Source organism: Leifsonia sp. NPDC058194, from assembly GCF_042883605.1.
Classification (GTDB): domain Bacteria; phylum Actinomycetota; class Actinomycetes; order Actinomycetales; family Microbacteriaceae; genus Leifsonia.
Genome location: NZ_JBHVVL010000003.1, coordinates 1 through 55,110, shown reverse-complemented (window position 1 = coordinate 55,110; position 55,110 = coordinate 1). Strand labels below are relative to the sequence as shown.

Below are 55,110 nucleotides of genomic sequence, written 5' to 3'. Positions count from 1 at the left end.
CGGGAGATCCCGGCCGACGCCTACTGGGGCGTGCACACGTCCCGGGCGCTCGAGAACTTCTCCATCGCGAAGCGTCCCATCTCCGTCTACCCGGACCTGATCGTCGCGCTCGCCAGCGTCAAGCAGGCGGCCGCGCGCGCGAACCTCGAGATCGGCGTCCTGGAGGCGCACAAGGCCGACCTGATCGACCGGGCGTGCCAGCTCATCATCGACGGCCGCTTCCACGACCAGTTCGTGGTCGGCGTGATGCAGGGCGGCGCCGGCACCTCGACGAACATGAACGCCAACGAGGTCATCGCCAACGTCGCGCTCGAGCTCGACGGCCGCCCCAAGGGCGACTACGCCTCGCTCAGCCCGATCGACGACGTGAACCGCAGCCAGAGCACCAACGACACGTACCCCACGGCGATCAAGATCGCGCTGACCTTCGCACTCGCGCACCTGCTCGACCAGCTGGCCCTGCTCCGCGACTCGTTCGCGAGCAAGGGCCTGGAGTTCCGGCACATCCTGAAGGTGGGCCGCACCCAGCTGCAGGATGCCGTGCCCATGACCCTGGGCCAGGAGTTCCACGGTTTCGCGACCACCCTCACCGAGGACCACGCGCGTCTCACCGAGACCAAGTGGCTGCTCGCCGAGATCAACCTCGGCGCGACCGCCATCGGCACGGGCATCACGGCCGACCCCGGGTACGCCGCCGCGGCCGTGCGCCACCTCAACGCGATCACCGGGCTGAACCTCGAATCCGCGCCCGACCTCATCGAGTCGACGAGCGACGCGGGCGCGTTCATGTCGTTCTCGGGCTCGCTCAAGCGCAGCGCGATCAAGCTCTCCAAGATCTGCAACGACCTCCGGCTGCTCTCGTCCGGGCCGCAGGCGGGGCTCGGCGAGATCAACCTCCCGCCGCGCCAGGCCGGCTCCAGCATCATGCCCGGCAAGGTCAACCCGGTCATCCCGGAGGTCGTCAACCAGGTGGCCTTCTCGGTCGCCGGCGCCGACGTCACGGTGACGATGGCGGCCGAGGGTGGCCAGCTCCAGCTCAACGCCTTCGAGCCCGTGATCGCGCACTCCCTGCTGCAGAGCATCACGTGGATGACCCAGGCGTTCCACACTCTGCGGGTCAACTGCGTCGACGGCATCACCGCCAACGAGGAGCGGCTCGGCGCGATGGTCGGCTCGTCCGTCGGCGTGATCACGGCGCTCACCCCGCACATCGGCTATGCGGCCGCGGCCGCGCTCGCCAAGTCGGCGCTGCTGACCGGGCACAACGTCGCCGACCTGGTGGTGGATGCGAAGCTCATGAGCCGTGAAGAGGTCACCCGGCTGCTGTCCCCGGCGCGCTTGAGCGGGCTCGAGACCATCACGACGGCCATCCCGATCATCGTGCCCGATCCTCTGACGGACTGATCTCAGCCGGCTGCGTCGCGCGCGTCGGCCTCCCGGAACAGGGCGATCATGTCGCGCGCCAGCTGGTGCGGAGCCGTCTCGCACGGGCTGTGGCCGGTGCGGTACACGGCGAGGCGGGCGCCGAGGGCATCGGCGTTCGCCGCGTGCAGGGGTGTCGGCCACAGATCGTGGTCGCCCGTCGCCACCAGCACCGGGATGCCGCTCGCCGCGACCCGGGCGCGCACGTCCGGCACCCGCTTCATCAGGCCGACCATGTCGTCCACGCTCGACCGGCGGGTCAGGTCGAAGCGCGACCGGACGAAGGCCAGCCGGCTCGGCGGCACCTTGTTCTTGTTGGTGACGATGCCCCAGATCATCAGCCCGGCCCCCTGGTGGCCGTTCAGCAGCCAGCTGAGCCAGCCGATGACCCGCACCCCGCGGAACGCCTGCCCCGGCTCGGGCGGCGTCGTCAGCAGCGTGAGGGAGCGGAACAGATCGGGGTGCTCGACGAGCGCGAGCTCCGCCACGATCCCGGCGAAGGAGTAGCCGAGGACGTGCGCGGCGCCCCCGTCGCTCAGGAAGGCGACGAAGTCGGCGACGAGGAGGTCGTACGTGTAGTGGCCGCCCGGCGGCGGCCCGGCGTCGGCGGACTCGTACTGCCCGGCGAGGTCGTAGCTCTGCACGTAGTAGCCGGCGGCGACCAGGATCGGCGCGAGCAGGTAGAAGTCCTCCTTCGACCCGGTCGCCCCCGGCACCATCACGACGCGCGGGTCGGCCGGGTCGCCGAGGGAGGCGACGGCGAGCTCGCCGCTGGGCGCGGGGAAACGCGAGAACACCGTGCCGACCGGGGCGATGGACCAGTCGATGTCGGGCAGGGCGGCGTCGAGGCGTGCGGCCTCGCCGCCGTCTCCCGCCACTCCGGGGCGCCGCTCTCCGATGGACATGCCCTCACGCTAGCCGACGGCGGGCGCGATCGCAGTCACCGCGTCAGGTGACGCGGCAGTAGGTGGTGAGGTAGCCGATCCCGCCGATGGAGACGGTGACGGTGGACTTGTCGCGCAGGAAGACCGGGGGATTGCGGGAGTATCCGGCGCCTCCCGGGCTTCCCGTGGAGATGAGGGTGCCGGGCTGGATGGTCGCCGAGTGCGAGAGGAACTCGATGATCTGGGCGACGGAGCGCACCATGTCGGCCGTGGAGGCGTCCTGGAGGATGCTGCCGTCGACGTTCGTGGTGAGCCAGAGGTCCTGCGGGTCGGCGATCTCGTCGGCGGTCACGACGACCGGCCCGTTGGGGGTGAAGCCGTCGAAGGACTTGCAGCGCGACCACTGGGCCTCCGAGAACTGGAGGTCGCGCGCCGTGATGTCGTTGACCACGGTGTAGCCGAACACGTAGTCGAGCGCGTCGCGGGCGGACACGTTGCGCGCGGGCCGGCCGATGATGACACCGAGCTCGGCCTCGTAGTCGACCTGCGTCGTGAGATCCTCCGGCCAGGAGGTGGTGCCGCCGTGCCCGGCGAGCGAGTTCGGCCAGAGCGAGAACACCGTGGCCGCCTTCTCGCTGCGCAGCTTGAGCTCCGACGCGTGGGCCGCGTAGTTCGCACCGATCGCGATGACCTGCGGAGGCCGCAGGACCGCGGACGCGTGCCGCAGACCGGACACGGGGGTGAGCGGGCGGCCGGTCGCGACGGACTCGTCGACGACGGCGCGCACGCCGGCCATCGCGTCCTCGCCGCGCTCGATGAGGTCTTGGAGGTCGCGCGGGGCGTCCGGCATGACCTCGTCGAGGAAGAGGGCGCCGTCGGCGACGACGGCGGCCAGACGCGGCGCCGCATCGGGGGTGGAACTGAGGTGCGAGAATCTCACACTCTCCAACCTATCGGGGAGGCGGGTGCAGCGGTACTCGACAGGCAGTCGGTCCGGAGCCCGTTCTCTCGACGCGGTGTCGAACGTGAGAGTGCGCTCAGGCCACCGCTCCCGGCGCGTCCTCGGCATGCTCGGCGCGCCACCGACGGCGGGCCGCGCGCCGCCGCCACGGCGACTCCTCGGGCAGGTGCATCCACAGCGTCCCGAACGCCCAGGACAGCCGCCGGCCGAAGCCGTGCCAGGTCGAGAAGGGGCGGGCGGAGATGCCGACGGTGAGCCGCTCGTCGTAGCGGACGATCACGCCGGGGTCGAGGTGGAACGCGAGATCGAGGTCGTCGTGCACCTCGCGGACCCCGCTGTGCACCGACCCGCGCACGCCGTCCCACACCTGGCGCCGCATGGCGAAGTTGGAGCCGAAGATCGGGGGATGGCCCAGCCAGATCTCCATGGACCAGAAGTAGCCGCCGATGTAGAGCACCTGGCCGAGGCCCGCGACGAACGCGTTGCCGTCGTAGAAGACGCCGGGGCCGGTCAGCACGCCGATCTCGGGGGCGTCGACGAACTCCGCCTCGATGTGCAGCAGCCAGTCGACCGGCACCCGGGAGTCGGCGTCGATGCGGGCGATGATGTCGCCGGTGGCCGCGTCGTAGCCCGTCGCGGCGGCCGGGAAGATGCCGCGGACCGGCTGCTCCAGCACCCGTGCGCCGGCCGCGCGGGCGACCTCGGCGGTGTCGTCCGTGCTGCCGTTGTCGACGACGACGATCTCATCGGCGGGGCGCAGCTGGGCGGCCAGATCGGCGAGGCTGCGGCGCAGCATCTCCGCGTCGTCGAGGGCGGGGATGACGACGGTGATCGAGGGCACTGCTGGCCTCACCCCTCCCACCTGATACGACCGGTTGTGCTGCGATCCTACGCCCGCCAGAGGTGCATTCCGGCGTAGCTGCGCCAGGGCGCCCAGCGTGCGCCGTACGCCGCGAGTGCCCGCGCCTCGCCGGGGAGCCCGAGCCGCGCGGCGCCCTGCCGGAGGGCCAGGTCGCCGGTGAGCAGGATGTCCGGACTGCCGAGCACGCGCAGCGCGATGTAGCCGGCCGTCCAGGGGCCGATGCCGGGCAGGGCGAGGAGGCGGGCCTCCAGCTCCTCGCGCGACTCGCCCACGTCGAGGTGCAGCGCGCCGTCGGCGAGGGCGCGCGCGACGCCGATGATGGACTCCACCCGGCGGGCGGGGCCGCGGAGCACCTCGTGGCCGCGCTCGGCGATGGCGGCCGGAGTGGGGAAGAGCCGGGTGAAACCGCCGAGCTCGATCGGCTCCCCGAGCGCGTCCGTCAGCCGGGTCAGCGCCGTGCGGGCGGCCGGAACCGAGACCTGCTGGCCGATCATGGCGCGGAAGACGATCTCCTCCGGATCGACGGCGCCCGGGACGCGCAGGCCGGGCGCGGCACGCACGCCGGGGGCGAGCGCGGGGTCGGCCGAGAGCGCCTCGTCGATCGCCGCTGCGTCCGCGTCGAGGTCGAGCAGTCGCCGGACCCGGGCGACGAGGGGGGCGAGGTCGGCGACGTCGGCGAGCACGGCGTCGCACTGCACGGCGGGGGCGTCGTCGGAGCCCGTGAGGCTCAGCCGGACGGTCGCCGCGCCATGGGGGAGTCGCAGCGCCCGGGAGTAGGTGCCGTCGCCGCCCTGCTCCATGCCGGCGACGGCGCGCGCGGAGAGGAAGGCGAGCAGCGACCGGCCGTCGAACGGCGCGCGTGCGGGCAGCCGCAGACTGAGGGTGGCCGCCCCGGCCTCCGGCTCGGCGGCCGTTGCGGGGCGACGCCGGGCGGAGGCGCGGATGCCGCCGGGCGTGGTGCGGTAGATCTCGGCGATCGTCTCGTTGAACTGGCGCACGCTCGTGAACCCGGCGGCGAACGCCACATCGGTGATCGGGAGGTCGGTGCCGGTCAGGAGCAGCCGTGCGGTCTGCGCCCGATGGGCGCGCGCCAGTGCGAGGGGCCCGGCGCCCAGCTCGGCCGTCAGCACGCGGCCGAGGTGGCGCGGGGTGTAGCCGAGGCGGTGCGCGAGGCCGGGCACGCCCTCCCGCTCCACCGTCCCGTCGGAGATCAGGCGCATGGCCCGCGCGGCCAGGTCGTCGCGCATGTTCCACTCGGGGGAACCCGGGACCGCATCGGGCAGGCAGCGCTTGCAGGCACGCAGCCCGGCCTCGTGCGCGGCCGCGGCGGTGAGGTAGAAGCTCACGTTGCCGGGCTTCGGGGTGACGGCCGGGCAACTCGGGCGGCAGTAGATCCCGGTGGAGTGGACGCCCGTGATGAACTGACCGTCGAAGCGTGCGTCGCGGGCGTTCATCGCCCGGTAGCGTTCGGCGAAGACGGGGTCGTCGAGGGGGTCGGTCGCGGGGCCGGTGGGGCGTGGCATGGTCCCAGCCTGACACGCGCCCCCGACATCGGATAGCGGAAATCGGACATAAGCGCGGCGGGGCGTGGACGCCGGTCGTCTCCCGGCCGCCCGTGCGTCGCTAGCCTGGTCGGATGGACGTACTCGACTGGCTGGCCGCGGCCCTCGGCGACGAGGCGATCGCAGCGGGAGTTCTGACCACCGACCCGGCGCTGCTCGACGCGGTCCGCACCGATCGCTCCGGCTGGATCGCGGAGGGGTCCCCGCTCGCGCTCGTGAACGCCACCCGCGTCGAGCACGTGCAGGCGGCGCTGCGTGCGGCGAGCGAGTTCCGCGTGCCGATCGTCCCGCGCGGGGCGGGCACCGGGCTGGCCGGCGGGGCGAACGGCACCGCGGGCGCGATCGTGCTCTCGGTCGCGGGGATGAACCGCATCCTGGAGATCTCCCCCGAAGATCAGCTCGCGGTGGTCGAGCCGGGTGTCGTCAACTCCGACCTCAACGACGCCCTGGAGCCGCACGGGCTGTTCTTCGCCCCGGATCCGGCGAGCCGGGCGATCTCGACCATCGGCGGCAACATCGCGACCAACGCGGGCGGCCTCCTGTGCGCCAAGTACGGCGTGACGCGGGAGGCGGTGCTGGCGCTCGACGTCGTGCTCGCCGACGGACGGCTCATCCGCACCGGCCACCGCACGGTGAAGGGCGTGACCGGCTACGACCTCACCGCGCTCTTCGTCGGCTCGGAGGGGACGCTCGGCGTGATCGTCGGGGCGACGGTGCGGCTGCTCCCGACTCCAGCCGGCGAGCCCCGGACGCTCGGGGCGATCTTCCCCGACGTGCGCACCGCCTCCGAAGCGGCGGCGCGGGTCTCGGCCGCCCGCCTGCGCCCGGCCGTGATGGAGCTGATCGACGGCCCGGCGCTCGAACGGATCTCGTCGTACCTCGGCGAGCAGACCATCGCTGACGCGTTCGGCACGACGGGCGGCGGCAGCTTCCTGCTCGTCCAGTTCGACGGGCCGTCCGCAGGGCCGGACGCCGCGGCTGCGGGCGCGGTGATCGCGGAGACCGGCGGCGCCGTCCGGGTCGCTGCGGACGCCGCCGAGGGGGAGCGGCTGCTCGCCATCCGCCGTGCCTTCCACCCGGCGCTCGCCGCGAGCGGCGAGGTGCTCATCGAGGACGTCGCCGTCCCGCGCTCGCGGATGCCCGAGATGTTCGCGGCGATCGAGGAGATCTCGCTGAGGTACGGCATCCCGATCCCGACCGTCGCCCATGCCGGCGACGGCAACCTCCACCCGAACTTCGTCTATGCGGGGGAGGAGGCGCCGCCGGCCGTCTGGGATGCGGCCGGCGACCTGTTCCGCACGGCCGTCGCACTGGGCGGCACCCTGACGGGCGAGCACGGTGTCGGGGTGCTGAAGCGCCGCTGGCTGGCCGACGAGCTGGGACCCGACTCGTACGAGCTCCAGGTGAAGCTCAAGTCGGTCTTCGACCCGCTGGGCATCCTGAACCCGGGGAAGGTGTTCGGCTAGCTGCTGGCGGCTATCGGCTCGAGCAGCGCTGCGGCGTCCGCGTACGCACCCTGCTCGGCGTGCGACGGGGTGTCGAACACGAAGGCCGTCCGGTCGGCGGCGAACGCCGCCCAGCCTGGCTCGCCCGAGCGGATGAACGCGACGGCAGCGCCGTGCACGTCGTCGGCGAGCCGCTGCGGCGGGTTATCGCCGGCGAGCGCATCCACACGCTCCCGGTCGAGCCCGTCGAACCAGAACGGCACGTCGAGGCAGTGCGTCGCGCTTCCGGAGACGCCCGACGGCCATGCGAACCGGTAGAGCCAGGTGGGTGCGGCCGCCTCGGCGCGGGCGAGGGAGATCGCCAGGGCAGGAGCACGGAACAGCGTGTCGGTGACGAACTGCCCGATCAGGTCGGCGGTGCCCGTGTCGGGATGCGTGTCGGCGTAGGCCGCGATCGTGGCGGCGGGGACGCCGAACGACGCGAGGATCCCCGCGACGGGGACCGCTGCCAGCTGCTCCCGGAACGGTGTCAGTGCGGCCGTGAACTCCTGGTCCGTCGCGCCGAGGAGCAGCGGTTTGTCGCGACCGGCGCCCTGACGGAACGCGTCGAGGACCGGGGCGGGGAGGAGGTCGCCGTCCACGACCGGGCTCCAGGTGAGGCCGCCCGATACCAGGGCGCCGATCCCGGCGAGCGGATCGTCGGCCACGCCCTCCGGGGCGGTGGCCTGGGCCTGAAGCGTCAGGATGGTCGCCTCGTCGACGCCCGCGAAGCCTGCGCGCGTGGGCTCGACGCCCGCGAGTGCGGCCATGCGGCGGCCGAGGGCCTCCGCGTCGGCCTGCGCCACGCCGCCCGCCGCACCCGAGATGCTGATCGCGCGACGGAAGAGCCCGGTGGCGCGCGGCACGGCGAGCAGGGTGAGCGCCGCGCCGCCTCCGGCGGACTGGCCGGCGATGGTCACGTCATCGGGGTCCCCGCCGAACTGCGCCACGTTGTCGCGCACCCACTGAAGGGCGAGCAGCCAGTCGAGGACCGCGCGGTTGGCCGGTGCGTCCTCGATCCAGCCGAAGCCGTCGAAGCCCAGCCGGTACGAGACCGAGACCGTGACCACGCCGTCGCGGTTGAAGGCGGCGCCGTCGTACCACGGGCTCGCGGGCGAACCGGCGACGAAGCCGCCGCCGTGGATGTACACGAGCACCGGCAGCCGCGCGCCGGTGTCGCCCGGGGCGGGGGTGAAGACATTGACGTTGAGAGTGGAGTCGCCGGGGATGCTCGGCTCGGGGATCGCGGTGACCTCCGCCAGCGCGACCCGCTGCGGCGTCGCGCCGTATGCGGTCGCCTCCCGCACGCCCTCCCACGGCGCGTGCGGCACCGGGGCGGCGAAGCGCCGCTCGCCGACGGGCGGCTCGGCGAAGGGGATGCCGAGGAAGGCGGCGGAGTCGTCTCGCCAGAGGCCGCGGACGCGTCCGGCGGTGGTCTCGACGACGGGAGGGGGGACGTTCGACACGGGCGGGCTCCTTCGATCGCTTCGGGGTCCTGGTCAGCTTGCCACAGAAAACCGAGCGATGGTGGGGAATTCCTCGTCGCGGGAGCGACCGATCCGGAAGGGTCTCGAGAAGGGCCGTTAACAGACTCGACGCCCGGTGGTGCGGCGATGCCTGCAACGCTCCCGGGACGTCGAGTTATACGACTAGGGTGCCCCTCCCGGCCTCGATCCGCAAGACCTTTCTCGATGCGTGGTCGGCTGCGCGCACAGCGAACGCCTTTGACGCGGCGCCCCCGGCACCGGTTGGATGGTGCACATGGCAGAGAACACCAACCAGAAGCCCGAAGTCGACGCGCCCGAGGGCCCGGCTCCGGCGACGCTCGAGATCGTCGACATCGTCGAGGGCACCGGCGCCGAGGCGACGCCCGGCGCCAAGGTCGACGTGCACTACCTCGGCGTGGAGTACGAGACCGGCGAGGAGTTCGACTCCTCGTGGAGCCGCGGGCAGTCCATCAACTTCCCGCTCAACAACCTCATCAAGGGCTGGCAGGAGGGGATCCCGGGCATGAAGGTCGGCGGTCGCCGCAAGCTCACCGTGCCGCCGGCGCTCGCCTACGGCCCGGCCGGCGGCGGGCACCCGCTGTCGGGCAAGACCCTCATCTTCGTCATCGACCTGCTCGGCGTGAGCTGAACCGTCCGCTCGTCGCGAAGCGCTCCCTCGGCATCCGCCGGAGGAGCGCTTCGTCGTCCGGGGCGCTCAGAGCGCCGGCGGACGCAGGTGGGTCGGGACGGCGATGCGGTTCCAGATGTTGATCGTGCCGATCGCCAGGAGGAGGTTCGCGAGTCCTTCCTCGCCGAACTCGGCCAGCGCGCGGGCGTAGAGCTCGTCCGACACTCCACCGTCGTGGAGCAGGGTGACGACCTCGGTGAGCTCGAGAGCCGTCCGCTCGCGGTCGGTGAACCAGGTCGATTCGCGCCAGGCGGACACGGCGAAGACCTTCCGCAGCGGGTATCCGCCGGCTTCGAGGTCGACCGAGTGCATGTCGACGCAGAAGGTGCAGCCGTTGAGCTGCGAGGCGCGCAGCTTGATGAGGTCGCCGAGCGGCGCTTCGACGTGCTCGCCGACGTAGCTGTCGAGGGCGATCACGGCGCGATAGCCCTCGCGGGCGAGGGAGGAGATCTGGATCCGTTCTGTCATGCCTCCACGGTAGGAGCGTCATTGGATCGGTGTAAGTTCCAATTCGTACGATTGCGAACAGACCGATTCTGGGAGGCGCGGTGGAGCTGCACGTCGCACTCGAGGGGCGGGGCGACCGCGCCGACCGCATCTACCGCGCGGTTCGCGACGCCGTCCTGGACGGCCGGCTGCGGCCGGGGGAGCGCGTGCCGCCGACCAGGGAGCTCGCCACGCGGCTGGAGGTCGCCCGGGCGACCGTGACCACGGCGTACGAGCGGCTGACCGCCGAGGGCTACCTGGTCTCCCGCGTCGGCTCCGGGACGTTCGTGGCGACCGTCACGGGGGCGACCGGCTCCCGGCGTCCGGTCGCCGGCGCGGCCCGGCCGGCGCCGGCGTGGCGCGACCGCACGGACCCGCTGTGGAGCGAACCGCGGCCGGTCGCGTACGACTTCGGGGTGGGGACGCCCGATCCTGCGCTCTTCCCCCTCACGGACTGGCGCCGGTTCGTCGACGCCGAGCTGCGCGGCCGGCTGCTGCGGACGGCGCACTACGGCGATCCCGCGGGCGTCGAGCGTCTGCGGGCGGGGATCGCCCGGCATCTCGGGCTGGCCCGGTCCGTCGTCGCCGGCGCGGACGACGTGCTCGTCACCAGCGGGGCCCAGCAGGCGTTCGATCTGATCGGGAGGGTGATCCTGCGGCCCGGTGACACGGTCGCGATCGAGGATCCCGGCTATCCGCCGGTGCGGCAGCTCTTCGAGACGATGGGTGCACGCGTCGTCCCCGTCCCGGTCGACGACGACGGCCTCCGGGTGGATCTGCTGCCGCCGGCGCGCCTGGTGTACGTGACCCCCTCGCACCAGTTCCCCCTCGGCGGCGTGCTCCCGATCGAGCGTCGGGTCGCACTGCTCGAATGGGCGGCGCGGGAGGACGCGGTGATCATCGAGGACGACTACGACAGCGAGTACCGGTTCCGGTCGCGCCCGCTCGACCCGCTCCAGCGCCTCGACGCGGACGGCCGCGTGGTCTACGTGGGCACGTTCTCCAAGACGATGCTGGCGACGCTCCGGCTCGGCTTCCTCGTCGCCCCGCCCTCGCTGCTCCCTGCTCTGCGCGATGCGAAGCGCCTCACCGATTGGCACGGCGAGCCCGTCTCCCAGCATGCGATGGCGCGGTTCCTCGATACCGGCGGGTTCGCGCGCCACGTGCGTCAGGCGACCCGGGTCTACGAGGGGAGGCAGCGGATCGTGGTCGAGGAGGCGCAGCGTCTGCTCGGCGATCGGCTCGCGGTGGTGCCGTCGGCCGCCGGCCTGCATCTGGCCCTGCGCCCGCTCGCACCCGGCTTCGACTCGGCACGGGTCGTCGAGCGTGCGGCGGTCGCCGGCGTGGCCGTGCAGCCGCTCACCCGGTTCTGCGCGGGCGAGCGGCGCGAGGGGCTCCTGCTCGGGTTCGGCGCGATCGCCGCCGCGGACATCCCGGACGGACTGCGGCTGCTCGCCGACGCCGTGTCGCGCGAGCAGCCGCGGCCGTGAGGGGCGGCCTCGACTCAGATCGCGGACCAGCCGCCGTCGGAGGCGAGGACGGCACCGGTGACGTTCGACGAGTCGTCGCTGAGCAGCCAGGTGATGGAGGCGGCGAGCTGCTCGGCCTGGGCGACGGGCGGGACGACCGTCTGCAGCAGCGGTCCGATGCGCTCCCCGGCCCACGCGGAGCGCATGGTGCCCTCGACATTGGTCGCGACGCCGCCGGGGGCGACGGCGTTGGCCCGGACGCCCTTCGGGGCGTAGAAGACGCTGGTGCTCTTGGTCAGGCCGATCACGGCGTGCTTGGAGGCCGTGTAGGCCGCGCCGGCGGCGGAGCCGCGCAGGCCCGCCTCGGACGACACGTTCACGATCGAGCCGGAGCCCGCCTCCACCATCAGGGGGAGCACCGCGCGGCTGAGGCGCATGATCGCGGTCACGTTGACCGTGAAGACGCGGTCCCAGGTGGCGTCGTCGACCTCGGCCGGCGGAAGGAAGCCGTCCATGATGCCGGCGACGTTGGCGAGCGCGTCGACGCGGCCGCCCGCGGCCTCCAGCAGCTTCGCGATGGTGTCCTCGCTCGAGACGTCGCCCGCGACGGTGACGATCTCCAGTCCCGGGTTCTCCTCGACGAGGGCGGTGAGCCGCTCGGCCGAGATGTCGCTGCCGACGACGCGGGCGCCTTCGGAGGCGAGGCGCAGCGCGGTGGCCTTGCCGATGCCGGATCCTGCTCCCGTGACGATGGCGGTCTTGCCGGCGAAACGGCCGGGCGTGGTCGTGCTCATGGTGTTCTCTCCTCGGGTCTTCCTCGACGGATGCCGCGACGCCCGCACCGGGCGTCGCTCTCTTTATAGCACTCAGTGCCATAATGATTCCCATGAGTTCGCCCACAGCCGATCCCGCCCCGCGCCGCCGGGGTCGCCCCGTCGACGTCGACCCCGAGCGCGTGGCCCTGCTGGCGCTCCGTCACTTCGACGAGCACGGGTACGAGGCGACGACCATGGACGACATCGCCGAACTCGCCGGCATCGGCCGGCGCACGCTCTTCCGGTACTTCCCGAGCAAGCCGGCGCTGGTCTGGGGCGGCATGGAGCCGGTCGTCGAACGGATGCACGCCGTGCTCGACGACGCCTCGCCCGACGAGCCCGTGCGCGACGTGCTCGCGCGGGCGATCACCGTCTCCCTCGACCTCTCACCCGACGCGCTGGAGGCCACCCGGCGTCGCCTGCGCCTGCTCGGGTCGGACCCGGCCCTCATCGCCTTCGGGCTCTCGCGGTTGAACGCCGATCACGGGATGCTCGCCGACTTCCTCGCGCGGCGCCTGGGCGAGCCCGCCGACGGTCTGCGGGTGCACGTCCTGGCGGACGCCGTGAGCTCCGCGAATTTCTCCGCCCTCATCTGGTGGGCGCGCCACGACGAGGGCGTCCCCGCTCCGGTCGCGGTGGCCGCCCTCGACGCGCTGCTCAGCCGTTGGGGAGGATGACCGCGCGCCCGCGGATCTTGCCTTCATGGAGCCGCTCGTACGCCTTCGGGGCCTCATCGAGCGAGTACGTCTCGATCTCGACCTCCACCTGACCGGCCCGGGCCAGATCGAGCACCTCGATCAGCTCGGCGCGCGAACCCCAGTACGGCGTGCGCACGGCGACGTCGTAGGCGATCCGGCCGAATCCGACCGGCAGGGCGCCGCCGCCGATCCCGACGATGGTGACATCGCCCTCCGTGGCGGCCATCGCCCCGGCGAGCTCGACGGTCGGCTGCACACCGACGAAGTCGAACACCGCGTCGGCGCCCCGCCCCGCGGTCAGCTCGCGCACGGAGGCCACCGCAGCGGGGTTCGACAGGAAGGTGTGCTGGGCTCCGACCGCGGTGGCGAGGTCGAGCTTCTCCTGGTTGACGTCGAGCGCGATCACCGCGGCGCCGCTGATCGCCCGGAGGATCTGGATGCCGACGTGCCCGAGGCCGCCCGTCCCGATCACGACCGCCGTGGAACCCGCGCCCAGCTTCGGCAGGGAGTTCTTGATGGCGTGGTACGGCGTCAGTCCGGCATCGGTCAGCGACACGTTGCGCACCGGATCGAGGCCGTCGAGGGGCACGAGGTGACGCTCGCTGTCGACGATCATGTACTCCGCCATCGAGCCGGGGGCACCGAGCCCGGGCGGGTGGATCCCCTCCGCCTGTGCGTTCAGGCAGTAGTTCTCCTTGCCCTGAGCGCACATGCGGCAGCGACCGCAGCCCCACGGGCCGTAGACCGCGACAGCGTCGCCCGGTCGCACGCCGGTCACCCCGGCCCCGACGGCCTCGACGACGCCCGCGCCTTCGTGGCCGAGCGTGAGGGGGAGGCCGTAGACGTACTGGTCGGCCGGGAGTCCCATGATGAACTCGTCCGAATGGCAGACGCCGGCCGCGGTGACCTTCAGGAGGACCTCTCCGGGGCCGACCTCCGGATCGGGGACGTCGACGACGGCGGGGCGGGAACCGATCTCGCGATACTGCAATGCCTTCATGGTCAGGACGCTACCCCGCGGGTCCTCGGCCCTCTAGGACCGATCGGGTCTCGACCGGCGTGCGGGGCGGCGAGTAGCGTGAGGCCATGCCGACCGCAGAGAGCTTTCCGCCCGGCACGCCGGTCTGGGTCGACCTCCAGTCGTCCGACCAGCCGGCCGCCGTCGCCTTCTACCGCGCCTTCTTCGGCTGGGAGGCGCCCGACGCCTCGGCCGAGACCGGAGGCTACTCCGTCGCGACCAGGGGCGGCGTCCCCGTGACGGCCATCGGCCCGCTGCCGTCCGGAGTCGAGCGCTCCATCTGGACGACCTACTTCGCGGTCGCCGACGCCGACGCATCGGCAGACGCCGCCATCGCCGCCGGGGGAGCGGTCCTGCTGTCGCCGGGCGAGCTGGTTCCCGGAGTGCGCCTCGCGATCGTGGCCGACCCCGCCGGCGCGGTGTTCGGCCTCTGGCAGAAGGAGCAGGACTCGCCGTGGCTCCGCGACGAGCCCGGCGCGGTCGACTGGCTGGAACTCGTCGAGCACGGGGCCGAGGGGTCGTTCGCGTTCTACGAGGCCGTCCTCGGCGTCGGCGTCAGCGAGATGCACGTCGGCGGCGCCCCGTACGGGCTGTTCGATGTCGGGACCACGAGCGTCGCCGGCGCGATGGAGGCTCCCGAGGGCACTCCTGCGCACTGGTTGGTGTACTTCAACGTCGCCGATCTCGACGAGGGCGTGGACGAGCTCGTCTCGCTGGGCGGCGCGGTGGTGGAGCCGCCCGTCTCCGCACCAGGGGTGGGCCGCTGGGCGGTCGTCGCCGACCCGCAGGGCGGGGCGTTCGCCCTGCTCGAGCCCGAGCGCGAACCGGGCTGAGACATCATCGCCTTCTGGTAGACTCCTCAGGTTGCCGTCTAACGGCCGCGGAGAAAGAGAGCCCAGGCATCAGGCCCCGGGCACCGCGCAACGAAGAGGAAGGGGATCCCGTCTATGGCACTGGATGCCGATATCAAGAAGGCGATCATCGAAGAGTACGCCACCCACCCCGGTGACACCGGTTCCCCCGAGGTCCAGGTCGCGATCCTGACCAAGCGGATCAAGGACCTCACCGAGCACCTCAAGGAGCACAAGCACGACCACCACTCGCGTCGTGGCCTCCTTCTGCTGGTCGGTCAGCGTCGCCGTCTGCTGGGCTACCTGTCGGACATCGACATCAACCGTTACCGCTCGCTGATCGAGCGCCTCGGACTGCGTCGATAAGTCCGCGTCGGTAGGCTCTTCGCCGATACCGCGAACTTCTTACAGACGGGCCGTCACCTCCGGGTGGCGGCCCGTTCTGCGTCTGTCGCTCGGGACGTGGCGAGTCAATGGAACTGCGGGATGATCAGCCAGATCCCGTAGAGCACCGCGGCCGCGCAGATCGCGATGCAGACGACCGCCGCCGCCGTCGCGAGCGGTGGCCGGTGGACGGCGACCGCCGTGGCCGACGACGGCTTCGGCGCCCGCTCGTCCGACCCGTCCAGCGGGGAGCCGAGCGACAGCAGCCGCAGGGCGAGTGCATAGAAGCACACGATCACCACCGTCGCGGCGAGCGCGACCAGGAACACCACGACGAACGAGCCCCAGTCGACACCGAGGAACTGACCGGCGCCGGGGTCCTCCGCCGTGCGCACGAGCTGCGATGCGATCATCATGCCTCCGTCTTCGCCGACGCGACCGTGCGGGCGTCGGCGTCATCCTCATCCACGTCGTTGACGTTCTCCCGGGTCACCGGGTGGCGCCGGGCGAGCGCGTACAGGCCGAGCCCGCAGATCAGTGCGACGACCGCGACCGCGATCAGGCCGATGACGCTCGTCGACGCGACCCAGGCGGCCACGCCGCCGACGAGGGCGGCGGCCGGGAGGGTGATCACCCACGCGGTCGCGATGCGCCCGACGATGCCCCAGTGCACGGACGCGAGCCTCTTGCCGAGTCCGCTGCCCACGACGGCACCCGAGGTGACCTGCGTCGTCGACAGGGCGAATCCGAGGTGCGAGGACACCAGGATCGTCGCAGCGGCGCTGGTCTCGGCGGCGAATCCCTGCGGAGACTTCACGTCGGTGATCCGTTTGCCGACGGTGCGCATGATGCGCCACCCGCCGAGGTAGGTGCCGAGGGCGATCGCGAGGCCGCAGGCCAGGATCACCCACAGCTCGGGGCCGGAGTCCGCGCTCTGGTACCCGGCCGCGATGAACGTCAGGGTGATGACGCCCATCGTCTTCTGCGCGTCGTTGGTGCCGTGCGCGAGGGAGACGAGGGAGGCCGACACGGTCTGCCCGTGCCGGAACCCCGCCTCCGCCCCGTGCGCCCGCGCGTTCGCGGTGATGCGGTAGGCGGCGTACGTCGCGACCAGCGCGACGATGCCGGCGACCGCGGGGGAGAGGAGCGCCGGGATGACGACCTTCGTCAACAGCACGCCCCAGTTGACGGCGTTCACTCCGCCGCCGATGATGGCTGCGCCGATCAGGCCGCCGAAGAGGGCGTGGGTCGAGCTCGACGGGAGGCCGAAGTACCAGGTCGCCAGGTTCCAGAGCACGGCGCCCACCAGACCGGCGAAGATCAGGGTCGGCGTGATCTCCACGCCCGAGCCGCCCTCCTGGATGACGCCGGAGGAGATGGTCTTCGCCACCTCCGTCGACACGAAGGCACCGACGAGGTTGAGCACGGCCGAGATGGTCACGGCGACGCGGGGTTTCAGGGCACCCGTCGCCACCGAGGTCGCCATCGCGTTGGCCGTGTCGTGGAAGCCGTTCGTGAAGTCGAACACGAGGGCGATCACGACCACCAGGACGACGGTGATGAGCACATCCATCCGCCTCCTCCTTCCACCGATTCCGGTTGTCGCCTCCTGACTACGCCCGAACCGGCGGACGCGTGTGAACGCCGGGTGAACTCTGCCGGCGGCGGTCTTGCTAGTGTCGTCGCCGTGGCACTCCCGTTCCTGCCGTACACCGTCGTCGGCATCGTCCATCTGATCGCGATCGTCGCCGGCGCCGACGGCGTCGTGGCGGCGACGAAGCCGCTGCTCATGCCCGTGCTGCTGGTGACCCTGATCGTCGCCCTCCCTCCGGCTGCGCGCCGCGGGGGGACCGCGCTGTGGGGAGGCCTCGGCATCCTCTTCGGATGGCTCGGGGATGTGTTCCTGATGGACGCCGGGATCGGCTTCGTGATCGGGCTGGGGTTCTTCCTGCTCGGGCACATCGCCTACATCGTGCTGTTCGTCCGACGGCTGCGTCTCGGGCGTCCGCGCTGGTGGTCGGCGGTGTACGCGCTGTGGTTCGCGGCGCTGCTGGTCGTGCTCGCGCCGCACGCGGGCGCCCTGCTCGTGCCGCTCGCGCTCTACGGCCTCTCGCTGGCGGTGCTCGGCGTCACCGCGTCGGCCTGCTCACCCTGGATCGTCGCGGGCGCCGCGTGCTTCGTCGTGTCGGACAGCCTGCTCGGCCTCGACCGCTTCCTGCCCGGCTTCGCGCTGCCGCAGGCCGATCTCGCGATCATGCTCACGTACATCGCCGCGCAAGGACTGATCTGCTGGGGAGCGGTCCGGCGGGAGCGCGCGGCCGCGCTCCTCCCCGCCGTCGCCTGACGGACTACGCGGTCGCGCCGGGCTGCGCCCTCCGCGCTGCGATCGACCGGTCGAGGAGGGTCGCCGCCACCAGAGCGGCGGCGACGACCGCGATCCCGATCGTCACGCCGACGAGCCCGATGACCGGGGACGCCAGCGGAAGCGCCAGCACCAGGACGATCGCCGCCGCCGTCTTGAGCGGACGGATCACGACCTCCGGCACCAACGGTGCGTGCAGCACGTAGAGCAGCAGGAGGAAGGCCGCGACCGGGATCGCGACCGCGTACTCGACGGCCGCGTCCGAGACCTCGGCGTGCTCGGCGCCGGCCTGCACCGCGACCTCCAGCCCGGCACCGAGTGCGGCGAGCGCGGCGAACACGAAGTAGTGGCCGTAGCCCCAGAAGAAGGACTTCTCGCGGTTCTCGGCCAGCCCCTCGGCCGCCGGCTCGAGGAAGTACAGCCACCAGAGCGCGAACAGCAGCACCAGTCCCGCGACCGCGATCGCCACGAGCGCCGCCGATACGCCGTGCGCAGCCAACGCCTTCTGCACGCCGATCGCGGAGGCCGACACCGACTCGCCCAGCACGATGATCGTGAACAGGCCGTACCGTTCGGCGATGTGATGCGGGTGCCACGAAGTCGTCCCCGGCCGTTCCGCCCAGAGCGGCACCGCGAGCTCGAGCACGACGCCGAGCAGGAAGAGCCAGGGTCGCACCCCCACCGGCAGGAAGCCCCAAGCGACCCACAACACCTGCACCGCGGCGATCCCGCAGGCGTAGCGGACGGCCGTGGCCCGCCCGTCGGGATGCTCGACCGCGGCCCGCACCCACTGGCCGACGAGCGCGAGCCGCATGATCAGATAGCCGACGATGATCGCCGTGAAATCGGAGCTCTCGAACGCGGCAGGGACGCCCGCGGCCAGGACGAGCACCCCGCCCATCTGGAGGAGCGTCATCAGCCGGTAGGGCACGTCGTCCGTGTCGTACGCCGACGCGAACCAGGTGAAGTTCATCCACGCCCACCAGATCGCGAAGAACACCATCAGGTACGGGCCGAGCTTGTCGAGCGCGTGCCCCTGCTCCGCGGCGTGGGCGAGCTGCGCGGCGACCTGCGCGATCGCGACGACGAACGTCAGATCGAAGAGCAGCTCGAGCGGACTGGAGACACGGTGCCGCTCGTCGGTGGACCGACCGGACATCGGGATGCGGAAGGCGGTGCTCATGTGCGCAAGCATAGGAGGATGCCCCGTCGCGTCCTCGCCGTCGTCACCGCCGCGTACCTGCTCGCAGTGGCGTGGATCACGCTGAACCCGTTCCCGCCGGATCCCCACCGCAACAGCCTGCTGACCTCGCTGCTCGCGCTCTTCGCCGAGACGCCGGCGCTGACCTGGGTGACGTACGACGTCGTCGAGTTCTCGGCGAACATCCTGATGTTCGTCCCGATGGGTGTGCTGCTCACGCTGCTGCTCGGCCGCGAGCACTGGTGGCTGGCGCTCGCGCTCGGGATCGCCGCGACGCTCACGATCGAGTTCGTGCAGCTCTTCCTGCCCGCGCGCTACAGCGACGCGCGCGACCTGCTGGCGAACACCCTCGGCACGGCCGTCGGCATCGCGATCGTGCTGGGGAGCGCGGCCGCGGCGACGGCCCGAGGGCGACGCGCCGCCGCGACCGGGTCGTAGCGGGAGGGCGCGGCGGTCGCGCCGGGACGCGCACGCCCTCCCGCAGTCTCAGACCAACCCGAACGCGGACAGTTCGGCGTCGGTGAGCATCCGGGAGCGGATCAGGAATCTCTTGCCTTCGGGCGCCTCCGCCGAGAAGCCGCTGCCGCGGCCGTCGACCAGGTCGATGGTGAGGTGGGTGTACTTCCAGTACTCGTACTGCGACGCCGACATGTACACCCGCACCGGGTCGATCCCGTCGACGTCGAGACGGCCCAGGAGCACGTCGGAGGCGCCGACCCGGAACATCCCGACCGGGAAGCACATCGGCGAGGAGCCGTCGCAGCAGCCGCCGGACTGATGGAACATGAGCGGACCGTGGATGGCCGCCAGCCGCCGCAGCATGTCCGCTGCGGCGGCGGTGACGTCCACCCTGGTCTCCTGCGGGTCGGACACGGTCGGCTCCTAGAAGAAGCCCATCGGGCCGTCGGCGTACGAGACCAGGAGGTTCTTCGTCTGCTGGTAGTGGTCGAGCATCATGCGGTGGTTCTCCCGCCCGATACCGGACTGCTTGTAGCCGCCGAACGCCGCGTGCGCGGGGTACTGGTGGTAGGTGTTCGACCAGACCCGTCCGGCTTCGATGGCGCGGCCCGCCCGGTAGAGCTGCGAGCCGTTGCGGCTCCAGACCCCGGCGCCCAGACCGTACAGGGTGTCGTTGGCCTGCGCGATCGCGTCGTCGAAGTCGTCGAAGCTCGTCATCGCGAGCACCGGCCCGAAGATCTCCTCCTGGAAGATGCGCATCGAGTTCTGCCCCTCGAAGACGGTCGGCTGCACGTAGTATCCGCCGGCGAGGTCGCCGCCGAGGTCGGCGCGCTCGCCGCCGATGAGCAGCTTGGCGCCCTCCTGCTTGCCGATGTCCATGTACGAGAGGATCTTCTCCAGCTGATCGTTCGAGGCCTGTGCGCCGATCATCGTCGAGACGTCGAGCGGGTTGCCCTGCTTGATGCGCTTGACCCGTTCCAGCCCGTCGCCGACGAAGCCGTCGTAGATCGAGCGCTGCACGAGCGCCCGCGACGGGCAGGTGCACACCTCGCCCTGGTTCAGCGCGAAGAACGAGAACCCTTCGAGCGCCTTGTCGTAGAACGAGTCGCGGTCGGCGGCGACGTCTTCGAAGAAGATGTTCGGGCTCTTGCCGCCGAGCTCCAGCGTGACCGGGATGAGGTTCTCGCTCGCGTACTGCATGATCAGCCGGCCGGTCGTCGTCTCACCGGTGAACGCCACCTTGCGGATGCGCGGGTGCGAGGCGAGCGGGGCGCCGGCCTCGAAGCCGAACCCGTTGACGATGTTCAGCACGCCCGCGGGAAGCAGGTCGCGCACGAGATCCAGCCAGACGTGGATGGAGGCCGGCGTCTGCTCCGCAGGCTTCAGCACTACGCAGTTGCCGGCCGCGAGCGCCGGGGCCAGCTTCCAGGTCGCCATCAGGATGGGGAAGTTCCAGGGGATGATCTGCCCGACCACGCCGAGCGGTTCGTGGAAGTGGTAGGCGATCGTGTCGTGGTCGATCTCGCTGATGCCGCCCTCCTGCGCGCGGATCGCCCCCGCGAAGTAGCGGAAGTGGTCGATCGCGAGCGGGATGTCGGCGGCGAGGGTCTCGCGCACCGGCTTGCCGTTCTCCCAGGTCTCGGCGACCGCGAGCAGCTCGAGGTTCGCCTCCATGCGGTCGGCGATGCGGGTGAGGAGCAGTGCGCGTTCGGCGACCGACGTCTTGCTCCACTCGGGGAACGCGGCCCAGCCCGCCTCGACGGCGCGATCGACGTCCGCGGCGGTCCCGCGGGCGATCTCGGTGAACGGGCGGCCCGTCACCGGGGTGATGTCCTCGAAGTACTGGCCGCCGGCCGGGGCGACGTAGCGGCCGCCGATGTAATGGTCGTAGCGGGTGGCGTAGCTGACCACGGACCCGTCGGTGCCGGGCTGGGCGTACACGCTCGGCTTCTCGCTCGCGGCGGCCTGCGCCTCCTGGGCGGCGGTCTGTTCCGGGCTCAACGTCATCGAAGTCTCCTTTGACTCGCGCGGCGCGCGCCCTCCGCGCGCCGTCGATGCCGACGCTACGCAGCGGGAGGTTGCATCCCGTTGCGAGCGCCGCACCTCCCTGCGCACATTCGTCACGAATGTCGGCGGGGGTCAGGATTCGAGGGCGAGGAGGCGGGCGACGACCTGGGCGCGGCGCGGGGAGTGCGGCGGCAGCGCGCGCAGTGCGGCCCGCCAGATCTCGTCGTCGTAGGCGCCGCGCTCCGTCTCGCCCCAGGCGATGAGCAGGTCGGGGGAGCCGGACTCGAGCAGGGCCTCTCGCAGCCGCGCGACCACGTCGTCCCGCAGATCGTCGAGGCCGGGGGCGTCGGAGCCGGGCAGAGGCCCTCCGCCGTACGCGGCGACGGCGGCCCGGTGCGCGCCCCGGCGCTGCAGGTCGACGACGCCGCCGAGGTCGGTCTCCAGCGGCGCGGCGAGGCGGTACGGCCGGGCGAGCGGGCCGAGCTCCGGGGCGACGGCGGCGAGCGCACGCCGCAGCCGGACCATCTCGGCGCGGAGAGTGACGGTGCTCGCGGCGTCGCCGTAGACGAGCTCGGCGAGCCGTTCGGCCGAGAGTCCCTCGCGATGCCACGCGAGCAGGGTGAGGAGCTCGCTGTGCCGGTTGCTGAGCGTGCCCGTTCGGCCGTTCGTGCCGGTCAGCTCCCCGGTGTCCCGGCCGAGGACGCGCAGCGACGGCACGGTCTGGCGCGGCCGGTCGCGCTTGGCGCGCCCGCGTGCGGTCGACTCGCGCAGCCGCCCGATGAGCAGTTCGCGCTCGACCGCGGCGACGGTCGCCTCGAGCATCGGGAGGACATGGGGCGCGGCGACCTGGTCGCCGCCGGTCACGTCGAGCACGCCGATGATCTCGCCCGACTCGGGGTCCCGCACCGGGACGGCCGTGCAGCTCCACGGCTTCACGTCGAAGGAGAAGTGCTCGTCGCCGCGGATCTGCACGCCGCCGCCGATCGCCAGCGCGGTCCCGGGGGCCGACGTGCCGACATCGCCCTCTGCCCACGCCGCTCCGGGCACGAACAGCATCCCCTCGGCCTGGCGGCGCAGCACCGGGTCGCCCTCGACCCACAGCAGCCGGCCGCGCGCATCGCCGACGGCGATCACCACGCGGCTGTCGGGTTCGGCCTCACGCACCAGCAGCTGACGGATGACCGGGAGGGCGGCGGCGATCGGGTGGGAGCGGCGCGCATCGTCGAGCCCCGGGCCGTCGAGCATGAGCGGGGCCACCACGCGCTCGGGGTCGAGGCGGGCCTGCTCGGCGCGCCGCCATGACGCGCCGACGACCGGCCGCACGCTCCGCGAGACTCCCTCGTCCATGCGCAGATCGTACGCCGGGTACCGTGGATCCGGTGCAGACGATCCTGAAGGAGCGCTCCGACGCGCCCGACCGGTTCTTCGAGGCGGAGGCCGCGGGCCTCGCCTGGCTCGCCGACGCCGAGGACGCCGGAGGTGCGCGCATCGTGCGGGTGGTCGCGGTGTCCGCCGGGCGCATCGAACTGGAACGGATCGAGCCGGAGCGCACCGGGTCGGCGCGGCCCTCGACCGCGCACGCGCGGGCGTTCGGGGCGGCGCTCGCCGCGACCCATGCCGCGGGAGCCGACGCGTTCGGCGCCCCGCCGGCGGGATGGGACGGCCCGCTGTACATCGGCCGTCGTCCGCTCCCCGTCGCTCACGAGACGTCGTGGGGGCGCTTCTACGCGCGCGACCGCATCCAGCCGTACCTCGGCATCGCGGTGGAGGTCGGAGGGGTGACGTCCGCGCAGCTGCTGGTGATCCGGGAGGCCGTGGAGCGCATCGCGTCCGGCGAGCTCGACGACGACGAGCCGCCCGCCCGCATCCACGGCGACCTCTGGGCCGGCAACGTCCTCTTCTCTCCCGCGGGCGCCGTGCTCATCGACCCGGCGGCGCACGGCGGGCACCGGGAGACGGATCTCGGCATGCTCGCGCTCTTCGGCCTCCCGCTGCTCGACGAGGTGCTGGCCGGCTACGTCGAGGCCTGTCCGCTGCGCGCCGGATGGCGCGAGCGCATCCCGCTGCACCAGCTGCACCCCCTCGCCGTGCACGCGGCCGGCCACGGGCCGGCGTACGGACGCGCGCTCGCCGACGCCGCGCGGGCCACGCTGGCGCTCTGACCGTCGCTCGGCGGGCTCGTGAGTCCTCGACCTGGTGCCGACGGATCAATCACGGATAATGAACTGTGCCAGACATTGATGAAGCGAAGATGCAGGTTCGTCGACTGCGGGTATCGAACTATAAGTCGCTCGATGACGACGTTGTCGTCGAATTCGATGACTTGACCCTATTAGTGGGCCTCAACGGGTCGGGAAAATCGAATGTCCTGGATGTTTTTCGCTTCCTTGGAGAGGCTCTCACGTACGGGCTGGATCCGGCTATTTCGAAACGGCTGGGGATCAATAAGCTCCGGAGAGCGGCTCCCTTCAAGCCTCGCGCCATCAAGATAGGGGTGGACCTGGAAGCTCTGCCGTGGAGCGCAAGTTACGACATCCAAATCAATGCTGCCGCTGGTGGAACATATCGCGTCGAGCGCGAGTTGCTGGTGCTCGGATCAGGCGCGGATCGTCGAACCATTCTCGAAGTGAACTCTGGCCGCGTTCGGATAGCCCCGGATGGCCTCGCCCCGAAGGGGGCGGTTGCGGAGTTAACGCTCCCGTCGCTCGCGGCTGATCCATCCATCGCACCAGTCATTGAAGCACTGCGCGGAGTCCGCGTTCACAGCATCTACCCACGCGAGTTAGGCATACCGCAACCGATCGGCGCCGCACCTCCGCTGAACGAGAACGGGTCGAACTGGTGCGCTGTCCTGAAGACGCTAGATGACGGAGCCAAATCCGACTTGGTCATCGCACTCGAGCGCATCACTGGAGACATCCGTGATGTTCGAGTCGATAGCAGCGGCGGTTTCTACACCGCGGAGTTTGAGCACGAACTGGACTCCGGTACGCGCCGCTGGTTCAGCGCTGCTCAGGAGAGTGACGGCACACTCCGGCTCGCGGGTATTTTGACAGCTCTGTTGCAGTCCCCGCCGCCGCCGTTGCTAGCGATCGAGGAACCTGAACTGACGATTAATCCTGGCCTGTTACCGCTGCTTCACGACTATTTACGCGCAACAAGTCTCGAATGCCAAGTGGTCGTGACAACTCATAGTCCCGATCTGCTCGACTTGGTGGACACCAGTGAAGTCCGGGCGGTGCAGCGAATTGGGGGAGCAACCCAAGTTGGCCGTGTCGCCGAATTCCAAGTGTCAGCGGTTCGCGATTCGCTGATGTCTCTCGGCGGACTTCTCAGAACTGGAGGAGTGAGACTCGACGGCCTTGAAGCCAACCTCTTCGACGATGTGTTGGAAGAAATGGGCGACGCATGACGGGGCGGCTCGTTCTAGTCGGCGAAGGACACGGGGAAACGCAGGCACTGTCGAACATCGTGGCGCGTCTATTGAAGGATAGGGAATTGTTCCCTTCCCCGTTCGTGTCCATCCCTCCTGTCCTTCGCCTCGCGATCACATCCCCCGAAAGCGCCGTGAACGCTGCGCGAATCGCATCAAAGCAGTACCCCACAGCACTGCTCCTAACTGCTGACCTGGATGACGATTGCCCGGCGAGTTGCGCGCCTACATGGTCGTCGGCGGTAGCCGACGCGGGTCTACCGTTTCCGGTCGCGATAGTGCTCTTCCATCGTGAGTTTGAGACGCTCGCCGTGTCCGTGGCAGCGACACTCGATGGGAAGCAACTAAAGAGTTCAGGCGGTCAACTCATTGCTGAGTTGCGATTTGACGGAACTGTGCTTGATGACCCTGAGTCTCCACGCGACGCCAAAGGCTGGGTCAGCAGACATTTAATGGATGGACGAGCTTACAAGCCCACCGTCCACCAGGCACCGCTAACAGCTGCAATGCCGATCGCGGAACTTCGCACCGCAGGGCTGTCGAGCTTCAGACGGCTTGAGAGCGCGCTTGATTTTTTAGCGGCCAACGTGGGGGGTTCTGGCGTCGCATATCCGCGCGGGGCTCACTCCGAAGACGACGGGTCGTAAAGCGCATCGACGCCGCGCGGGCCACGCTGGCGCTCTGACCGTCGCCAGCGGCGGTGCGACTGATAGGATGCTGGTGGTCGGCCGTGTGCCGGCCACCGGAGCAGGCCGGCAGGAGCTGGTCCTCGGTGGTGGTATCCGGATGCGCCCGTGCAGACACGGCGAAGCGCAACCGTGTATTTCTACTGATGGCCAGACGGGCTCAGCCCACGCACTCGCATGGGATGCCGCGTACACGTCCGACGTGTCGAACTGCCTGCTCGCTCCTTGGAGAGTCGCGCCCATACGGGGCCGCGACGTTAAACAAAGGAGAAAGACCTCTTGGAAGGTCCCGAAATCAAATTCGCCGAAGCCGTGCTCGACAACGGCCGCTTCGGCACCCGCACCGTCCGGTTCGAGACCGGACGCCTCGCGCAGCAGGCGCAGGGCGCCGTGGCCGCGTACCTCGACGAGGAGACGATGCTGCTGAGCGCGACGAGCGCCAGCAAGCACCCGAAGGACAACTTCGACTTCTTCCCGCTGACCGTCGACGTGGAGGAGCGCTCCTACGCCGCCGGCAAGATCCCCGGCTCGTTCTTCCGTCGTGAGGGCCGCCCCTCGACCGAGGCGATCCTCGTCTGCCGTCTGATCGACCGGCCGCTGCGCCCGTCGTTCGTCGACGGCCTGCGCAACGAGGTGCAGATCGTCATCACCGTCCTGAGCATCGCTCCGGACGAGTTCTACGACGCTCTCGCCATCAACGCGGCCAGCGCCTCCACGCAGATCTCCGGTCTGCCGTTCTCCGGTCCCGTCGCGGGTGTGCGCCTGGCGCTCATCCCCGGCAACGGACAGCACGAGGACCAGTGGATCGCCTTCCCGAAGGCCTCGCAGCTCGAGGAGGCCGTGTTCGACCTCATCGTCGCCGGCCGCGTCCTCACCAACGAGGACGGCTCCGAGGGCGACGTCGCGATCATGATGGTCGAGGCGGAGGCCACCGAGCACAGCTGGAACCTCATCCAGGGCGGCGCCGTCAAGCCGAGCGAAGAGGTCGTCGCACAGGGCCTGGAGGCGGCGAAGCCGTTCATCCGCCAGCTCGTCGGCGCCCAGAACGTCCTCGCGCAGCAGTCCGCGAAGGCGATCGCCGACTACCCGGTGTTCCTGCCGTACTCCAAGGAGACCTACGACAACGTCGCCGGCCTCGCCTACGACGAGCTGGTGAACGTCTACCAGATCGCCGACAAGATCGAGCGTCAGAACGCCGACGACGCCCTCAAGGACCGCGTCAAGGCGGCCCTCGCCGAGAAGGTGGAGGCGGGCGTCCTCGACGCCGAGGTCCTCACCCAGTTCTCGGCGGCGTACAAGTCCGTCTCGAAGGTGGTCATGCGCGGCCGTGTGCTGCGCGAGGGCATCCGCATCGACGGCCGCGGCCTGACCGACATCCGTCCGCTCGACGCCGAGGTGCAGGTCATCCCGCGCGTCCACGGCTCGGCGATCTTCCAGCGCGGCGAGACCCAGATCCTGGGCGTCACCACGCTGAACATGCTCAAGATGGAGCAGCAGATCGACTCGCTGTCGCCGGTCACCAAGAAGCGCTACCTGCACCACTACAACTTCCCGCCCTACTCGACCGGTGAGACCGGTCGCGTCGGTTCGCCGAAGCGTCGCGAGATCGGGCACGGCTTCCTCGCCGAGCGCGCCCTCGTGCCGGTGCTGCCGAGCCGCGAGGAGTTCCCCTACGCGATCCGTCAGGTGTCCGAGGCCCTCAGCTCCAACGGGTCGACCTCGATGGGCTCCGTCTGCGCCTCCACCCTGTCGCTGCTGAACGCCGGTGTGCCGCTGCGCGCCCCGGTCGCCGGCATCGCCATGGGCCTGATCTCCGACGTCGTCGACGGTGAGACCCGCTACGCGGCCCTCACCGACATCCTGGGCGCCGAGGACGCGCTCGGCGACATGGACTTCAAGGTCGCCGGTACGAGCGAGTTCGTCACCGCCATCCAGCTCGACACCAAGCTCGACGGCATCCCCTCGTCGGTCCTGGCCGGCGCGCTGAAGCAGGCGAAGGATGCCCGCACGACGATCCTCAGCGTCCTGAACGCCGCGATCGACGCGCCCGACGAGATGGCCCCGACCGCGCCCCGCGTGATCTCGGTCCAGATCCCGGTCGACAAGATCGGCGAGCTGATCGGCCCGAAGGGCAAGACGATCAACGCGATCCAGGACGAGACCGGCGCCGACATCTCCATCGAGGAGGACGGCACCGTCTACATCGGCGCCGTCGACGGCCCCTCGGCCGAGGCCGCCCGCGCGCAGGTCAACGCGATCGCGAACCCGACCAACCCGGAGATCGGCGAGCAGTTCCTCGGAACCGTCGTCAAGATCGCCGCGTTCGGTGCGTTCGTCTCGCTCCTGCCGGGCAAGGACGGCCTGCTGCACATCTCCGAGGTGCGCAAGCTCGCCGGTGGCAAGCGCGTCGAGAACGTCGAGGACGTGCTCGGCGTCGGCCAGAAGATCCTGGTGGAGATCACCAAGATCGACGACCGCGGCAAGCTCTCGCTCGCCCCGGTGATCGCCGACGAGGCCGACACCCACGGCCGCGACGCCGCTTCCGAGGGCCCCTCGGAGCCGGCGGAGGGTTGATCCCCGCTCGCTGATCCAGCACACGAAGGCCGCGCCGACCTCTGGTCGACGCGGCCTTCGCGCGTTCCCGGCCGCCGAGACGGCACGAAGTACACGCAAAAACGCCGAGGGGGCGAAGAGTTCGCCGCCTCGACGCTAGTCGCGGGTGAGGAGGGGGCGGAGGCGGTACGGGATGAGCTCGCCCATGTCGAGCGAGGTCTCGGCGCGCACGACGCCCGCCGTCGACTGGATCGCGCCCGTGATCCGGAAGAGGTCCTCCGCATCTCGGCTCACCACGCGCAGCAGGAGGTCGGAGGCCCCGGAGAGCCCGTGGGCCTCCACGATCTCGGGGATCCCCGCCAGATGCTCCACGATGGAGGCGAGCAATTGCTGCTGCACGTGGACGGTCACATAGGCGGCGAGCGGGTAGCCCGCCGCACGGGCGTCGATGCGCCGCTCGAACGACAGGAACGCCCCGCTGCGCTCCAGTTCGGAGACCCGCGCCTGCACGGTGTTCCGGCTGAGCCCGAGGCGGTCGGCGAGGGAGACGTTGGTCGACCGCGGCTCGTCGGCGAGGGCGACGAGGATGCGGCGGTCGGTGCTGTCGAACGTGCGCATAGTGTGAAAGCTAGCACCGCTCACGGCGACGGGATAGTGCAGGCTGCACGGTCGACACGCCGCTGGTTGTGCGTCCTGATCGCGCAGCGTAGCCTTCCGATTAATTCCGGCAAAGGGGCCGGAGGCCGGAGCGGCCCGTCACGAGCGGACCGCCCCGGGCATGAGAGTGAAGGTTGCGTGAACCGTGACGATCGACAATCAGCCTGGTGTGCACCTCGGCCGCGACGGCGGCTTCGATGACGTGCGGCTCCCCGCGGGAGCCGACACCGTCCAGCTCCTGACGCCGGCGGGGGAGCGGCTGAGCGACGACCGGTACGACGGGTGGGTCTCGGACATCGGCGCCGACCAGCTGCTCGACCTCTACGAGGACATGGTGGTCATCCGGCGCATCGACGCCGAGGCGACCGCGCTGCAGCGCCAGGGCGAGCTGGGCCTCTGGCCGCCCCTCCTCGGCCAGGAGGCCTCTCAGATCGGATCCGGACGCGCCCTGCGCTCCGACGACTTCGTCTTCTCCAGCTACCGCGAGCACGGCGTGGCCTACTGCCGCGGCGCCGGCCTGGTCGACCTGCTGCGCGTATGGCGCGGCACGACCCAGAGCGGCTGGAACCCGTACGACATCAACATGGCGACGCCGCAGGTCATCATCGGCGCCCAGACCCTGCACGCGACGGGCTACGCGCTCGGCATCCAGGCGGACGGCACCGACGCCGTCGCCGTCGCCTACTTCGGCGACGGAGCGACGAGCGAGGGCGACGTCAACGAGGCGCTGATCTTCGCCGCGACCTACGCCGCGCCCGTCGTGTTCTTCTGCCAGAACAACCAGTACGCGATCTCGGAGCCGGTCGCCCTGCAGGCGCAGCGCCCGATCTCCGAGCGTGCCCCCGGCTTCGGCGTGCCGAGCATCCGGGTCGACGGCAACGACGTGCTGGCGGTGCTCGCGGCCTCCCGTGCCGCCCTCGACCGGGCCCGCTCGGGAGGCGGTCCGACGTTCATCGAGGCCGTCACCTACCGGATGGGTCCGCACACGACCGCGGACGATCCCACCCGTTACCGCGACCCCGCGGAGCTGGACGAGTGGCGCGGCCGCGATCCGATCGCCCGGGTGGAGGCCCACCTCGACGCGCAGGGACGGCTCGACGAGTCGCGCCTCACGAGCATCCACGCGAAGGCGGACAGCGTCGCCGCCGAGATGCGCGCCGGCTGCCTCGCCCTGCGCGACCCCGACCCGCTCACCGTGTTCGACAACGTCTACGCGGAGCCGCACACCGGGCTCGCCCGCCAGCGCGACCACTACTCGCGGTACCTCCGCACGTTCGTCGGCGGTGACGGTCGATGACGACGCTCACGATGGCGAAGGCCATCAACGCGGGTCTCCGCACCGCCCTGGCGAACGACCCCCACGTGGTGCTGATGGGAGAGGACATCGGCACGCTCGGCGGCGTGTTCCGCGTGACGGACGGCCTGCAGACCGAGTTCGGCCCGCGCCGGGTGATGGATTCGCCGCTGGCCGAGTCCGGCATCCTGGGCACGGCGGTCGGGATGGCGTTCCGCGGCTACCGGCCGGTGGTCGAGATCCAGTTCGACGGCTTCGTCTACCCGGCGTTCGACCAGATCGTCAGCCAGGTCGCGCGCATGCACTACCGCACCGACGGCGCGGTGCGCATGCCGATCACGATCCGCGTGCCGTTCGCGGGGGGCATCGGCGCGGCCGAGCACCACTCCGACTCGCCCGAGGCGTACTTCGCGCACGCGGCGGGACTGCGGGTGGTGAGCCCCTCCGACCCGCAGGACGCGTACACGCTCATCCAGCAGGCCATCGCCTCCGACGACCCCGTGCTCTACTTCGAGCCGAAGCGCCGCTACCACGCCAAGGGCGAGGTGGATGTCGACTCCGCTCTGGCGGACGCCCGCCCGATGGGCACGGCGCGCGTGGTCGCGACCGGTGGCGACGTGACCCTGGTCACCTACGGCGGGCTGGTGCAGCTCGCACGGGACGCCGCGGTCGCCGCCGGAGACGAGGGCGTATCGGTCGAAGTGATCGACCTGCGTTCGCTCTCGCCCCTCGACCTGGACACCGTGGTCGCGTCCGTCCGCAAGACCGGGCGCCTGGTGGTCACGCACGAGGCCGCCCTCTCCGGAGGGCTCGGGGCGGAGATCTCGGCCTCGATCACCGAACGCTGCTTCTACCAGCTCGAGCACGCCCCGGTGCGGGTCACCGGGCACGACATCCCCTACCCGGCGGCGCGGCTGGAGGGCGCGCACCTGCCCGACCTCGACCGCATCCTGGACGGCATCGACCGTGCGATGGACCGGCCGAACTCGCTCTCGGGGGTGGAGGACTGATGGCGGTCAAGGACTTCTCGCTGCCGGATCTCGGCGAAGGCCTCACGGAGTCGGAGCTGGTCAGCTGGAAGGTCTCGGTCGGCGACAGCGTGCACCTGAACCAGATCATCGCGGAGGTCGAGACGGCGAAGGCGCTCGTAGAGCTGCCCGCGCCGTACGACGGACGCGTCTCGCGGCTGTACGTCGAACCGGGCGTGACGGTCGCAGTGGGGGAGCCCCTCGTCGCCTTCGAGGTGGCGGGAGCCGAGCCGGAGGAGGCGCCTGCGCCGGCACCGGACGACCGGTCGGACGCGCCCGAGCCGACGCTCGTCGGCTATGGCGCGCGACCGGACGCGACGACCCGGCCCGCACGGCGTGCGCGACCGGGACTGGCCCGGCCGGAGCCGGCAGAGCCCGCCGCCGTCGCCGCGCCCGCTCCGACACCTGTCGCCGTGGCCGAGCGGCCGCTGGCGACCCCGCCGGTCCGCAGGCTGGCCCGCGAGCGCGGCATCGACCTCGGAGCCGTCACGGGGACGGGCGCGCGCGGCCTGATCACCCGTCAGGATCTCGACGCCGTGGCGTCGGCCGCTCCCGCTGCGTCCGGCGGGTCGGAGCGTCTCCCGGCCTCCGCGGCATCGACCGCGCCGGCGCGCGGCGAGGTGCGCATCCCGATCAAGGGCGTGCGCAAGGCGACCGCCGAGGCGATGGTCCGCAGCGCGTTCACCGCGCCGCAGGCCACCGTCTTCCTCACCGTCGACGTCACGGCGACGTCGGAGCTCGTCGAGCGTCTGCGCGCACGGACCGCGGACGACGAGGCCCGTCCCGGCCTGCTCGCCGTCGTGGCCAAGGCGCTCTGCCTCGCGATCCGCCGCACGCCGGAGGTGAACTCCCGATGGGACGACGCCGCTCAGGAGATCGTGCAGTCGGGTGCCGTGCATCTCGGCATCGCAGCCGCCACGCCACGCGGCCTGCTCGTGCCGGTGGTGCGGGATGCCGACCTGCTCCCGCTCGCCGACCTCGCCGGTGCGGTCCGCACGCTGGCGGAGACGGCCCGAGCAGGACGTACGGCGCCTGCGGAACTCTCCGGCGGCACGATCACGATCACCAACGTCGGCGTCTTCGGGGTCGACGCGGGAACACCCATCGTGACGCCGGGGGAGGCGGCCATCCTTGCCCTGGGCGCGGTCCGGCGTCAGCCGTGGGAGCACGACGGCGGCATCGCACTGCGCGATGTGCTCACGCTGGCGCTGTCGTTCGACCACCGGATCGTCGACGGTCAGCAGGCCTCCCGGCTGCTTGCCGACGTGGGCCGCATCCTGAACGACCCGGCGTCGGTGCTCGCCCTGGTGTGACCGCCGGAGCCGTCAGGGGGAGGTGTCGTCAGGCGTGCAGCGCCGCGTTGAGCTCGACGCCCGAGCCGGCGCGGCGCAGCACCTCGACGGCGCCCGAGACGGAGTTGCGGCGGAAGAGCAGCCCGGGAACGCCCGAGAGCTCGACGGCCTTGATCGTCTGCGGCCGTCCATCCGCGGTCGGTGCGGAGTCGACGACGACGACCTTCGTGCCGGCCGTGACGTAGAGACCCGCCTCGACGACCGAGTCGTCGCCGATCGAGATGCCGATTCCGGAGTTCGCTCCCAGCAGCGCCCGCTCGCCGATCGCGACGCGCTGCGTGCCGCCGCCGGAGAGGGTGCCCATGATGGAGGCGCCGCCGCCGATGTCCGAGCCGTCGCCCACGACGACGCCCTGCGAGATGCGGCCCTCGACCATCGAGGAGCCGAGCGTACCCGCGTTGAAGTTGACGAAGCCTTCGTGCATCACGGTCGTGCCGGGTGCCAGGTGCGCGCCGAGTCGCACGCGCGACGCATCGGCGATGCGGACCCGGTCGGGAGTCACGTAGTCGAGCAGCCGCGGGAACTTGTCGATGCCCGTGACGTGGATCCCTGCCCGCTGCAGTGCGGGGCGGAGGCGGTCGAAGTCGGCCGGGAGCACCGGGCCGGCGTTCGTCCAGGTGACGATCGGCAGGTGGCCGAAGACGCCGTCGAGATTCAGGGTGTTCGGCGCGGCGAGCAGGTGCGAGAGGAGGTGCAGACGCAGGTACGCATCGGGCGTCGAGGCCGGTGCGGCGTCCAGGTCGATCTCGACCGTGACGGTGTCGATGCGCACGTTGCGACGGGCGTCCTCGCCGGCCAGGGCCTCCAGGTCGGCCGGGGCGATCCACGGCTCGCGTCCGGCCGGGATGCGGCCGAGCTGCGGGGAGGGGAACCAGGTGTCGAGCACCGTGCCGTCGCCGGCGACGGTCGCGAGCCCGTAGCCCCAGGCGGTGCGGGCGGTGGCGGGCGCGGCGGACTCGTCAGCAATCTCGGAAGGCATGGCTCTAGATTAGTAGGGTGCCTCTCGACCTCACCGCCACCTCCACCGACCTCACCCGCCAGATCTGCGACATCGAGTCCGTGTCAGGAAACGAGAAGGAGCTCGCCGACGCGATCGAGGCGGCCCTCTCCGGTCTCGCCCACCTCGAGGTGATCCGGGATGGCGACACCATCGTCGCCCGCACGAACCTCGGCCGCGAGCGCCGCGCGATCATCGCCGGTCACATCGACACCGTTCCGCTCAACGACAACCTGCCGACCCGGTTCGAGACCGAGAGCGGCATCACCTACCTGTGGGGGCGCGGCACCGTCGACATGAAGGCCGGAACGGCCGTGCAGCTCAAGCTCGCCGCCGAGCTCACCGACCCCGCGATCGACGTGACCTGGATGTGGTACGACCACGAGGAGGTCAACGCCGAGCTCAACGGTCTCAACCGGCTGTCGCGCAACCGGCCCGACCTCTTCGTCGGCGACTTCGCGATCCTCGGCGAACCGAGCAACGGCGTCGTCGAGGGCGGCTGCAACGGCAACCTGCGCGTGGAGGTCCGCACCTACGGGCTGCGGTCGCACTCGGCCCGCGGCTGGGTCGGCGACAACGCCATCCACAAGGCGGCGCCCATCCTCGACATCCTCGCCGCCTACCAGGCGCGCGAGGTGGAGGTCGACGGTCTCGTGTACCGCGAGGGGCTCAACGCGGTCGGGATCTCCGGCGGCATCGCGGGCAACATCATCCCCGACGAGTGCATGGTCCACATCAACTACCGGTTCGCGCCCTCCCGCAGCTCCCAGGAGGCCATCGACCACATGCACGAGCTGTTCGGCGACTACGACATCACGGTCGTCGACCGGGCGGACGGCGCACGGCCCGGGCTGGACGCTCCGCTCGCGCAGGAGTTCGTCGCCGCGGTCGGCGGCGTCGCCAAGCCGAAGTACGGCTGGACGGACGTCGCGCGGTTCAGCGCCCTCGGCATCCCCGCTGTCAACTACGGCCCGGGCGATCCGCTGAAGGCGCATGCCGACGACGAGCGCGTCGACGTGGAGCAGATCGTCGCGGTGGAGGCGGGACTCCGTGCCTGGCTCACCGGCTCCGGCGCCCGCTGAGCCGGCCGCCGCGGTCCACTCCGCGGCGCAGCCTGCTCGATGGTGGACCCTCTGGTGGGTCCGGGTGCTCGCGATCTTCGTCGCCAGCCGCGTCGTCACGACGATCATCCTGCTGATCTTCGCGGCCAACCAGGGGCAGAACCCCTGGACCGGCCCGAAGCCCGACTACTTCTCGTTCGCGACCATCTGGGACGGCCTCTGGTACAACATCGTCGCCGTCTCGGGCTATCCGTCGACGCTGCCGACCGACGGGGTCCACGTCACCGAGAACGCCTGGGCGTTCATGCCGGTGTACCCGGGCGTCGTCGACGCCGTGATGTTCGTGACGCGGCTCTCGTGGGCGCCCGCGGCGGTGCTGGTGTCGGTCGCCTGCGCGGCGGGCGCCGCGCTCGTCCTGCACCGGCTGCTGCGCCGGGTCGGGCTCTCGGAGTCCACCGCTCTCTTCGCGATCGTGCTGTTCTGCGTCGCGCCGGTGTCGCCGCTCTTCCAGCTCGCCTACGCCGAGTCGCTCTACATCCTGCTGGTCGCGGTCGCGCTGCTGCTGCTCGTGGAGCGGCGGTACGGCTGGCTGTTCCCGGTCACCCTGGTGATGGCCTTCACCCGGCCGAGCGGGCTCGCGTTCGCCCTCGCCCTCGGCCTCCACGTCGTCTACCGCTGGGTACGCCGCCGCGAGGACCCGTTCCCGGTCCGGGAGCGGGTGCTCAGTGTGTCCCTGGCGGTGTTCAGCGGGCTGGCCGGCCTCGCCTGGCCGGTGATCGCGGGGATCGCGACGGGGTCGTGGACGGCCTACACCGACACCGAGCTCGCCTGGCGCGCCGCGTACATCGGATACGTCCACCTCGTCCCGTTCGCCCCGTGGTTCCAGGGGGCCGAGTGGTGGTCGACCGTCATGCTCGGCCTGCCCGGCTGGCTGGGCATCGCGGTCCTCGTCGTCATCGTTGCGCTGTACGTCGTGCTGCTGTTCTCGCCCGCGGTGCGCCGGCTCGGCCCCGACCTGCTCTTCTGGGTGATCGCGTACTCGGTGTACCTCTTCGCCGTGTTCTTCCCCCAGTCGAGCACGTTCCGCCTCCTGATGCCGCTCTTCCCGCTGCTCGGCGCTCTGGCGCTGCCACGCAGTCGCGTCTACCGGGTCGGGATGGTCGTGCTCTTCGTCGCCATGCAGGTCGGCTGGATCGCGATCTGCTGGGGTGTCGCGGGTGCCGATTGGTCGCCGCCGTGATCTCTGCGACCTTCGGCGTACGCTCTCGATTTCCACAGGTCGGCGCCGATGTCGGATAATAGGGGGACATCCACGAAAGGGGAGCTGCATGGCGGCCATGAAGCCGAGGACCGGGGACGGGCCAATGGAGGCTGTGAAGGAGGGACGGCTCATCATCGTGCGTGTGCCGCTCGAAGGTGGCGGACGACTGGTGGTCTCCGTCAACGACGCGGAAGCCAAAGAACTCCACGACGCTCTGGCGAGCGTCGTGAGTGCCTCCTGAACCAGAACACGAAAGAACGGACCCTGAGCAGTCAGGGTCCGTTCGTCGTTTCTACTGGGCGAGCTTGGTGAGCTGAAGCAGCCCGTCGCCCGCGGGGGAGAGGGCGCTGATCACGGCGCCGGAGCGCGCGGTCTCGGTGATGAGCGTGCGGAAACCGGTGGCGACGTCGTCGCGCGCGGCCGGGTCCGCCACCCGTCCGCGCCACAGTGCGTGGGCCACGAGGACGGTGCCGCCCGGGCGCACCAGGCGCAGGCCGTGCTCGACGTACTCGATCACCGACTGCGGGTCGGCGTCGATGAAGACGATGTCGTAGGAGTTCTCGTTCATGCGCGGCAGCACGTCGAGAGCGCGCCCCGTGATGAGCCGGACGCGGTTCGACGCGACGCCGGCCTCGGTGAAGAAGGTCCGCGCGTGCTGCTGGTGGTCGAGCTCCTGATCGATGGAGGTGAGCTGGGCGTTCGACCCGCCCGTCAGCAGCCAGAGGCCGGAGACGCCGACGCCGGTGCCGATCTCCACGATGTTCTGCGCAGCGGTCGCGGCGACCACGATGGCCGCCTGCGCGCCGGTGCTCGGGGCGATCGGCTCGACTCCCAGCTCCAGCGACTGCTGGCGTGCCCGCACGATCACGTCGCTCTCGACGATCACATCGTCGGAGAATCTCCAGTTCGAGTCCTTGTCTGACACAGTGCTCCTTGCCTCCGGTCCAGGATACGGCCCGCGAACCCAGCTTCCGCGCACGCCAGGCGCGATACTCTTGACCCGTGTTCGGACTGACCTTTGACAAGCTGCTCATCGTGGCGGTGATCGCAGCGTTCGTCATCGGTCCCGAGCGCCTGCCGCTCTACGCCGGCAAGCTGGGTCAGTTCGTGCGATCGCTGCGCGACTTCGCGAACGGCGCGAAGACGCGCATGCGCGACGAGATGGGCCCGGAGTTCGACGAGGTCGACTGGAAGAAGCTCGACCCGCGGCAGTACGACCCGCGCCGCATCATCCGCGAGGCCCTCCTCGAGGACGCCCCGGCACCGTCGAGCGCCATCAAGCCCGCGAGCCCCGTCGCCGCCGCCCGCCGTGCCCTGCCCGCCGGCGCCCTGCCCCCGTTCGACGCCGAATCCACCTAGCCCGCGTCGGCGCGGAGCGCGGTCGGAGCCCACGACGGCCAGTCCGGCTCGCCGAGTGGAAGACCATGCTCGTACGTGGCGACGAGGCGGAACGGACTGCGCGCACTGCCGTTGTCGAAGAACTCGGTTCGGTCAGCACTCGATCGTGCGCGCGCGACGAGGTGCCACAACCGTGCGTGCCGGTCGCGGATCTTCTGCTCGGGCACATCGTGTCCGCCGGCGCGCACCCGCTCGGCCACGCGGCGCACGCTCACCTCGACGGGGACGAGCATCACATGCAGATGCACCAGGTATCCGCGAGAAAGCGCCGCATCGAGGAGCTCGAGCTTGCTGGGGTGGCTGAAGACCGTCTCGGTGATGAAGGACGTGCCCTTCTCGAGAAGCCGAGACCGTTCCTCGGCTGCGGCCCGCGAGGCATCGTAGGCATGCGCGGCTTGAGCATCCGGCCATCGTTCGGCGGCGATCACATCCGCGTTCACGAAGGGGAGACGGGTCACGGGCCCGAGAAGACGATCGACATAGGTGGACTTGCCGGAGCCGTTGGGGCCGGCGAGCAGATGGAGGACGGGCACGTGTCAGGCGCCGGTGGTGCCGTCTCGGACGACCGCGTCGCCGTTCTCGTCTGCGTCGGTCCAGGATCGTCCGGCCTGTGTGAACTCCGCGGCGAGATCCAGGCGAGCGAGACGCTTGCTCATCTCTTCGTCCCAGATCGCCCGCACGATGGCCTGGCCGCGCTCCCCGAGATCGTCATAGGCCGCGTCTCCCGCGAGCACCCGCTGGATGTCACGCTGGCTCGTGCCCGGAGACGCTTCGAGCTCGCGTCCGATCCTCGCCCAGTGGCTGATCTGCTGCGCGGCGCTGCGGCTGGCTACCGCGCCGACGGCCTTGGCGGCCTCGAACAAGTCGCCGTCCATCCGCATCGGCATCGTGTGACCCATGCACCCAGTGTAGCGAAGTGCTACAGCAAAGTGGGTTCGCGCGGGTGAGAAGTGTCGAGTCTGTCGCGAGCTGGCGGGGCCGCGCATCCAATACGATGCCGACATGATCGCATCGGAGCAGACGCTCACCCGGCCGACGGTCGCGCGCTACGCCATCGGCTCCCTCGGCACCGGCGGCTTCTCGACGCTTCCCGGGCTCGTGCTGGTCTACTACCTGACGGACAGCCTCGGTGTGGCCGCGCTGGTCGCGGGTGTCGTCGTCACGGTCGCGAAGGTGTGGGATGTGATCATCGACCCGGTGATCGGCGCCCGCAGCGACCGGATGCTGGCCGTGCGCGGGTCGCGCCGCCCGATGATGGTGCTGGGCGCGATCACCCTCCCGGTCTTCTTCCTGCTCACCTTCGCCGTGCCGCACGGCGTGCCGGAGGTGCCGGCGGCGGCGTGGGTGCTGATCGCGTTCGTCCTCACCGCGACCTCGTTCAGCCTCTTCCAGGTGCCGTACATCGCGCTGCCCGCCGAGCTGGCGAGCGGCTACGACGAGCGCACCCGGCTGCTGACCTGGCGTGTCGTCGTGCTGACCCTCGCGATCCTGCTGTTCGGTGCGGGAGGCCCGGCGCTGCGGTCCCTGGGCGGCTATCCCGTGATGGCGCTGATCGCCGGCGTCGTGATCGGGGCCGGGATGCTGATCTCCGCCTTCGTCGCCCCGCGGCACGCTCCCGCGACGGTCGCACCGCCGCGGGAGCCGATCCTCACGACGCTCCGCACGAACTACGCCGCCGGCGTGCGCGTGCTGCGCGACAGCCAGCCGTTCCGCGCCCTGCTCCTGACCTTCCTGCTCCAGGGCCTCGCGACCGGTCTCATGCTGGCCGGCGCCAACTACGTCGCGACCTGGGTGCTGCACTCGGAGGACGCCGTCACCTTCCTCTTCCTCGCCCTGATCGGGCCGGCGCTCATCGTCACGCCGTTGTGGGGCGTCATCGCCCGTCGCGTGGGCAAGGAGCGCGGCTTCTTCGCTGCGAGCGCGCTCTTCGGTCTCGCCGCCCTGTCGATGGTGGCGCTGCTCTGGGCGCCGGGGGAGTGGGTCTACCTCCCGGTCGCGCTGGCCGGCGCCGCCTACGCCGGAATGCAGTCCCTGCCGATGGCCATGCTCCCCGACGTGATCTCGCACGACGCTCGCCGCAACGGCCCGGGACGCGCCGGGACCTTCGGCGGCATGTGGACCGCGGGCGAGACGACGGGCATGGCGCTCGGTGCGACGGTCCTCACGATCGTGCTGGCCGTCACCGGCTATGTCGTGCGGTCGTCCGATCCCACCGCCCTGGTCGCCGGTGCGACGCAGCCGGCCGCCGCGGTCGCCGGCATCGTGCTCGCCTTCAGCGCCGTGCCCGCCGCCCTCCTCGCCCTCAGCCTCCTCCCCCTCAGCCGCTACCGTCTCCGGAAGGACGACATCGATGGTCTCGTTTGACGCCCGGGCGGTCCTCGCCCGACTCGCCGCCCTGCGTACGGCCGATGCGCCGACCCACGGCGGCCACGTGCTCAGCTACGTCTACGACTCCGGTGTGGCCGAGATCGACGAGCTCGCCGCGGAGGCGATGCGCCTCGTGCAGCCGGTCAACGGGCTCGACCCGACGACGTTCACCTCGGTGGCCGTCATGGAACGGGAGGTGATCGGCTTCGCCCGCGAGCTCCTCCACGGGGGCGACGACGTCGTCGGGTCCGTCACCTCCGGGGGCACGGAGTCCTGCCTCCTGGCCGTCAAGACCGCCAGGGACGCCTGGCGGGCCGCCGGAGGGGAGGGGCGGGCCCGCCTGCTCGCCCCGGTGACCGTCCACGCCGCGTTCCAGAAGGCCGCGGAGTACTTCGACCTCGCCCTCGACCTCGTTCCCGTCGACCCCGCGACCGGCCGGATCGACCCGGACCGCCTGCTGTCCCGGCTCGCACCCGACGTCGCGCTGGTCGTCGTGTCGGCGCCCTCGTATCCCTTCGGGACGCTCGATCCCGTCGAGACCGTCGCGGCGGCCTGTGACGAGGCCGGGGTCGCCCTGCACGTCGACGGCTGCATCGGCGGCTGGATCCTGCCGTTCTGGCGCGACGCCGACGGCGCCGCGCTGCCGCTGTGGGACTTCCGCGTGCCGGGGGTCACGAGCATCTCCGCCGACCTCCACAAGTTCGGCTATGCGCCCAAGGGGGCGAGCGTGCTCCTCCAGCGCGGGCGCGACCGTCAGCGCCTGCAGTACTTCGCGACGACGGGGTGGCCCGGCTACCCGGTCGTCAATCCCACGCTGCTCGGGTCCAAGTCGGCCGCAGCGCTGGCGGCCTCGTGGGCGATCATCCAGGCGCTCGGCGCACGCGGGCTGGCCGAGCTGGCCGACTCGTGCCGCCGCTCGACGGCGGCGCTCGCCGACCTGATCGCCGACATCGAAGGGCTCCGGGTCCTCGGTGAACCGACCGGCCCGCTGCTGGCTGTGACGACCGACGAGGCGCTCCCGGCCGACCGTCGCGTCGATCCGCACCACTGGGCCGACCGCGCCCGGCTGCGCGGCTGGCACCTGCAGCTCCAGCCCGGGCTCACGCAAGAGGACGGCACGCACCTGCCGCACACGACGCACCTCACCATCACGCCCGTCACCGGCAGCCGTCTGGACGAGCTGGAGGGTGCGCTGCGCGGCGCGGCGGACGAGGTGCGCGGCGTGCCGCCGGTCGATCCCACCGTGCTGCTGGGCGCCCTCCCGCCGGGGATCGCGGACGGCCCGCTCGACTCGGACACCGCCGCGGCGGTGCTGCAGGCGGTCGGTATCGGCGGGGGAGGCGACGGCCGGCTCCCCGACGAGCAGGCGCCGCTGCTCGCACTCATCGAGGCGCTGCCGCGGCCCCTGACCGAGCGGCTGCTGGTCGAACTGCTCGCCCGGATCGTCGAACCGGTCTAGCGCCCCGCGCTCAGGGCAGCGCGACGCCGACCGCGATCGCGAACAGCACGAAAGCGAGCACCGCCGCGCTCGACCGCAGCACGTCGATCCGCTCCCAGCGTGCCACGACCGCACGCCAGTCGGCGGGCGGCCGGGCGGGATCCCAGTCGTTCACGCCGATGTTGATCGGCACCGTGCCGAGGAATGACGCGAGCACGAAGACCAGCAGCGCGGCCGCACCGGCGATCCGCCATGCCAGGCCGGCCGAGCCGCCGGCGACGACGAGCAGAGCGATCGACGCGAGCACGGTCGGCACCATGATGGCCGGCACCACGACCTTCAGCCGCTTCACGAGCGCGATCCGAGCACGCACGTGCGCGTCGTCGGGCAGGGACCGGAGCGCGGGCTGCACGCCCCAGCGCACGATGAGCTCCTCACCGGCGAGCAGGCCGATGAGGACGAGCTGGACGATCGCGACGGCCGCCACGCTCAGCTCCTCGGGGAGAGGCCGAGCTTGCGGCCGGCGAGTCCCCGCGCCCGCGTGGCGAGGCGCTCGGCGACGCTGCGGATGGCCGCGGCGGCGGGATCGCCGGGATCGGTGACGACGATGGGCGCGCCCGCATCCCCGCCTGCCCGCAGCGGGATGCTGAGCGGAACCGAGGCGAGAAGCGGAACCTCGTCGTCCTGTCCGGCGGACAGCCGCCGTGCGACCTCCGCGCCGCCTCCGCTGCCGAACAGGTCGAGGATGCTGCCGTCCGGCTGCACCAGCCCGGCCATGTTCTCGATCACGCCGACGACCTTCTGACCGGTCTGCCGCGCGACGACGCCGCTGCGCTCCGCCACGTCGGCCGCGGCCGGCTGGGGGGTGGTCACCACGAGCACCTCGGCCTGGGGGAGCAGCTGGCCGACCGAGATCGCCACGTCGCCGGTGCCGGGCGGCAGGTCGAGCAACAAGATGTCGAGGTCGCCGAAGAACACGTCGCCGAGGAACTGCTGGATGGTGCGGTGGAGCATCGGACCGCGCCAGGCGACGGCGGCCGACGCGGAGTCGACGAACATCCCGATCGACACCACTTTCACGCCGTAGGCGACGGGCGGGAGGATCATGTCGTCCACCCGGGTCGGCCGCGGGGCGACGCCGTTCTCATCGGTCATGCCCAGCACTCCCGGGATGGAGAACCCGTGCACGTCCGCGTCGACGATCCCGACGCGCAGGCCCCGTTCGGCGAGGGCGACGGCGAGGTTAGCGGTCACCGTCGACTTGCCGACTCCGCCCTTGCCGCTCGTGACGGCGTAGACGCGGGTGAGCGAGTCGGGCCCGAACTGGGCGGTCCGTGCCGCTGCACCGCCCCGGAGCCGTTCGGTCAGGGCGCGCCGCTCGGCCGCAGTCATGACGGACACGTCCACGGTCACGTCCGTCACTCCGGGGACGCTCGTCGTCGCGGCGCGCACATCCCGCTCGATCGCGTCGGCGGCGGGGCAGCCGACGATCGTCAGCTTGATGCCGACCGTCGCGTGGCCGTCGGGTGCGACCTCCACCCCGCCCACCATGTCGAGCTCGGTGATCGGCTTGCGGATCTCGGGGTCGAGCACGGCGGCCAGCGCACGCCCGACGGCGTCCGCCAGCTCAGGCACGGGTCGTCTCGCCCTCGCCCGCGTCGCGCTCCTCGAGGTCTTCGAGGAGGGCGCGCAGCTCGGCCCGGATGAAGTCCTTCGTCGCCATATCCCTCACGGCGAGCCGCAGAGCGACGACCTCGCGCGCCAGGTACTCCGTGTCGGCCAGGTTGCGCTCGGCCCGCTGCCGGTCCTGCTCGATCTGCACGCGGTCGCGGTCGTCCTGCCGGTTCTGCGCGAGCAGGATGAGCGGCGCGGCGTAGGAGGCCTGGAGCGACAGCACCAGGGTCAGGGCGATGAAGCCCAGAGCCGCCGAGTCGAAGCGCCACGCGGTCGGGAGGAGGGTGTTCCACGCCATCCACGCGACGACGAAGACGGTGAGGCCGAGGATGAACCACGGCGTGCCCATGGCGCGCGCGATCCACTCGGTGAACCGGCCGAACCGGTCGCTCTGGTCGGCACGCCCCCGGCGCGACGAGGGCCCGAGGACCGGCGTGCGCAGCCCTTTCGGTGCGTCGAGACGGGTGTCCTGCTTACCTCGTGCCACTCGAACCCCTCCTTCCGTTCACGATGGGGATGCTGCCGGTCTCGTCGGACGGGGCCGTGCGTTTCACGGGCTCGTCCTCGTCTTGACTCCGCCAGTCGTCGGGGAGCAGGTAGTCGAGGATGTCGTCGATGGTCACCACCCCGACGAGCCGGTGCTTGTCGTCGACCACGGGGACCGACACGAGGTTGTAGCTGGCCAGGATGCGCGAGACCTCGGCGGCGGACGTGTCGCCGGTGACCGGCTCCAGGCTCGGGTCGAGCAGGGTGCCGAGACGCACGTGCGGCGGGTAGCGCAGCATCCGCTGGAAGTGCACGATGCCCAGGAACCGTCCGGTGGGCGGCTCGTAGGGCGGCAGCGTGACGCACACGGCGGCGCCGAGCGCCGGCGCGAGCTCGTGACGGCGGATGAGCGCGAGGCCCTCGGCCACCGTCGCATCGGCCGACACGATGATCGGCTCCGTGGTCATCAGGCCGCCCGCGGTGTCGGGGGCGTAGCTGAGCAGCATGCGGACGTCCTCCGCCTCCTCCGGCTCCATCAGCTCCAGGAGGTGCTCGCCGCGCTCGTCCGAGAGCTGGGCGATGAGGTCGGCCGCGTCGTCGGGCTCCATCTGGTCGAGCACGTCGGCGGCGCGGTCGTCGTCGAGCTGGGCGAGGATCTGCACCTGCTCGCTCTCGGGCATCTCTTCGAGGACGTCGGCGAGGCGGTCGTCGGGGAGCTCCTCCGCCACCTCCAGCATGCGCTGGGGCGGCAGGTCGAGGAGGGTGTTCGCCAGGTCGGCGGGCTTGAGCTCGGAGTAGGTGGCGATCAGCTGCTCCGCCGACTGGGCCTCGCCGACGCGGAGGCGCTCGCGCACCTCGTCCCAGGTGGCGAACGTCGTCGGGCCCTTGCCGAACGGCGACGATCCGGTCTTGGGCCGCCGCACGAAGAGCTGGCCGACCGCCCACTCGCCCGTCGCGGACTCCTCGATGGCGACGTCCTCGATGGTGGCCTCGCCGCTGCCGTCGACGAAGTCGACCTTGCGGCCCAACAGCTCGGCGATGACTCGCACCTCACCGCCGCGCTGCTCGAACCGGCGCACGTTGATGAGACCGGTCGTGATGATCTGCCCCGGGGAGATGCTCGTGACACGGCCGATGGAGACGAAGACCCGGCGCTTGCCGGGGATCTCGACGACGAGGCCGACGACCGTCGGCGGATCCGATTTGCGGTAGACCACCAGCACATCGCGCACACGTCCGACCCGGTCGCCGACCGGGTCGAAGACGCTGGTCCCGACGAGCCGGGCGACGAAGATCCTGGTGGCACTCACGTGTATAAACCTATGCCCTTCCCGCCGCACGGACCGTGAGAATGGGACAATGGGTGGATGACCAGCCCAAGCCCTCTCGGCGGCCGCAACCGGATGCTCTTCCCGACCCTCCCGCGCGGCGAGGTGGTGGCGACGTTCGACACGTACCCCGCCGCCCAGGAGGCCGTCGATGTGCTCGCCCGCGCCGACTTCCCGGTGGACAAAGTCTCGATCATCGGCAGCGACCTCAAGAGCGTCGAGCGGGTGACCGGCAAGCTCTCCTGGGGGCGCGTGGCCATCGCGGGAGCCGCCTCGGGCGCCTGGCTCGGCATCTTCTTCGGGCTGCTGCTCGTCATCTTCTCGCCGACGGTCAGCTTCGCGTTCGTCATCGCCGCGGTGCTCATCGGCGCCGGCTTCGGGATGCTGTTCGGCATCGTCTCGTACGCCATCAACCGGCGCCGCAAGGACTACACCTCGGTCATGCAGGTGATCGCCACCAGCTACTCGGTGCTCGTCGACGGCGACCTGGGCAACCGGGCCCGCAACCTGCTCGACGGTGTGGCCGTCGAGCAGCCGCAGGCGGCCGTGCAGCACCCGAGCGACCCGCCGGCCGCGCCGCACCCGAGCGACCCGCCCCCGGCCTGGCAGCCGCCGGCGCCGCAGCCTCCCGCAGCACCGGAGCCGCCCGCGGACGCGCCGGATGCGCCCGGAGCACCGCCCGCCCCGCGCGCCTGACGAGCGGGGTGGCGGGGCGGCTGCCCGCGGGCGCATGATGGAGACGGCATCGCCGTCGACGTCGATGAGGACCAGGACCGCATGAAAGCCGAGAACCCGAAACCGAATCAGAGCGCCCCGTTCGACGCCCTCGCCGCGCTGGCAGAGGATCTGGCCGGCCATTTCGCCCTCGAGCCGCTGCTCGAGAGGATCCTGCGCCACACCCTCGAGCTGCTCGGTTGCGACAGCGGGTCGATCTGCACCGTGGACGAGACGGCCGGCACCTATCGCAAGGACGCCGACCTGGGAGTGGGATGCCGTTCGGGCGCGACCTTCCCGTTGGGCGAAGGCGTCACGGGCGAGGTCGTCCGGGCACGCGCAACCGTCGTGTTCGACGAGTACGCGCAGGTGCGCGGCGGCCACATCGAGGGCGCCGACCGCGACCTGCTCCACGCCACCATCGGGGTGCCGATCCGCTGGAACGGCGCGATCATCGGCGCCCTCGTGGTCTTCAGCCGCGATCCCGAACGCCGGTTCAGCGTCCCGGAGACCCAGCTCATCGAGAGCTTCGCGGCGCACGCGGGCATCGCCATCACCAACGCCCGGCTGCACGCCGTCGCCGCGGAGCGCGCGCAGGAGGCCGCCGTCGCCAGCGAGCGCGAACGTGTCGTCCGCGAGGTGCACGACACCGTGGGCCGCGGCCTGGCCGACATCCTGCTCCGACTGGACGAGGCCGAGCGCCGGACGGCGATGGGCGACGATCCGCGCGATGCTCTGACCCAGGCCCGCCGTGCGGCCCGCTCCGCGCTGAGCGAGACGCAGCGGACGGTCCTCGGTCTCGGCCCCGAGCAGTTGGACGGCCGCTCCCTGGGCGAGGCGATCGCGCTCGAGCTGGCCTGGGCGGAGTCCGCGGCGGGACTGACGACCCGGCTGGTCGTCGTGGGCGAGCCGGCCCCGCTGGCTCCGGAGACGGTCCGCCAGCTCTTCCGGATCGTGCAGGAGTCGTTGACCAACGTGGTCGAGCACGCGTCCGCCCGACAGGTGCGCGTCGGCATCGTCTACGGCGAGCGGGAGGTGACCGCCCTCGTCGAGGACGACGGGCGCGGCTTCGATGTCGGCGGTCTCGCGAAGGCCCCCGCGCGGCCCCTCCGCGGCCTCGGCCTCCAGGGTCTCGCGGCCCGCGCCGAGCACCTCGGCGGCAGCATCCACATCGAGTCGACGCCGCAGTGGGGCACACGCGTCCGGGCCGAGCTGCCCGTCGCGGCGGTGGTGGGCGACCGCGTGCACGCACGCTGGCGCGTACTCGTCGCGCATGCGAACCCGTTGATCCGGTCGGGACTGGTGCGGTCGCTCGCGCTGGCGGAGCCGGACATCCAGGTGGTCGCCGAGGTCGCCGACGCGCAAGCGGCCGTCGAGGCCTACGACCTGCTGCGACCGAACGTCGTGCTGGCCGACCTCGACCTTCCCCATGTCGACGGGGTCCAGCTGACCTCTCACCTGCGCGCGGCCGACGACGAGGCTCGGGTCGTCCTCCTGATCGGCTCGGTGACCGACGATCGCCTGCTCGGCGGGACACGGGTCGGGGCGGCCGGTTTCGTCGAGGCGACGGCCGATCCCGCCGCCATCGCCCGGACGGTGGTGGCCGCGGCTCGCGGGGACCTCCTGCTCAGCCCCGAGTTCCTCTCCCGGTTCGCCGTCTCCCTCACCGGCGGCGAGGAGCCGCTGACCGTGCGCGAGCGCGAGGTGCGTGCGCTGGTGGAACAGGGGATGCCCGACAAGATGATCGCGTCCGCGCTCCACATCTCCGTCAAGACCGTGGAGAAGCACGTCGGCGCGCTGCTGCGCAAGACCGGCGCGGCCAACCGCACGGTGCTCGCCGCGCTCTCGTCGGGCCGCCGCTGACCGTGCGCCGGTGAGGGGAATCCCTACCCGCACCGGTGGGGGAACTCCCCGTGTCGGCGCGCGGCGCCTCCTGCCTACGCTGAGCGTGGAACGAGGAGGATCCCATGCCTGTCGTGTCGCTGAAGGAGATCGTCGACCGGGCGTTCGCGGAGCGCTACGGCGTGCCCGCGATCAACATCGTCAACGATCTGACCCTCGAGGCGGTCCTCGCCGGCGCGGTCGAGGCGCGTTCCCCGGTCATCGTGCAGACCTCGGTGAAGACCGTGAAGTCCATCGGCTCCGACGTGCTGTTCGCGATGTGGGAGGCGATGACGGCGGGCATCGAGGTGCCGGTGACGCTGCATCTCGACCACTGCCCCGAGCGCGCCGTGATCACCGAGTGCCTCGATCGGGGCTGGAACTCCGTGCTCTTCGACGCCTCCACCCTCACGGTGGAGGAGAATCAGCGGCAGACGGTCGAGGTCGTCGCCGAGGCGCGGCGGTACGGCGCCCACGTCGAGGGCGAGATCGAGGCCATCAAAGGGGTGGAGGACGGCATCGGCGCCGACACCGAACCCCAACGGCAGACCCTGGAGACGGCGGTGGCGTTCATCGAGGCGACCGGGGTCGACGTGTTCGCGCCGTCGATCGGCAACGCCCACGGTGTCTACTCCGCGACGCCCGCCCTCGACTTCCAGCGGGTGACCGACCTGGTGGAGCGCACCGGCGTGCCGATCGCACTGCACGGCGGGAGCGGGATGACGGACGACCAGTTCCGCGACCTCATCGCCCGCGGCTGCGCCAAGGTCAACATCTCGACCGCGCTCAAGATCGAGTTCATGCGATCGAGCCTCGCGTTCCTCAAGGGAGCGGAGGAGGCCGACAAGTGGGATCCGCCCTCGCTGTTCCGGGACGTGCGCGGGCACATCGTCGACCTGACCACCGGCCTCGCCGCCACCTTCGGCAGCGCGGGACGGGCGTGGTGACGACGTGCCGGCCCTGATCTTCGACTGCGACGGCGTCCTGGCGGACACCGAGCGCAACGGGCATCTGCCGGCGTTCAACCGCACGTTCGCCGAGTTCGGCGTCCCCGTGCACTGGAGCGACGACGACTACCGCGAGAAGGTGCTGATCGGCGGCGGGAAGGAACGCATGGCGAGCATCCTGACGCCCGACTTCGTCGCCGCCAACGGCCTGCCCGCCGACGCGGACGCGCAGCGGGATCTGCTCGCGGAGTGGCATAAGCGCAAGACCGCGATCTACACCGAGCTCGTGGCCTCCGGCGCGCTCCCGGGACGCCCGGGGATCCGGCGGATCGTCGAGGCCGCTCACCAGGCCGGCTGGAGGCTCGCCGTCGCCTCCACGTCGGCCGAGCCGTCGGTGCGCGCCGTCCTGGAGCACGCGGTCGGCGAGCAGCTGGCGAGCGGCTTCGCCGTCTTCGCGGGCGACATCGTGCCGCACAAGAAGCCCGCGCCCGACATCTACCTGCTGGCGCTGGAGCGGATGGCACTCGGCGCCGACGACGCGGTCGTGATCGAGGACAGCGGCAACGGCGTCCGCGCCGCGGTCTCCGCGGGCTTGCGCGTCGTGGTCACCGTCAGCGCCTACACCGTCGATGAGGACTTCACGGGGGCATCCCTCGTCGTCGGCTCGCTCGGCGATCCCGGCGAGCCCGCAGAGGTCGTCTCCGATCCGGCGGGGATCCTCCCGGGACCACAGGTCACCCTCGACGACCTCGCCGCCGTGCTCGAACGACCGCGACCCTGATTCCGCCACCGCCACCGCCACCGCCACCGCGCCCATCCGGACCCGAAGGAGCCACCATGACCCAGAGCTTCGACGACACCGAGTTCGTCGTCCGCACGATCGCGCAGACGGCGGTCGACAACGAGCGGGAGTTCGGCGACCTCGACTCCGTCGTCGGCGACGGCGACTTCGGATTCTCGCTGGCGCGCGGCTTCGAGATCGTCCTCGCCGACTGGGACTCCTACGACCGCGCCGACATCGGGACCTTCCTCCAGAAGATCGCGGTGGCCATCACCAGCCGCATCGGAGGAACGTCCGGACCGATCTGGGGCACGGCCTTCCTCCGTGCCGCAGCGGTCGGCAAGGGCAAGGACACCCTGACCGGCGCCGATGCCGTCGCCATGCTGCGTGCGGCGATCGAGGGCATCAAGGCGCGCGGGAACGCCGACGTCGGCGACAAGACCCTGCTCGACGCCCTGGTCCCGATGACCGACGCCATCGAGGCCGCCCTCGCGGCGGGCGACAGCAGCGACGAGGTCGTCGCCGCCGCCGCGGTCTCCGCCCGGACGGCGGCCGATGCCACCGTCACCATGCAGGCCAAGCGCGGCCGCGCCGCCTACACGGGCGAGCGCAGCATCGGCTCGCCCGACCCCGGCGCCGTCGCCGTGGCGGTCATCCTCGAGCGGCTCGCTCCGGCCTGGCCGGGGCGGCCCCGCGAATCCTGAGTCACCTGAATCCACCCGAACACCCGAACTGGAGAGCGCCATGAAGAAGTTCGTCAACGATCCGCTGAAGTACGTCCCCGACATGCTGAAGGGCATCGCCCTGGCCAATCCCGACACGCTCTGCTACGTGCCCGAGTACAACCTGATCATGCGCGCCGACGCGCCGAACGACGGCAAGGTGTCGATCGTGCAGGGGTCCGGTTCGGGGCACGAGCCCGCGCACGTCCTGACGGTCGGCAAGGGGATGCTCGACGGGGCGTGCCCCGGAGACGTCTTCGCCGCCCCGCCGATGGACTACGTCTACGAGACGACGAAGCTCCTCGCGTCGCCGAAGGGCGTCCTCCTGCTGGTGAACAACTACACCGGCGATCGGATGGCGTTCGACATGGCCCAGGAGATGAGCCTCGCCGACGGCGTCAAGGTGCGGACCCTGTTCATCGACGACGACGTCTCCGTCCAGGACTCCACATACACCGTCGGCCGGCGCGGGGTGGCGGGCAACTTCTTCGTGATGAAGGCCGTCGGCGCGGCGTCCGAGGCCGGCGCGGATCTGGACGAGGTCGTCCGGATCGGCGAGAAGGTCAACGCGGTCACGCGCACGATGGGCCTCGCGCTCACCGCGTGCACGCCGCCCGCCAAGGGATCACCGCTGTTCGAGCTCGGCGACGACGAGATCGAGATCGGAGTCGGGATCCACGGGGAGCCGGGCCGCCGCCGGGCGAAGATCGAACCGTCCGACGCGCTCGTGGACGAGCTGCTGGAGCCCGTGGTGGCCGACCTGCCCTTCGAACGCGGTGACCGTGTCGCCCTCATGGTGAACGGTCTCGGCGGCACGCCGATCAGCGAGCTCTACATCGCGTACGGTCACGCGCACGAGTCGCTCGCCGCCAAGGGCATCTCCGTCGCCCGCAGCTATGTGGGGGAGTACTGCACGTCGCTCGACATGGCGGGGGCGTCGATCACCCTGGTGCGCCTGGACGACGAGATCGAGGGCCTGCTCGCGGCGCCCGCCGAGATCGGCCTGCGCATCTTCTGAGCCACCACGGAGCGCGGTGGAGACGGCCGGCTCAGCGCCCGCTGAGCCGGCCCACCCACGCCTCCACGTCGTCGGCGGTGCGCGGAATGGCGAGCGAGAGGTTCTCGGCACCGTCGGCGGTGACCAGGATGTTGTCCTCGATGCGCACCCCGATGCCGCGGAACCGCTCGGACACGGTCAGATCGTCCGGCTGGAAGTAGAGACCGGGCTCGATGGTGAAGGTCATGCCGGGCTCGAGCACGCCGTCCAGGTAGAGCTCGCGCCGCGCCTGCGCGCAGTCGTGCACGTCGAGACCCAGATGGTGGCTGGTTCCGTGGACCATGTACCGGCGGTGCTGCTGGTTCTCCGGCTCCAGGGCCTCCTCCGCCGTCACGGGCAGCAGGCCCCACTCGGCGGTGCGGCGCGCGATCACGGCCATCGCGGTGGCGTGGATCTCGCGGAACCGGATGCCGGGCCGCACGATCGCGAACGCCGCATCGGCGGCCTCCCGCACCGTCTCGTAGACCAGGCGCTGCGTCTCGGTGAACGTGCCGCTGACCGGCAGGGTGCGGGTGATGTCGGCCGTGTAGTAGCTGTCGAGCTCCACGCCCGCGTCGAGCAGGATGAGGTCGCCGGGCACGACCGGACCGTCGTTGCGCGTCCAGTGCAGGATGCAGGCGTGCGGGCCGCTCGCGGCGATCGTGTCGTAGCCGACCGCATTGCCGTCGGCGCGCGCCCGGCCGTTGAACACACCCTCGACCAGGCGCTCGCCGCGCGGGTGCGCGACGATGCGGGGCAGGTCGGCGATCACGTCGTCGAATCCGCGCGCCGTGGCGGCGACGGCCGCGCGCAGCTCGCCGATCTCATAGGCGTCCTTGACCAGGCGCAGCTCGGAGAGCTCGCGGGCGAGACGGTCGTCCTCGGCGTGGTCCTCGGGGTCCGCGTCCTCCGAGAGCAGCAGGCGCGCGGTGTCGACGCGGTCGGTGAGCTCGGGATCGGCCTCGCGCAGCACGACGGCGCCCTCGTCGACACCGTCGAGCACGGCGGCGACGTCGGCGATCCCGCGCGTGGCGAGGGCGAGGTCGCTCGCGACCTGGGCGAGCGAGGGGCGCGGGCCGATCCAGAATTCGCCGATCTCGGGATTCGCGTAGAACTCGTCGGAGTCGCGCCCGGCGCGCTCGCGGAAGTACACGGTGGCCTCGTGCCCGGTGGCGGTGGGCTCCAGCACCAGGACGCTGCCCGGCTCGGAGTCGGAGCCCCAGCCGGTCAGGTGGGTGAAGGCGGAGTGCGCGCGGAACGCGTAGTCCGTGTCGTTGCTGCGCTGCTTGAGCCGGCCGGCGGGCACGATTACGCGCCGCCCGCGGAACAGTTCCGAGACGCGTTCGCGGCGGCGCGCGGCAGAGGCGGCCTGCTCACGTGCGCCGGGCAGGACTTCGGGTCGGTCGGCCCAGCCGCTGCCGATGAACTCCTTGAACGCGGCCGATCCCGGTGTGGTGGAGCGGTTCGCGGTGGCGCGCGGGGCCTCTGCGGTGTCGGTGGCCGGGGACGTGGCGGGGGACGTGGACTGCTGCGACGACATGCCCACCATTCTCCCACTCCTAGGATGGAGTGCATGGCTGATGAGCGACGGTTCCGCGGTCCCGTCGACCTCCACACGCATTCGAGCGTGTCGGACGGGACGGAGACCCCTGCGGAACTCGTGCGCGCCGCGGCGGTCGCGGGTCTGGGCACGGTCGCCCTCACCGACCACGACTCGACCGCGGGCTGGGCCGAGGCCGCGACGGCGGGAGCCGAGGCCGGCGTCACCGTGATCCCCGGCATGGAGCTGAGCACCCGGATCGAGTTCGCCAGCGTCCACATGCTCGGTTACCTGTTCGATCCGGCGAACCCCGCGCTGGTCGCCGAGACCCGGCGGATCCGCGATGGCCGGATGCGCCGCGCGGAGGACATGGTGCGCCGCATCGCCGAGGACTACGACATCACGTGGGCCGACGTCATGGCGCAGGCGACCGAGGGTGCGACGGTCGGCCGCCCGCACATCGCCGACGCGCTCGTCGCCCGGGGCCTGGCCACCGACCGCAGCGCGGCGTTCGCGGGGATCCTGCACTGGCGCAGCGGGTACTTCCAGCCGCACTACGCGCCGGAGCCCCTGACCGGCGTCCGCCTGATCCGCGAAGCCGGCGGCATCCCCGTGCTCGCGCATCCCGCGACCGGCGGCCGCGGCCGGGTCATCCCCGAGGACCGCCTGCGCCGGCTCGTCGACGCCGGACTCTTCGGATTCGAGATCGACCATCGCGAGAACACCGAGGACGGCAAGGAGCGCCTGCGCGAGCTGGCCGCACGCTACGGGCTGGCGATCACCGGGTCGAGCGACTACCACGGCGCAGGCAAGCCCAATCGATTGGGCGAGAACACCACCGACCCGGCCGTCGTGGATCGGATGATCGAAGAAGCGACAGGCGCGGCGCCTTTCTACGCTCCGTGACCGGGTGCGCTTAGCCTGGACCGCGGGGGACGGAAGGCGAGGTGCTCGGTGAGACGCATGTGGACGGCCTCTGCGACGGCGGCGGCGATCGTCGGCGCCCTCGTGATCGCGGGAGGCGCGGCTCCGGCCGTCGCGGACACGTCGTACCCGTCATGGGACGACGTGCAGAACGCGAAGGCGAACGCCTCCGCGGCGCAGGCCGAGGTCGACAGCATCAACGCGCTGCTCGCCGGCCTCCAGTCCGCCGCGAACGCGGCGGGAGACCTGGCCGTCAAGCGGGCCGGCGAGTACGGCGAGGCCGAGGCGGCGCTGCAGACGGCGACGCAGAAGGCCGACGACCTGTCGAAGCAGGCGACCGACGCGACGGCGCAGGCGGACGCGCTGCGCAAGCAGAGCGGCACCCTCGCCTCGCAACTGGTGCGCGCGGGAGGTTCGAACGTCACCCTCCGCCTCTTCCTCGGCAGCAGCGCCTCCCACCAGCAGTCGCTGCTCTACGAGCTGGGGGCCGTTTCGAAGCTCACGGAGCGCTCCAGCGTCCTCTTCGCGGAGGCCGACCAGCAGAAGAACGTCGCGGCCGCCCTCAGCGCGCAGGCCGCCGCCGCCGAGGCCGTCCGCACGAAACTCGACGCCGACGCCAAGACGGCGTACCAGGCCGCCAAGGACGCCGAGGCGGCCGCGCAGGCGCAGCTCGCCGACCAGAAGGCCCACGCGAACACGCTGTACGCACAACTGGCGACGCTGAAGAACACCGAGGCGTCGGTGGAGAAGAGCTATGCGGAGGGGGAGGCCGCCAAGGCCGCCGCCGAGGCCGCCGCGAATCCCGGTGGCGGATCCGACGGGTTCGCCCCGCCTCCCGGCATGGTCGTGGACCCCGCCGGGGCGCAGGCGTACGCGTCGAGCCGGCTGGCCGCCTACGGCTGGGGGCAGGACCAGATGGGCTGCCTGATCAAACTCTGGAACCACGAGTCGGGATGGCGCGCGGACGCGTACAACACCTCGAGCGGCGCCTACGGCATCCCGCAGGCGTGGCCGGCGAGCAAGATGGCCACGGCCGGAGCGGACTGGATGACGAACCAGGACACGCAGGTGAACTGGGGCCTGGACTACATCTCCCGGGCATACGGCTCGCCCTGCGGAGCGTGGAACTTCGAGATGAGCCACGACCCCAACTGGTACTGAGCGACGGCTGCTTCGCATAGCCTGGAACCTCGGGGGACGCAGCGAGAGGGGACCAGGTGAGGCAGGCGTTGACGAGGGCGACGGCGGCTGCCGTGCTGATCGCCGGTCTCGTGACGGCGGACGTCGCGGGTCCTGCCCTGGCGGAGACGAGCTACCCGAGCTGGGACGAGGTCGCCGCGGCGAAGTCCGACGCCGCGTCCGCCCAGGCTCAGGTCGACCGCATCAACGGCCTCCTCGCGGGGCTGCAGAGCGTGGCCGACGCGGCCGCGGACGCCGCCGTCGCGCGCGCGGCCGAGTACGGCGCGGCGCAGGAGGCCCTGCAGGCGGCGACGCGGAAGGCCGCCGATCTCGCGGCCCGGGCGGAAGCGGCGACGACCGAGGCCGCGGCGTTGCGGGCGCAGAGCGGCACCCTCGCCGCGCAGCTCAGCCGCGGGGGCGGCACCGACGTCTCGGTGCGCCTCCTGCTCACCGACGATTCGTTCACGGCCGACGCGCTGCTCTATCAGCTGGGTGCGGTCAGCAGGCTCGCCGATCGGTCGAGCACGCTGTTCGAGAAGGCGAGCGCGCAGAAGAACCTGGCGTCGTCGCTCAGCGATCAGGCGGTGGTCGCGCAGACGGTCCGCGGGCAGCGCGACGCCGACGCGAAGGCGGCGTACGACGTCGCCGCGACGGCCAAGGCGGCCTCCGACGCGGCGCTCGCCGACCAGCAGTCGAAGGCCGACACGATGTACGCGCAGCTCGCCTCCCTCAAGAACACCGAGGCGTCGGTCGAGAAGCGGTACGCGGAGGGCGAGGCTGCGCGCAAGGCCGCCGAGCAGCCCTCCGGCTCGGGCGGCGGCGGCGGTTCGAGCGGGGGAGCGGGCGGTGGCGCGGACGGCTCGGCTCCGCCTCCCGGGATCGTCGTGAATCCGGCTGCCGCGCAGGCCTACGCGTCGAGCCGGCTGCCGGCCTACGGCTGGGGCGGCGAGCAGATGAGCTGTCTGATCAAGCTCTGGACCAAGGAGTCCAGCTGGCGCGCGGATGCGTACAACCGGTCGAGCGGCGCCTACGGCATCCCGCAGGCCCTGCCGGGCAGCAAGATGGCCAGCGCCGGCGGTGACTGGATGACCAACGCCGACACGCAGATCAACTGGGGTCTGAGCTACATCTCCGGCCGATACGGGAGTCCCTGCGCGGCCTGGTCGTTCCATCTCGGACACAACTGGTACTGACGCGGAAGGGGGGGCGCGCCGGGGGGGCCGGGGCGCGGCGGGGGGTGCCCGGCCGGGGGAGACCGGGCCGGGGGGGGTGT

The 55,110-nt window shown here is 71.4% G+C and carries 54 protein-coding genes (1 of these 54 only partly in view); 30 read left to right on the top strand and 24 right to left on the bottom strand.

All coding sequences use genetic code 11. The features are described from left to right. A protein-coding gene (locus tag ACFVU2_RS12385) for an aspartate ammonia-lyase (RefSeq protein WP_387875757.1) crosses the window boundary here: on the top strand, positions 1 to 1,404 show its 3' portion. It extends 135 nt beyond the left edge of the window; the window shows 1,404 of its 1,539 coding nt (coding positions 136-1,539); the start codon falls outside the window, past its left edge; its stop codon occupies positions 1,402 to 1,404. A 2-nt stretch (positions 1,405 to 1,406) separates the two neighbouring features. Here ACFVU2_RS12385 and ACFVU2_RS12380 read toward each other — a convergent pair whose 3' ends face one another. The 4 genes from ACFVU2_RS12380 to ACFVU2_RS12365 all read right to left on the bottom strand — a co-directional run bounded on the left by ACFVU2_RS12380 (position 1,407) and on the right by ACFVU2_RS12365 (position 5,652). Next, on the bottom strand, positions 1,407 to 2,327 hold the full coding sequence (locus ACFVU2_RS12380; protein WP_387874574.1) for an alpha/beta fold hydrolase: 921 nt from the start codon (positions 2,325 to 2,327) through the stop codon (positions 1,407 to 1,409). A gap of 43 nt (positions 2,328 to 2,370) precedes the next feature. Further along, the gene (locus tag ACFVU2_RS12375) at positions 2,371 to 3,246 is read right to left on the bottom strand and encodes a fumarylacetoacetate hydrolase family protein (RefSeq protein ID WP_387874571.1); all 876 of its coding nucleotides are present in this window, start codon (positions 3,244 to 3,246) and stop codon (positions 2,371 to 2,373) included. Between the two features lie 97 nt (positions 3,247 to 3,343). Beyond that, positions 3,344 to 4,108 (bottom strand): glycosyltransferase, encoded by a 765-nt coding sequence (locus ACFVU2_RS12370; protein WP_387874568.1) that lies wholly within the window; start codon positions 4,106 to 4,108, stop codon positions 3,344 to 3,346. Between the two features lie 47 nt (positions 4,109 to 4,155). Continuing rightward, positions 4,156 to 5,652, bottom strand: a complete 1,497-nt coding sequence (locus tag ACFVU2_RS12365) for an AlkA N-terminal domain-containing protein (RefSeq protein WP_387874565.1) — start codon at positions 5,650 to 5,652, stop codon at positions 4,156 to 4,158. 113 nt (positions 5,653 to 5,765) lie between these two features. Here ACFVU2_RS12365 and ACFVU2_RS12360 point away from each other — a divergent pair, with 113 nt between their 5' ends. Next, positions 5,766 to 7,157, top strand: coding sequence for an FAD-binding oxidoreductase (locus ACFVU2_RS12360; protein ID WP_387874563.1), 1,392 nt, complete (start codon positions 5,766 to 5,768; stop codon positions 7,155 to 7,157). Here the strand turns inward: ACFVU2_RS12360 and ACFVU2_RS12355 are convergent. Then, the gene (locus ACFVU2_RS12355) at positions 7,154 to 8,641 is read right to left on the bottom strand and encodes a carboxylesterase/lipase family protein (RefSeq protein ID WP_387874560.1); all 1,488 of its coding nucleotides are present in this window, start codon (positions 8,639 to 8,641) and stop codon (positions 7,154 to 7,156) included. The genes ACFVU2_RS12360 and ACFVU2_RS12355 overlap by 4 nt on opposite strands. Positions 8,642 to 8,936: 295 nt before the next feature. On the opposite strand from ACFVU2_RS12355, the gene ACFVU2_RS12350 reads away from it, so the two are divergent. Continuing rightward, on the top strand, positions 8,937 to 9,311 hold the full coding sequence (locus tag ACFVU2_RS12350; protein ID WP_039921815.1) for an FKBP-type peptidyl-prolyl cis-trans isomerase: 375 nt from the start codon (positions 8,937 to 8,939) through the stop codon (positions 9,309 to 9,311). Between the two features lie 66 nt (positions 9,312 to 9,377). Here ACFVU2_RS12350 and ACFVU2_RS12345 read toward each other — a convergent pair whose 3' ends face one another. Continuing rightward, complete coding sequence (locus ACFVU2_RS12345; protein ID WP_387874557.1) at positions 9,378 to 9,818, bottom strand: carboxymuconolactone decarboxylase family protein; 441 nt, start codon at positions 9,816 to 9,818, stop codon at positions 9,378 to 9,380. Positions 9,819 to 9,898: 80 nt separating this feature from the next. Here ACFVU2_RS12345 and ACFVU2_RS12340 point away from each other — a divergent pair, with 80 nt between their 5' ends. Then, entirely contained in the window at positions 9,899 to 11,326 is a 1,428-nt protein-coding gene (locus ACFVU2_RS12340; RefSeq protein WP_387874554.1) for a PLP-dependent aminotransferase family protein, read from the top strand. Positions 11,327 to 11,340: 14 nt separating this feature from the next. Here the strand turns inward: ACFVU2_RS12340 and ACFVU2_RS12335 are convergent, their stop codons facing one another. Then, positions 11,341 to 12,099, bottom strand: coding sequence for an SDR family NAD(P)-dependent oxidoreductase (locus ACFVU2_RS12335; RefSeq protein ID WP_387874551.1), 759 nt, complete (start codon positions 12,097 to 12,099; stop codon positions 11,341 to 11,343). Between the two features lie 92 nt (positions 12,100 to 12,191). Between ACFVU2_RS12335 and ACFVU2_RS12330 the strand changes: the two genes are divergently transcribed. Then, positions 12,192 to 12,797 carry a TetR family transcriptional regulator gene (locus ACFVU2_RS12330; RefSeq protein ID WP_387874549.1) on the top strand — a complete coding sequence of 202 codons (606 nt, stop codon included), beginning with the start codon at positions 12,192 to 12,194 and terminating at the stop codon, positions 12,795 to 12,797. On the opposite strand, the gene ACFVU2_RS12325 is transcribed toward ACFVU2_RS12330, so the two are convergent. Continuing rightward, positions 12,778 to 13,818, bottom strand: coding sequence for an NAD(P)-dependent alcohol dehydrogenase (locus ACFVU2_RS12325; RefSeq protein ID WP_387874546.1), 1,041 nt, complete (start codon positions 13,816 to 13,818; stop codon positions 12,778 to 12,780). The genes ACFVU2_RS12330 and ACFVU2_RS12325 overlap by 20 nt on opposite strands. Positions 13,819 to 13,904: 86 nt before the next feature. On the opposite strand from ACFVU2_RS12325, the gene ACFVU2_RS12320 reads away from it, so the two are divergent. Both ACFVU2_RS12320 and rpsO read left to right on the top strand, forming a co-directional pair. After that, positions 13,905 to 14,669 carry a VOC family protein gene (locus ACFVU2_RS12320; RefSeq protein WP_387874543.1) on the top strand — a complete coding sequence of 255 codons (765 nt, stop codon included), beginning with the start codon at positions 13,905 to 13,907 and terminating at the stop codon, positions 14,667 to 14,669. Positions 14,670 to 14,783: 114 nt separating this feature from the next. Next, entirely contained in the window at positions 14,784 to 15,053 is a 270-nt protein-coding gene (rpsO, locus tag ACFVU2_RS12315; RefSeq protein ID WP_226654015.1) for a 30S ribosomal protein S15, read from the top strand. 104 nt (positions 15,054 to 15,157) lie between these two features. Here rpsO and ACFVU2_RS12310 read toward each other — a convergent pair whose 3' ends face one another. Beyond that, the gene (locus tag ACFVU2_RS12310; RefSeq protein ID WP_387874540.1) at positions 15,158 to 15,487 is read right to left on the bottom strand and encodes a hypothetical protein; all 330 of its coding nucleotides are present in this window, start codon (positions 15,485 to 15,487) and stop codon (positions 15,158 to 15,160) included. After that, positions 15,484 to 16,644, bottom strand: coding sequence for an anion permease (locus tag ACFVU2_RS12305; RefSeq protein ID WP_387874537.1), 1,161 nt, complete (start codon positions 16,642 to 16,644; stop codon positions 15,484 to 15,486). The genes ACFVU2_RS12310 and ACFVU2_RS12305 overlap by 4 nt, the downstream gene beginning before the upstream one ends. Before the next feature lie 114 nt (positions 16,645 to 16,758). Between ACFVU2_RS12305 and ACFVU2_RS12300 the strand changes: the two genes are divergently transcribed. Beyond that, positions 16,759 to 17,415, top strand: a complete 657-nt coding sequence (locus ACFVU2_RS12300) for a lysoplasmalogenase (protein WP_387874535.1) — start codon at positions 16,759 to 16,761, stop codon at positions 17,413 to 17,415. A 4-nt stretch (positions 17,416 to 17,419) separates the two neighbouring features. On the opposite strand, the gene ACFVU2_RS12295 is transcribed toward ACFVU2_RS12300, so the two are convergent. After that, positions 17,420 to 18,616, bottom strand: coding sequence for a low temperature requirement protein A (locus tag ACFVU2_RS12295; RefSeq protein ID WP_387874532.1), 1,197 nt, complete (start codon positions 18,614 to 18,616; stop codon positions 17,420 to 17,422). 18 nt (positions 18,617 to 18,634) lie between these two features. Between ACFVU2_RS12295 and ACFVU2_RS12290 the strand changes: the two genes are divergently transcribed. Further along, positions 18,635 to 19,072 carry a VanZ family protein gene (locus ACFVU2_RS12290; RefSeq protein ID WP_387874530.1) on the top strand — a complete coding sequence of 146 codons (438 nt, stop codon included), beginning with the start codon at positions 18,635 to 18,637 and terminating at the stop codon, positions 19,070 to 19,072. Between the two features lie 48 nt (positions 19,073 to 19,120). Here the strand turns inward: ACFVU2_RS12290 and ACFVU2_RS12285 are convergent, their stop codons facing one another. The 3 genes from ACFVU2_RS12285 to ACFVU2_RS12275 form a co-directional block, all read right to left on the bottom strand. After that, positions 19,121 to 19,456 (bottom strand): DUF779 domain-containing protein, encoded by a 336-nt coding sequence (locus tag ACFVU2_RS12285; protein WP_387875755.1) that lies wholly within the window; start codon positions 19,454 to 19,456, stop codon positions 19,121 to 19,123. 60 nt (positions 19,457 to 19,516) lie between these two features. Beyond that, positions 19,517 to 21,100: an aldehyde dehydrogenase family protein gene (locus ACFVU2_RS12280; RefSeq protein WP_387874528.1), complete on the bottom strand. Its 1,584-nt coding sequence runs from the start codon at positions 21,098 to 21,100 to the stop codon at positions 19,517 to 19,519. Between the two features lie 132 nt (positions 21,101 to 21,232). Continuing rightward, complete coding sequence (locus ACFVU2_RS12275) at positions 21,233 to 22,447, bottom strand: GAF domain-containing protein (RefSeq protein WP_387874526.1); 1,215 nt, start codon at positions 22,445 to 22,447, stop codon at positions 21,233 to 21,235. Positions 22,448 to 22,488: 41 nt separating this feature from the next. On the opposite strand from ACFVU2_RS12275, the gene ACFVU2_RS12270 reads away from it, so the two are divergent. The 3 genes from ACFVU2_RS12270 (at position 22,489) to ACFVU2_RS12260 (ending at position 27,793) form a co-directional block, all read left to right on the top strand. After that, positions 22,489 to 23,262 carry a fructosamine kinase family protein gene (locus tag ACFVU2_RS12270; RefSeq protein WP_387875752.1) on the top strand — a complete coding sequence of 258 codons (774 nt, stop codon included), beginning with the start codon at positions 22,489 to 22,491 and terminating at the stop codon, positions 23,260 to 23,262. Positions 23,263 to 23,327: 65 nt separating this feature from the next. Then, on the top strand, positions 23,328 to 24,512 hold the full coding sequence (locus tag ACFVU2_RS12265; protein WP_387874525.1) for an AAA family ATPase: 1,185 nt from the start codon (positions 23,328 to 23,330) through the stop codon (positions 24,510 to 24,512). A 986-nt stretch (positions 24,513 to 25,498) separates the two neighbouring features. Next, positions 25,499 to 27,793 (top strand): polyribonucleotide nucleotidyltransferase, encoded by a 2,295-nt coding sequence (locus ACFVU2_RS12260; RefSeq protein ID WP_387874523.1) that lies wholly within the window; start codon positions 25,499 to 25,501, stop codon positions 27,791 to 27,793. Positions 27,794 to 27,928: 135 nt separating this feature from the next. On the opposite strand, the gene ACFVU2_RS12255 is transcribed toward ACFVU2_RS12260, so the two are convergent. Continuing rightward, positions 27,929 to 28,390, bottom strand: a complete 462-nt coding sequence (locus tag ACFVU2_RS12255; RefSeq protein WP_387874521.1) for an Lrp/AsnC family transcriptional regulator — start codon at positions 28,388 to 28,390, stop codon at positions 27,929 to 27,931. 208 nt (positions 28,391 to 28,598) lie between these two features. On the opposite strand from ACFVU2_RS12255, the gene pdhA reads away from it, so the two are divergent. From pdhA to ACFVU2_RS12240, 3 genes are read left to right on the top strand one after another with little or no spacing between them, the layout of a single operon-like run. Further along, a complete protein-coding gene (pdhA, locus tag ACFVU2_RS12250) occupies positions 28,599 to 29,726 on the top strand; it encodes a pyruvate dehydrogenase (acetyl-transferring) E1 component subunit alpha (protein WP_387875750.1) in 1,128 nt (375 codons plus the stop codon). Next, the gene (locus ACFVU2_RS12245) at positions 29,723 to 30,733 is read left to right on the top strand and encodes an alpha-ketoacid dehydrogenase subunit beta (protein WP_387874520.1); all 1,011 of its coding nucleotides are present in this window, start codon (positions 29,723 to 29,725) and stop codon (positions 30,731 to 30,733) included. The genes pdhA and ACFVU2_RS12245 overlap by 4 nt, the downstream gene beginning before the upstream one ends. Beyond that, positions 30,733 to 32,064, top strand: coding sequence for a dihydrolipoamide acetyltransferase family protein (locus ACFVU2_RS12240; protein ID WP_387874518.1), 1,332 nt, complete (start codon positions 30,733 to 30,735; stop codon positions 32,062 to 32,064). Before ACFVU2_RS12245 ends, ACFVU2_RS12240 begins: the two co-directional genes overlap by 1 nt. Before the next feature lie 28 nt (positions 32,065 to 32,092). On the opposite strand, the gene dapD is transcribed toward ACFVU2_RS12240, so the two are convergent. Continuing rightward, positions 32,093 to 33,082, bottom strand: coding sequence for a 2,3,4,5-tetrahydropyridine-2,6-dicarboxylate N-succinyltransferase (gene dapD / locus ACFVU2_RS12235; RefSeq protein WP_387874516.1), 990 nt, complete (start codon positions 33,080 to 33,082; stop codon positions 32,093 to 32,095). Positions 33,083 to 33,099: 17 nt separating this feature from the next. Here dapD and dapE point away from each other — a divergent pair, with 17 nt between their 5' ends. From dapE to ACFVU2_RS12220, 3 genes are all read left to right on the top strand, one after another. Next, positions 33,100 to 34,182: a succinyl-diaminopimelate desuccinylase gene (gene dapE / locus ACFVU2_RS12230; RefSeq protein ID WP_387874514.1), complete on the top strand. Its 1,083-nt coding sequence runs from the start codon at positions 33,100 to 33,102 to the stop codon at positions 34,180 to 34,182. Then, positions 34,151 to 35,401: a hypothetical protein gene (locus ACFVU2_RS12225; protein WP_387874511.1), complete on the top strand. Its 1,251-nt coding sequence runs from the start codon at positions 34,151 to 34,153 to the stop codon at positions 35,399 to 35,401. The genes dapE and ACFVU2_RS12225 overlap by 32 nt, the downstream gene beginning before the upstream one ends. A gap of 88 nt (positions 35,402 to 35,489) precedes the next feature. Beyond that, entirely contained in the window at positions 35,490 to 35,663 is a 174-nt protein-coding gene (locus ACFVU2_RS12220; protein ID WP_021764147.1) for a DUF3117 domain-containing protein, read from the top strand. Between the two features lie 51 nt (positions 35,664 to 35,714). Here ACFVU2_RS12220 and ACFVU2_RS12215 read toward each other — a convergent pair whose 3' ends face one another. Beyond that, entirely contained in the window at positions 35,715 to 36,347 is a 633-nt protein-coding gene (locus tag ACFVU2_RS12215; RefSeq protein WP_387874509.1) for an O-methyltransferase, read from the bottom strand. Positions 36,348 to 36,424: 77 nt separating this feature from the next. Between ACFVU2_RS12215 and ACFVU2_RS12210 the strand changes: the two genes are divergently transcribed. Beyond that, positions 36,425 to 36,781, top strand: coding sequence for a Sec-independent protein translocase TatB (locus tag ACFVU2_RS12210; RefSeq protein WP_387874507.1), 357 nt, complete (start codon positions 36,425 to 36,427; stop codon positions 36,779 to 36,781). Here ACFVU2_RS12210 and ACFVU2_RS12205 read toward each other — a convergent pair. Both ACFVU2_RS12205 and ACFVU2_RS12200 read right to left on the bottom strand, forming a co-directional pair. Next, the gene (locus tag ACFVU2_RS12205; RefSeq protein WP_387874505.1) at positions 36,778 to 37,353 is read right to left on the bottom strand and encodes an AAA family ATPase; all 576 of its coding nucleotides are present in this window, start codon (positions 37,351 to 37,353) and stop codon (positions 36,778 to 36,780) included. The two genes, ACFVU2_RS12210 and ACFVU2_RS12205, sit on opposite strands and share 4 nt — an antisense overlap. 3 nt (positions 37,354 to 37,356) lie before the next feature. Then, positions 37,357 to 37,719, bottom strand: coding sequence for a hypothetical protein (locus ACFVU2_RS12200; RefSeq protein ID WP_387874503.1), 363 nt, complete (start codon positions 37,717 to 37,719; stop codon positions 37,357 to 37,359). A gap of 103 nt (positions 37,720 to 37,822) precedes the next feature. On the opposite strand from ACFVU2_RS12200, the gene ACFVU2_RS12195 reads away from it, so the two are divergent. Then, complete coding sequence (locus ACFVU2_RS12195) at positions 37,823 to 39,184, top strand: MFS transporter (protein WP_387874501.1); 1,362 nt, start codon at positions 37,823 to 37,825, stop codon at positions 39,182 to 39,184. After that, on the top strand, positions 39,171 to 40,646 hold the full coding sequence (locus tag ACFVU2_RS12190) for a pyridoxal phosphate-dependent decarboxylase family protein (protein WP_387874499.1): 1,476 nt from the start codon (positions 39,171 to 39,173) through the stop codon (positions 40,644 to 40,646). Before ACFVU2_RS12195 ends, ACFVU2_RS12190 begins: the two co-directional genes overlap by 14 nt. 10 nt (positions 40,647 to 40,656) lie before the next feature. Here the strand turns inward: ACFVU2_RS12190 and ACFVU2_RS12185 are convergent, their stop codons facing one another. From ACFVU2_RS12185 to ACFVU2_RS12170, 4 genes are read right to left on the bottom strand one after another with little or no spacing between them, the layout of a single operon-like run. Next, a complete protein-coding gene (locus ACFVU2_RS12185; RefSeq protein ID WP_387874498.1) occupies positions 40,657 to 41,112 on the bottom strand; it encodes an anthrone oxygenase family protein in 456 nt (151 codons plus the stop codon). A 2-nt stretch (positions 41,113 to 41,114) separates the two neighbouring features. Continuing rightward, positions 41,115 to 42,260, bottom strand: a complete 1,146-nt coding sequence (locus tag ACFVU2_RS12180) for an Mrp/NBP35 family ATP-binding protein (RefSeq protein ID WP_387874497.1) — start codon at positions 42,258 to 42,260, stop codon at positions 41,115 to 41,117. Beyond that, complete coding sequence (locus tag ACFVU2_RS12175; RefSeq protein WP_387874496.1) at positions 42,253 to 42,786, bottom strand: DUF1003 domain-containing protein; 534 nt, start codon at positions 42,784 to 42,786, stop codon at positions 42,253 to 42,255. Before ACFVU2_RS12175 ends, ACFVU2_RS12180 begins: the two co-directional genes overlap by 8 nt. Next, positions 42,773 to 44,095 (bottom strand): magnesium transporter MgtE N-terminal domain-containing protein, encoded by a 1,323-nt coding sequence (locus tag ACFVU2_RS12170; protein WP_387874494.1) that lies wholly within the window; start codon positions 44,093 to 44,095, stop codon positions 42,773 to 42,775. Before ACFVU2_RS12170 ends, ACFVU2_RS12175 begins: the two co-directional genes overlap by 14 nt. Before the next feature lie 57 nt (positions 44,096 to 44,152). Between ACFVU2_RS12170 and ACFVU2_RS12165 the strand changes: the two genes are divergently transcribed. The 6 genes from ACFVU2_RS12165 to dhaK all read left to right on the top strand — a co-directional run bounded on the left by ACFVU2_RS12165 (position 44,153) and on the right by dhaK (position 50,176). After that, a complete protein-coding gene (locus ACFVU2_RS12165) occupies positions 44,153 to 44,809 on the top strand; it encodes a general stress protein (RefSeq protein WP_387874493.1) in 657 nt (218 codons plus the stop codon). Between the two features lie 81 nt (positions 44,810 to 44,890). Continuing rightward, complete coding sequence (locus ACFVU2_RS12160; RefSeq protein ID WP_387874491.1) at positions 44,891 to 46,690, top strand: GAF domain-containing protein; 1,800 nt, start codon at positions 44,891 to 44,893, stop codon at positions 46,688 to 46,690. Positions 46,691 to 46,794: 104 nt separating this feature from the next. After that, on the top strand, positions 46,795 to 47,655 hold the full coding sequence (locus ACFVU2_RS12155) for a class II fructose-bisphosphate aldolase (protein ID WP_387874488.1): 861 nt from the start codon (positions 46,795 to 46,797) through the stop codon (positions 47,653 to 47,655). A gap of 4 nt (positions 47,656 to 47,659) precedes the next feature. Beyond that, a complete protein-coding gene (locus ACFVU2_RS12150) occupies positions 47,660 to 48,436 on the top strand; it encodes an HAD-IA family hydrolase (RefSeq protein WP_387874485.1) in 777 nt (258 codons plus the stop codon). A gap of 56 nt (positions 48,437 to 48,492) precedes the next feature. Further along, a complete protein-coding gene (gene dhaL, locus ACFVU2_RS12145; RefSeq protein WP_387874482.1) occupies positions 48,493 to 49,140 on the top strand; it encodes a dihydroxyacetone kinase subunit DhaL in 648 nt (215 codons plus the stop codon). 40 nt (positions 49,141 to 49,180) lie between these two features. After that, on the top strand, positions 49,181 to 50,176 hold the full coding sequence (dhaK, locus tag ACFVU2_RS12140; RefSeq protein ID WP_387874480.1) for a dihydroxyacetone kinase subunit DhaK: 996 nt from the start codon (positions 49,181 to 49,183) through the stop codon (positions 50,174 to 50,176). Between the two features lie 31 nt (positions 50,177 to 50,207). On the opposite strand, the gene ACFVU2_RS12135 is transcribed toward dhaK, so the two are convergent. Further along, complete coding sequence (locus ACFVU2_RS12135) at positions 50,208 to 51,734, bottom strand: aminopeptidase P family protein (protein WP_387874478.1); 1,527 nt, start codon at positions 51,732 to 51,734, stop codon at positions 50,208 to 50,210. A 33-nt stretch (positions 51,735 to 51,767) separates the two neighbouring features. Between ACFVU2_RS12135 and ACFVU2_RS12130 the strand changes: the two genes are divergently transcribed. The 3 genes from ACFVU2_RS12130 to ACFVU2_RS12120 are packed head-to-tail and all read left to right on the top strand — an operon-like array spanning position 51,768 to position 55,030. After that, positions 51,768 to 52,640: a PHP domain-containing protein gene (locus ACFVU2_RS12130; RefSeq protein ID WP_387874476.1), complete on the top strand. Its 873-nt coding sequence runs from the start codon at positions 51,768 to 51,770 to the stop codon at positions 52,638 to 52,640. A gap of 57 nt (positions 52,641 to 52,697) precedes the next feature. After that, a complete protein-coding gene (locus ACFVU2_RS12125; RefSeq protein ID WP_387875747.1) occupies positions 52,698 to 53,819 on the top strand; it encodes a hypothetical protein in 1,122 nt (373 codons plus the stop codon). 56 nt (positions 53,820 to 53,875) lie between these two features. Next, positions 53,876 to 55,030: a hypothetical protein gene (locus ACFVU2_RS12120; protein WP_387874474.1), complete on the top strand. Its 1,155-nt coding sequence runs from the start codon at positions 53,876 to 53,878 to the stop codon at positions 55,028 to 55,030. Positions 55,031 to 55,110: the final 80 nt, after the last annotated feature.

What these genes read in the sequence shown, in the direction of transcription:
- ACFVU2_RS12325 (WP_387874546.1), bottom strand. Translation starts at nt 13,818, where the DNA reads ATGAAGGCATTGCAGTATCGCGAGATCGGTTCCCGCCCCGCCGTCGTC.
- dhaK (WP_387874480.1), top strand. Translation starts at nt 49,181, where the DNA reads ATGAAGAAGTTCGTCAACGATCCGCTGAAGTACGTCCCCGACATGCTG.
- ACFVU2_RS12245 (WP_387874520.1), top strand. Translation starts at nt 29,723, where the DNA reads ATGACGACGCTCACGATGGCGAAGGCCATCAACGCGGGTCTCCGCACC.
- ACFVU2_RS12365 (WP_387874565.1), bottom strand. Translation starts at nt 5,652, where the DNA reads ATGCCACGCCCCACCGGCCCCGCGACCGACCCCCTCGACGACCCCGTC.
- ACFVU2_RS12130 (WP_387874476.1), top strand. Translation starts at nt 51,768, where the DNA reads ATGGCTGATGAGCGACGGTTCCGCGGTCCCGTCGACCTCCACACGCAT.
- rpsO (WP_226654015.1), top strand. Translation starts at nt 14,784, where the DNA reads ATGGCACTGGATGCCGATATCAAGAAGGCGATCATCGAAGAGTACGCC.
- ACFVU2_RS12220 (WP_021764147.1), top strand. Translation starts at nt 35,490, where the DNA reads ATGGCGGCCATGAAGCCGAGGACCGGGGACGGGCCAATGGAGGCTGTG.
- ACFVU2_RS12335 (WP_387874551.1), bottom strand. Translation starts at nt 12,099, where the DNA reads ATGAGCACGACCACGCCCGGCCGTTTCGCCGGCAAGACCGCCATCGTC.
- ACFVU2_RS12345 (WP_387874557.1), bottom strand. Translation starts at nt 9,818, where the DNA reads ATGACAGAACGGATCCAGATCTCCTCCCTCGCCCGCGAGGGCTATCGC.
- ACFVU2_RS12280 (WP_387874528.1), bottom strand. Translation starts at nt 21,100, where the DNA reads ATGACGTTGAGCCCGGAACAGACCGCCGCCCAGGAGGCGCAGGCCGCC.
- ACFVU2_RS12165 (WP_387874493.1), top strand. Translation starts at nt 44,153, where the DNA reads ATGACCAGCCCAAGCCCTCTCGGCGGCCGCAACCGGATGCTCTTCCCG.
- ACFVU2_RS12360 (WP_387874563.1), top strand. Translation starts at nt 5,766, where the DNA reads ATGGACGTACTCGACTGGCTGGCCGCGGCCCTCGGCGACGAGGCGATC.
- ACFVU2_RS12200 (WP_387874503.1), bottom strand. Translation starts at nt 37,719, where the DNA reads ATGGGTCACACGATGCCGATGCGGATGGACGGCGACTTGTTCGAGGCC.
- ACFVU2_RS12290 (WP_387874530.1), top strand. Translation starts at nt 18,635, where the DNA reads ATGCCCCGTCGCGTCCTCGCCGTCGTCACCGCCGCGTACCTGCTCGCA.
- ACFVU2_RS12350 (WP_039921815.1), top strand. Translation starts at nt 8,937, where the DNA reads ATGGCAGAGAACACCAACCAGAAGCCCGAAGTCGACGCGCCCGAGGGC.
- ACFVU2_RS12195 (WP_387874501.1), top strand. Translation starts at nt 37,823, where the DNA reads ATGATCGCATCGGAGCAGACGCTCACCCGGCCGACGGTCGCGCGCTAC.
- ACFVU2_RS12160 (WP_387874491.1), top strand. Translation starts at nt 44,891, where the DNA reads ATGAAAGCCGAGAACCCGAAACCGAATCAGAGCGCCCCGTTCGACGCC.
- ACFVU2_RS12125 (WP_387875747.1), top strand. Translation starts at nt 52,698, where the DNA reads ATGTGGACGGCCTCTGCGACGGCGGCGGCGATCGTCGGCGCCCTCGTG.
- ACFVU2_RS12135 (WP_387874478.1), bottom strand. Translation starts at nt 51,734, where the DNA reads ATGTCGTCGCAGCAGTCCACGTCCCCCGCCACGTCCCCGGCCACCGAC.
- ACFVU2_RS12320 (WP_387874543.1), top strand. Translation starts at nt 13,905, where the DNA reads ATGCCGACCGCAGAGAGCTTTCCGCCCGGCACGCCGGTCTGGGTCGAC.
- ACFVU2_RS12330 (WP_387874549.1), top strand. Translation starts at nt 12,192, where the DNA reads ATGAGTTCGCCCACAGCCGATCCCGCCCCGCGCCGCCGGGGTCGCCCC.
- dapD (WP_387874516.1), bottom strand. Translation starts at nt 33,082, where the DNA reads ATGCCTTCCGAGATTGCTGACGAGTCCGCCGCGCCCGCCACCGCCCGC.
- ACFVU2_RS12240 (WP_387874518.1), top strand. Translation starts at nt 30,733, where the DNA reads ATGGCGGTCAAGGACTTCTCGCTGCCGGATCTCGGCGAAGGCCTCACG.
- ACFVU2_RS12190 (WP_387874499.1), top strand. Translation starts at nt 39,171, where the DNA reads ATGGTCTCGTTTGACGCCCGGGCGGTCCTCGCCCGACTCGCCGCCCTG.
- ACFVU2_RS12310 (WP_387874540.1), bottom strand. Translation starts at nt 15,487, where the DNA reads ATGATGATCGCATCGCAGCTCGTGCGCACGGCGGAGGACCCCGGCGCC.
- dhaL (WP_387874482.1), top strand. Translation starts at nt 48,493, where the DNA reads ATGACCCAGAGCTTCGACGACACCGAGTTCGTCGTCCGCACGATCGCG.
- ACFVU2_RS12305 (WP_387874537.1), bottom strand. Translation starts at nt 16,644, where the DNA reads ATGGATGTGCTCATCACCGTCGTCCTGGTGGTCGTGATCGCCCTCGTG.
- ACFVU2_RS12295 (WP_387874532.1), bottom strand. Translation starts at nt 18,616, where the DNA reads ATGAGCACCGCCTTCCGCATCCCGATGTCCGGTCGGTCCACCGACGAG.
- ACFVU2_RS12155 (WP_387874488.1), top strand. Translation starts at nt 46,795, where the DNA reads ATGCCTGTCGTGTCGCTGAAGGAGATCGTCGACCGGGCGTTCGCGGAG.
- ACFVU2_RS12255 (WP_387874521.1), bottom strand. Translation starts at nt 28,390, where the DNA reads ATGCGCACGTTCGACAGCACCGACCGCCGCATCCTCGTCGCCCTCGCC.
- ACFVU2_RS12285 (WP_387875755.1), bottom strand. Translation starts at nt 19,456, where the DNA reads ATGCTGCGGCGGCTGGCGGCCATCCACGGTCCGCTCATGTTCCATCAG.
- ACFVU2_RS12275 (WP_387874526.1), bottom strand. Translation starts at nt 22,447, where the DNA reads ATGGACGAGGGAGTCTCGCGGAGCGTGCGGCCGGTCGTCGGCGCGTCA.
- ACFVU2_RS12380 (WP_387874574.1), bottom strand. Translation starts at nt 2,327, where the DNA reads ATGTCCATCGGAGAGCGGCGCCCCGGAGTGGCGGGAGACGGCGGCGAG.